Annotated in this window: 40 protein-coding genes (1 of these 40 only partly in view); 17 read left to right on the top strand and 23 right to left on the bottom strand. The window is 33.6% G+C overall.

The genetic code is table 11. The features are described 5' to 3' along the window. Positions 1-539 carry the 3' portion of a heme ABC transporter ATP-binding protein gene (locus tag AC4FQX_RS11350; RefSeq protein WP_491167816.1) on the top strand. It extends 238 nt beyond the left edge of the window, so only the last 539 of its 777 coding nucleotides appear in the window; the start codon falls outside the window, past its left edge; the stop codon is at positions 537-539. Positions 540-551: 12 nt separating this feature from the next. Further along, positions 552-1592, top strand: coding sequence for a hemin-degrading factor (locus AC4FQX_RS11345; protein WP_491167815.1), 1041 nt, complete (start codon positions 552-554; stop codon positions 1590-1592). A gap of 274 nt (positions 1593-1866) precedes the next feature. Here AC4FQX_RS11345 and AC4FQX_RS11340 read toward each other — a convergent pair whose 3' ends face one another. Then, a complete protein-coding gene (locus AC4FQX_RS11340; protein WP_491167814.1) occupies positions 1867-2421 on the bottom strand; it encodes a glycoside hydrolase family 73 protein in 555 nt (184 codons plus the stop codon). Between the two features lie 963 nt (positions 2422-3384). Between AC4FQX_RS11340 and AC4FQX_RS11335 the strand changes: the two genes are divergently transcribed. The 3 genes from AC4FQX_RS11335 to AC4FQX_RS11325 all read left to right on the top strand — a co-directional run bounded on the left by AC4FQX_RS11335 (position 3385) and on the right by AC4FQX_RS11325 (position 6960). Continuing rightward, positions 3385-3870, top strand: a complete 486-nt coding sequence (locus AC4FQX_RS11335) for an acyl-CoA carboxylase biotin carboxyl carrier protein subunit (protein WP_491167813.1) — start codon at positions 3385-3387, stop codon at positions 3868-3870. A 2-nt stretch (positions 3871-3872) separates the two neighbouring features. Next, positions 3873-5312, top strand: coding sequence for an acetyl-CoA carboxylase biotin carboxylase subunit (accC, locus tag AC4FQX_RS11330; RefSeq protein WP_491167812.1), 1440 nt, complete (start codon positions 3873-3875; stop codon positions 5310-5312). Between the two features lie 106 nt (positions 5313-5418). Next, entirely contained in the window at positions 5419-6960 is a 1542-nt protein-coding gene (locus AC4FQX_RS11325; RefSeq protein ID WP_491167811.1) for an acyl-CoA carboxylase subunit beta, read from the top strand. Positions 6961-7126: 166 nt separating this feature from the next. On the opposite strand, the gene AC4FQX_RS11320 is transcribed toward AC4FQX_RS11325, so the two are convergent. Together AC4FQX_RS11320 and AC4FQX_RS11315 are read right to left on the bottom strand one after the other, a co-directional pair. Next, positions 7127-8209 (bottom strand): HmuY family protein, encoded by a 1083-nt coding sequence (locus AC4FQX_RS11320; protein ID WP_491167810.1) that lies wholly within the window; start codon positions 8207-8209, stop codon positions 7127-7129. A gap of 16 nt (positions 8210-8225) precedes the next feature. Beyond that, positions 8226-10343, bottom strand: a complete 2118-nt coding sequence (locus tag AC4FQX_RS11315) for a TonB-dependent receptor plug domain-containing protein (protein ID WP_491167809.1) — start codon at positions 10341-10343, stop codon at positions 8226-8228. A 230-nt stretch (positions 10344-10573) separates the two neighbouring features. Between AC4FQX_RS11315 and AC4FQX_RS11310 the strand changes: the two genes are divergently transcribed. After that, positions 10574-11440, top strand: coding sequence for a patatin-like phospholipase family protein (locus AC4FQX_RS11310; RefSeq protein WP_491167808.1), 867 nt, complete (start codon positions 10574-10576; stop codon positions 11438-11440). Between the two features lie 97 nt (positions 11441-11537). Here the strand turns inward: AC4FQX_RS11310 and sufD are convergent, their stop codons facing one another. From sufD to AC4FQX_RS11280, 6 genes are all read right to left on the bottom strand, one after another. Further along, positions 11538-12854 carry a Fe-S cluster assembly protein SufD gene (gene sufD, locus AC4FQX_RS11305; protein WP_491167807.1) on the bottom strand — a complete coding sequence of 439 codons (1317 nt, stop codon included), beginning with the start codon at positions 12852-12854 and terminating at the stop codon, positions 11538-11540. A gap of 104 nt (positions 12855-12958) precedes the next feature. After that, on the bottom strand, positions 12959-13282 hold the full coding sequence (locus AC4FQX_RS11300; RefSeq protein WP_491167806.1) for a four helix bundle protein: 324 nt from the start codon (positions 13280-13282) through the stop codon (positions 12959-12961). A gap of 57 nt (positions 13283-13339) precedes the next feature. Next, positions 13340-14095 (bottom strand): Fe-S cluster assembly ATPase SufC, encoded by a 756-nt coding sequence (gene sufC, locus AC4FQX_RS11295; RefSeq protein ID WP_491167805.1) that lies wholly within the window; start codon positions 14093-14095, stop codon positions 13340-13342. 197 nt (positions 14096-14292) lie between these two features. Then, positions 14293-14496 carry a four helix bundle protein gene (locus tag AC4FQX_RS11290; protein WP_491167804.1) on the bottom strand — a complete coding sequence of 68 codons (204 nt, stop codon included), beginning with the start codon at positions 14494-14496 and terminating at the stop codon, positions 14293-14295. Positions 14497-14532: 36 nt separating this feature from the next. Next, a complete protein-coding gene (sufB, locus tag AC4FQX_RS11285) occupies positions 14533-15981 on the bottom strand; it encodes a Fe-S cluster assembly protein SufB (protein ID WP_491167803.1) in 1449 nt (482 codons plus the stop codon). A 239-nt stretch (positions 15982-16220) separates the two neighbouring features. Beyond that, entirely contained in the window at positions 16221-16550 is a 330-nt protein-coding gene (locus AC4FQX_RS11280) for a HesB/IscA family protein (protein WP_491167802.1), read from the bottom strand. Between the two features lie 560 nt (positions 16551-17110). Here AC4FQX_RS11280 and AC4FQX_RS11275 point away from each other — a divergent pair. The 3 genes from AC4FQX_RS11275 to AC4FQX_RS11265 all read left to right on the top strand — a co-directional run bounded on the left by AC4FQX_RS11275 (position 17111) and on the right by AC4FQX_RS11265 (position 21585). Continuing rightward, entirely contained in the window at positions 17111-17971 is an 861-nt protein-coding gene (locus AC4FQX_RS11275; RefSeq protein WP_491167801.1) for an MBL fold metallo-hydrolase, read from the top strand. A 43-nt stretch (positions 17972-18014) separates the two neighbouring features. Beyond that, on the top strand, positions 18015-19634 hold the full coding sequence (locus AC4FQX_RS11270; RefSeq protein ID WP_491167800.1) for a S8 family peptidase: 1620 nt from the start codon (positions 18015-18017) through the stop codon (positions 19632-19634). Positions 19635-19695: 61 nt separating this feature from the next. Beyond that, positions 19696-21585: a M1 family metallopeptidase gene (locus AC4FQX_RS11265; protein ID WP_491167799.1), complete on the top strand. Its 1890-nt coding sequence runs from the start codon at positions 19696-19698 to the stop codon at positions 21583-21585. 172 nt (positions 21586-21757) lie between these two features. Here the strand turns inward: AC4FQX_RS11265 and AC4FQX_RS11260 are convergent, their stop codons facing one another. Beyond that, positions 21758-22105, bottom strand: a complete 348-nt coding sequence (locus tag AC4FQX_RS11260) for a magnetosome magnetite crystal formation protein family (protein ID WP_491167798.1) — start codon at positions 22103-22105, stop codon at positions 21758-21760. Positions 22106-22316: 211 nt separating this feature from the next. Between AC4FQX_RS11260 and rnpA the strand changes: the two genes are divergently transcribed. The 4 genes from rnpA (at position 22317) to AC4FQX_RS11240 (ending at position 25708) form a co-directional block, all read left to right on the top strand. After that, positions 22317-22712 carry a ribonuclease P protein component gene (gene rnpA, locus AC4FQX_RS11255; protein ID WP_491167797.1) on the top strand — a complete coding sequence of 132 codons (396 nt, stop codon included), beginning with the start codon at positions 22317-22319 and terminating at the stop codon, positions 22710-22712. 151 nt (positions 22713-22863) lie between these two features. After that, complete coding sequence (locus AC4FQX_RS11250; protein ID WP_491167796.1) at positions 22864-23226, top strand: DUF2185 domain-containing protein; 363 nt, start codon at positions 22864-22866, stop codon at positions 23224-23226. Positions 23227-23246: 20 nt separating this feature from the next. Next, positions 23247-24884, top strand: coding sequence for a S41 family peptidase (locus AC4FQX_RS11245; RefSeq protein WP_491167795.1), 1638 nt, complete (start codon positions 23247-23249; stop codon positions 24882-24884). Beyond that, positions 24884-25708 carry an OmpA family protein gene (locus tag AC4FQX_RS11240; protein ID WP_491167794.1) on the top strand — a complete coding sequence of 275 codons (825 nt, stop codon included), beginning with the start codon at positions 24884-24886 and terminating at the stop codon, positions 25706-25708. The genes AC4FQX_RS11245 and AC4FQX_RS11240 overlap by 1 nt, the downstream gene beginning before the upstream one ends. 112 nt (positions 25709-25820) lie before the next feature. Here AC4FQX_RS11240 and AC4FQX_RS11235 read toward each other — a convergent pair whose 3' ends face one another. From AC4FQX_RS11235 to AC4FQX_RS11195, 9 genes are all read right to left on the bottom strand, one after another. Further along, positions 25821-26783, bottom strand: a complete 963-nt coding sequence (locus tag AC4FQX_RS11235) for a PorP/SprF family type IX secretion system membrane protein (protein ID WP_491167793.1) — start codon at positions 26781-26783, stop codon at positions 25821-25823. A gap of 89 nt (positions 26784-26872) precedes the next feature. After that, a complete protein-coding gene (locus tag AC4FQX_RS11230) occupies positions 26873-38923 on the bottom strand; it encodes a T9SS type B sorting domain-containing protein (protein WP_491167792.1) in 12051 nt (4016 codons plus the stop codon). Positions 38924-39019: 96 nt separating this feature from the next. After that, entirely contained in the window at positions 39020-40426 is a 1407-nt protein-coding gene (locus AC4FQX_RS11225) for a PorP/SprF family type IX secretion system membrane protein (RefSeq protein WP_491167791.1), read from the bottom strand. 4 nt (positions 40427-40430) lie between these two features. Beyond that, the gene (locus tag AC4FQX_RS11220) at positions 40431-42674 is read right to left on the bottom strand and encodes a T9SS type B sorting domain-containing protein (protein ID WP_491167790.1); all 2244 of its coding nucleotides are present in this window, start codon (positions 42672-42674) and stop codon (positions 40431-40433) included. Positions 42675-43776: 1102 nt separating this feature from the next. Beyond that, positions 43777-44223, bottom strand: a complete 447-nt coding sequence (locus AC4FQX_RS11215; protein ID WP_491167789.1) for a GNAT family N-acetyltransferase — start codon at positions 44221-44223, stop codon at positions 43777-43779. Positions 44224-44379: 156 nt separating this feature from the next. After that, positions 44380-45360: a DUF4837 family protein gene (locus tag AC4FQX_RS11210; RefSeq protein ID WP_491167788.1), complete on the bottom strand. Its 981-nt coding sequence runs from the start codon at positions 45358-45360 to the stop codon at positions 44380-44382. A 47-nt stretch (positions 45361-45407) separates the two neighbouring features. Continuing rightward, positions 45408-46904, bottom strand: coding sequence for a lytic transglycosylase domain-containing protein (locus tag AC4FQX_RS11205; RefSeq protein WP_491167787.1), 1497 nt, complete (start codon positions 46902-46904; stop codon positions 45408-45410). A gap of 104 nt (positions 46905-47008) precedes the next feature. Then, positions 47009-48196, bottom strand: a complete 1188-nt coding sequence (locus tag AC4FQX_RS11200) for a phosphoglycerate kinase (protein WP_491167786.1) — start codon at positions 48194-48196, stop codon at positions 47009-47011. A 180-nt stretch (positions 48197-48376) separates the two neighbouring features. Continuing rightward, positions 48377-49675, bottom strand: a complete 1299-nt coding sequence (locus tag AC4FQX_RS11195) for a phage tail-like protein (protein WP_491167785.1) — start codon at positions 49673-49675, stop codon at positions 48377-48379. Positions 49676-50128: 453 nt separating this feature from the next. Here AC4FQX_RS11195 and AC4FQX_RS11190 point away from each other — a divergent pair, with 453 nt between their 5' ends. The 3 genes from AC4FQX_RS11190 to AC4FQX_RS11180 all read left to right on the top strand — a co-directional run bounded on the left by AC4FQX_RS11190 (position 50129) and on the right by AC4FQX_RS11180 (position 52415). Further along, the gene (locus AC4FQX_RS11190; RefSeq protein ID WP_491167784.1) at positions 50129-50791 is read left to right on the top strand and encodes a thiamine diphosphokinase; all 663 of its coding nucleotides are present in this window, start codon (positions 50129-50131) and stop codon (positions 50789-50791) included. A gap of 85 nt (positions 50792-50876) precedes the next feature. Further along, entirely contained in the window at positions 50877-52025 is a 1149-nt protein-coding gene (locus AC4FQX_RS11185; RefSeq protein WP_491167783.1) for a DNA polymerase III subunit, read from the top strand. A 6-nt stretch (positions 52026-52031) separates the two neighbouring features. Further along, positions 52032-52415, top strand: coding sequence for a DoxX family protein (locus tag AC4FQX_RS11180; protein WP_491167782.1), 384 nt, complete (start codon positions 52032-52034; stop codon positions 52413-52415). 191 nt (positions 52416-52606) lie between these two features. Here the strand turns inward: AC4FQX_RS11180 and AC4FQX_RS11175 are convergent, their stop codons facing one another. Both AC4FQX_RS11175 and AC4FQX_RS11170 read right to left on the bottom strand, forming a co-directional pair. Then, a complete protein-coding gene (locus AC4FQX_RS11175) occupies positions 52607-52885 on the bottom strand; it encodes a putative quinol monooxygenase (protein WP_491167781.1) in 279 nt (92 codons plus the stop codon). A 102-nt stretch (positions 52886-52987) separates the two neighbouring features. Next, entirely contained in the window at positions 52988-53578 is a 591-nt protein-coding gene (locus AC4FQX_RS11170; protein WP_491167780.1) for a hypothetical protein, read from the bottom strand. Between the two features lie 207 nt (positions 53579-53785). Here AC4FQX_RS11170 and AC4FQX_RS11165 point away from each other — a divergent pair, with 207 nt between their 5' ends. Beyond that, the gene (locus AC4FQX_RS11165) at positions 53786-54607 is read left to right on the top strand and encodes a siderophore-interacting protein (RefSeq protein WP_491167779.1); all 822 of its coding nucleotides are present in this window, start codon (positions 53786-53788) and stop codon (positions 54605-54607) included. Positions 54608-54666: 59 nt separating this feature from the next. On the opposite strand, the gene kynU is transcribed toward AC4FQX_RS11165, so the two are convergent. Both kynU and AC4FQX_RS11155 read right to left on the bottom strand, forming a co-directional pair. Continuing rightward, positions 54667-55950 carry a kynureninase gene (gene kynU / locus AC4FQX_RS11160; RefSeq protein WP_491167778.1) on the bottom strand — a complete coding sequence of 428 codons (1284 nt, stop codon included), beginning with the start codon at positions 55948-55950 and terminating at the stop codon, positions 54667-54669. Beyond that, the gene (locus AC4FQX_RS11155; protein WP_491167777.1) at positions 55950-57155 is read right to left on the bottom strand and encodes an MFS transporter; all 1206 of its coding nucleotides are present in this window, start codon (positions 57153-57155) and stop codon (positions 55950-55952) included. The genes kynU and AC4FQX_RS11155 overlap by 1 nt, the downstream gene beginning before the upstream one ends. Positions 57156-57671 lie beyond the last annotated feature (516 nt).

Genomic DNA, 57671 nt, shown 5'->3' with positions numbered 1-57671 from the left:
TTTCACAACAAAACAGTAGTGATATTCCACTTTCAGTAAAAGACATCGTGATGATGGGGCGCTATCCTTATTTCAACGCAACTCCTCTTCCTACTGATGTGGAAGCAGTAAAAAAAGCAATGGCAACAATGGATCTTCTCTCTATGGAGACCCGTAATTACAATTCTCTGTCGGGAGGAGAAAAACAAAGGGTTCATTTAGCCAGAGTATTGACTCAACTGGATAATGAAATACTACATAAGCTTCTATTTCTGGACGAACCGTTGAATAATTTAGATGTTTCACATCAACATAAGATCCTACAGACGATAAAAACTTTCACAAAAAAAGGAAATACGGCAGTCGTGGTACTTCATGATCTGAATCTGGCAGCACAGTTTGCAGATTCAGTCTTATTAATGAAAAAAGGAGAGATTATTGCTCATGATATTCCTGAAAAAGTCTTCACAAGAGAAATTATCAGTAAAGTATATAATTTTCCCTGCACAATCTGCCCTAACCCGGTAACAAAAAATCCAATTATAATTTTCGGAACTTAAATATTTAAAAGTATGAATACAATAACTAATAATTTGAAGACACAATGGGAAAATCTGAAAACAGAAACTCCACATTTAAGAATCCGTAACGCTGCTGAAAAGTTGGGTGTTAGTGAAGCTGAACTTCTTGCCACTCAGTGTGGTGAAACGGTAATCCGTTTAAAACCTGAATTTACAGCGATACTTATGGAAGTGGAAACACTGGGTAAAGTAATGGGACTGACTCGTAATGATGAATGTGTACATGAACGTAAAGGAATTTACTCTAATGGTGAATTCAATTCCCCTTATGTAGGCTTATTTGTTAATGAGGATATTGATATGCGTGTTTTCCCGAATCACTGGGATAAAGCTTTTGCGGTACAGGAAAAAACAGAACACGGAGACCGAAAGAGCCTACAGTTCTTTGGTAAAGACGGTCTGGCAATTCACAAAATATACCTTACTCCGGACAGTAATGAAAAAGCATTTGATGCATTAGTTGAAAAATACAAATCAGATAATCAGGAGCCAGCGGAAACGGTTACTGAAGTGCCTCTGAACATTGATGAAAAACCGGATACTGACATTGATATTGCAGGATTTAAAGCAGCCTGGGAAGCTTTAAAAGACACACATGATTTCTTTAATATGTTAAAAAAATTCGGTGTGACCAGAACACAAGCTTTACGTTTAGCACCAAGTGAATTTTTTGCTAAAAAACTGGATAATGATACCGTTGTAAAGATTTTACAAGATGCCTCTGAAGCAAAATTTCCAATAATGGTATTTGTTGGAAACAGAGGAAACATCCAGATTCACACCGGTTTAGTACGAAAAATAATGTGGCATAATGAATGGTTCAATGTTATGGATCCTGATTTTAACCTACACCTGGACACTACTAAAATCGCTCAGACCTGGATCGTAAGAAAACCAACTGAGGATGGTGTTGTAACAGCTATTGAGGTGTTTAATGAAATGGGAGAAATTATTGTACAACTATTCGGAAAAAGAAAACCGGGCATCCCTGAAATGGAGGAATGGAGACGTTTAGTCGCTTCTGTAGAATAAATTGTACGTCCTATTTATAATCAAAAACCCTGTGAATTGTCCTTCACAGGGTTTTTTAGGAATAGTAAATTATAAATTCTACCATTCAAAAAATATACAATCGTATTGATTTCCCCGATGGTGCGGATTTGCAATCCGTGAGCTCATCATACAAACACAATACATACCTATAACTCTTTTTCATTAAGGGCACGGATTAAAAATCCGCACAATCTGTTCCTATTCTTAAACCTGATATATAAACATAGCTGCAACTCTATTTATTCCGGAATAATTATTCGCTTTCACCTGAATATTCGGCTATATTCTGCTCTTTTAACAATCCTCCTTCTTTAATTATTTTTTCTATTCTTTTAGCTATATTCTTTAATTTTTTTGCATAATCCGGATCCGTAGCATAACCTGCTTTTGCTATTGCATCAATAAATTTATAAGGATTTTCTTTTACGGCTAAAGCATTGGCGTATCTGGGATTTTGATAAAAGAAAAGACCGTGGTCTGTAAAACTTTCTTCTGGTGTGTCGTATTTTCTAAACCAGTCCTTCACTATGTATTTGTATCTTCCGCTAAGTAGTCGGGTAATTGAAATAATTACAGGAAATTCCACGTCAGGTGTTTTTAAAATCTCGGTTGTTCTGAGTAATTGTTTTTTATCATCAGGAGTATTGGGTTTAGCCTTTACGCCAAATATCATATTACCACGTATACTCTTTCCCCATCCTGTTTCCAGAGCTCCTTGTGCTAATATTGCCAGAGCTGAAATTCCTGTTTTTTTTTCTGATGCTTTCGCAAAAGGATAAAATTTATGTGTAAATTCTTTTGGTGTCATAATTTCGAGTTTTAGAAGTCCTCATCAGGACTGTTATTTTCATCTTTATCTGTTATAGCTTTGGTATCACCTAAACTATTAAATTTGGTCAATCGTTCCATCCCTGTAGAGGTAAATTTACCTTTAGTAATTACGGATAGGTTGCTAAATGCAGAAAACACAAGGTAGCTTGATATAATTAAAGTATAATAGTAATAGAACTTATATAACGTTTATTATCAATTATTTATTTTGCTGAAAAATAAATTATAATCATACTGGTATTTGTAAAGATAAAAAAAATGAATTCATTGGTGTTTTATTTCGGTGCAAATTCTGCAACAAAACCATTTTTATCAACAGTTAATTCTCCACCACTGATACAGATTGATCACAAAAATCAATTTATATAGAAGCAAATATTCCCCGCCAAAAAGCTTCTTAATACTTTTACCCCAGTTTTTAAAATTTAGGTTTTTAGAACGCCAGTTTGAAGATGTTCATTTTGAATATCTTTCCACATTTTTACCCTTTTCTGTAAACTTATTTCTATACAACTCCTATTTTATATCGTTGAGAATAAAGTCTTTGAAAACAGATTATTTAATGCCTCAAAATATAAAAAATTAAAATTGAGGCTTTTCAAAGTTGTATTGGATATTCAACAATGTTTTACATTGTCATGTGATTTCCCCCGCTGGCGCGAGCATCTTGCTCGTAACCACATAAAACTATTTCCTAAAGTTAAAATGAACTAAAACATTACGAACTAGGACACGAGCAAGATGCTCGCGCCAGCAGGGTATTACCGGTTTTTCTAGTTTAAAGTTTAGGGTTAGCGTAGAGAGAAAGAGTCTCAGTATTCAGTCGCCGTGTTGAACTGACTTTCAGACTTTCGACATTGAACTTTCAACTTATTCGGAACGCAAAACAAAATTATAAAATATATAATCTTTATATTTACGTATCTTAAACTACCTTAAAATGAATAAAAACTATCAAGTTATTGTTGATAAAGAATCGTATTACGATTCAATTTCTTTACAACAGACAGCAATTGATGCGCAGTTAACAGAAACAGCTCATTACCACCTTATTCATCAATACAAATCTTTTAAAGCGGAAGTTGTATCGGCAGACTTTAATTCTAAAACCTATACCATTAAAATAAACCAGAATGAATATAAAGTAACCATTCACACTCCTTTAGACAATCTAATAAAAGAAATGGGGTTTGAAACAGGAAAAACAAAACAGATCAATGCTCTTCATTCTCCAATGCCGGGTCTTATACTAAAAATCAATGTTGCAGTGGGAGATACTGTAAAGGAACAGGAACCATTACTTATCCTGGGAGCCATGAAAATGGAAAACAGTTTACTTTCTCCTCGCTCAGGTATTATTAAATCTATTGTTGTCAAAAATGATGAAGCGGTAGATAAAGGTCAGTTATTAATTGAATTTGAATAATCATGAAAAAGATATTAGTTGCTAATCGGGGAGAAATTGCATTAAGAGTAATGAAAACAGCCCGAAAAATGGGTATTAAAACTGTAGCGGTCTATTCTACTGCAGATCGTAATGCACCTCATGTACGATTCGCAGATGAAGCGGTTTGTATAGGTGAAGGTCCTTCTAACCAATCCTATCTGTTAGGGGATAAAATTATTGAAGTAGCTAAAGAATTAAACGTGGACGGAATCCATCCGGGTTATGGCTTTTTATCAGAAAACGCCGATTTTGCAGAAAATGTAGAAAAAAACGGTATTACTTTCATTGGACCTTCCGCTAAGGCAATCCAACTTATGGGGAATAAACTGGCTGCTAAGGAAACGGTAAAGGCGTACAATATTCCAATGGTTCCGGGTACGGATGAAGCAATTACAGATGTAAATAAAGCAAAAGAAATAGCTACAGCAATAGGTTTCCCTATTTTGATCAAAGCAGCTGCCGGAGGTGGAGGAAAAGGGATGCGCATTGTAGAAAACGAGGAAGAATTCGAATCTCAGATGCAGAGAGCGATCTCAGAAGCATTATCTGCTTTTGGAGACGGTTCTGTATTTATTGAACGTTTTGTAAGCTCTCCACGCCATATTGAAATCCAGATTATGGCAGATCAGCATGGTAACACTCTTCACCTTTTTGAAAGAGAATGCAGTGTCCAGAGACGGCATCAAAAGGTGATTGAGGAAGCTCCTTCTTCTATATTAACGCCTGAAATTCGTCAAAAAATGGGTGAAGCGGCGATAAGAGTTGCTCAATCCTGTAATTATGTGGGAGCAGGAACGGTAGAATTCTTATTGGATGAAAATAAAAACTTCTACTTTTTAGAAATGAACACCCGTTTACAGGTAGAACATCCTGTAACGGAACTTATTACGGGTCTGGATCTTGTAGAATTACAAATCCAAATCGCCCGTGGAGAAGTACTGACCTTCACTCAGAAAGATCTGAGCATCAAAGGACATGCATTAGAATTACGTATTTATGCAGAAGATCCTCTGGATGATTTCTTACCTAGTGTGGGACATTTAGAAACCTATAAATTACCTACGGGTAAAGGGATCAGAGTAGATAATGGTATTGAGGAAGGAATGGATGTTCCTATTTATTATGATCCTATGCTGGCAAAACTGATCACATACGGGGAAACCAGAGAAGAAGCTACTGAACTGATGTTACAGGCAATTAGTGATTATCTGGTAAAGGGAGTAAAAACAACTTTGCCTTTTGGAAAATTTGTCTTTGAACATCCTGCTTTTACAGAAGGGAATTTTAATACTCACTTCGTGAAACAGTATTATCAACCTGAACTGCTGAAAAAAGAAAGAGAAACAGAAACTGAGCTTGCAGCTTATATTGCTCTAAAAGAATATTTAAAGGACTTAAATCAACTGCGTTTACCAAAATGAAATCACTACATATGAAATCGCCACTAACAACTAATTTGTTGCAAACAAATACCAATAAAGATAAAGCGATACCATATGACCATTAAAAAACAATAAATAGCTACATATGAAATCCAAAATAAAAGAATTAGAACATAAAATATCCCAAGCTCAACTGGGAGGAGGTAAAAAAAGAATAGATACGCAACATACTAAGAAAAAACTGACTGCTCGCGAACGAGTAGAATATCTGATGGATGAGGGTTCTTTTGAAGAAATCGGCATGCTGGTTACGCATCGCACAACTGATTTTGGAATGGATGAAGAAATTTATTACGGTGATGGCGTTATTACGGGTTACGGAACTATAAACGACAGACCGGTATATGTTTTTGCACAGGATTTTACTGTTTTTGGTGGAGCTTTATCTGAGACGCATGCTGAAAAAATCTGTAAGGTCATGGATATGGCATTAAAAACAGGCGCTCCGATGATCGGATTAAATGATTCAGGTGGTGCTCGTATTCAGGAAGGTGTACGCTCTTTGGGAGGTTATGCTGATATTTTTTATCGAAATGTTCAGGCTTCGGGAATAATCCCGCAGATTTCTGCTATTATGGGACCTTGTGCGGGAGGGGCAGTATACTCACCTGCAATGACAGATTTTACAATGATGGTGGAAAACACCAGTTATATGTTCGTCACTGGTCCAAATGTTGTAAAAACGGTTACTAATGAAACGGTTACAGCTGAGGAATTAGGAGGAGCAAGCACACATTCCAGTAAATCAGGGGTAGCGCATACTACTTCTGCTAATGATGTAGTATGTTTAGAAGATATAAAAACACTTTTAAGTTACCTGCCTCAGAATAACCGGGAAAAAGCACCGTATATACCTTATACTTTGGAGAGTGAAGTACGAAATCAATTAGAGAATATCATTCCGGATAATCCTAATAAACCGTATGACATGAAAGAGGTTATTAATGGAATCATTGATAAAGATTCTTTCTTTGAAATTCATAAAGATTTTGCAGAAAACATTATTGTAGGGTTCTCAAGAATTGGAGGAAGAAGTATTGGGATCATTGCAAATCAGCCCCTGTTCCTTGCAGGAGTATTAGATGTGAACAGCTCTGTCAAAGCCGCTCGTTTTACTCGTTTTTGTGATGCTTTCAATATTCCGTTATTAGTATTAGTAGATGTGCCGGGATTCTTACCGGGAACGGATCAGGAATGGAACGGAATTATCGTACATGGGGCAAAACTATTATATGCTTTGAGTGAAGCTACTGTTCCGAGAGTAACAGTAATTACAAGAAAAGCGTATGGAGGAGCTTATGATGTAATGAACTCGAAACATATTGGCGCGGATATGAACTACGCGTGGCCAAGTGCTGAAATCGCTGTAATGGGAGCTAAAGGGGCAAGTGAGATCATCTTCAAGAAAGAAATTTCTGAAGCAACAGATCCAACAGCAAAACTTTTAGAGAAAGAAACTGATTATGCTAAGAAATTCGCAACGCCTTATCAGGCAGCGCAACGTGGGTTTATTGATGAAGTAATTCTTCCGCAAGATACCCGCAGAAAACTTCTTAAAGCATTTGCCATGCTGGAACATAAAGAGGTTATCACCCCTCAGAGGAAACACGGAAATATTCCACTTTAAATTTAGTTGATAATTGATAGTTAATAGTTGATAGTTTTTGCAAGTTGTTAAATAAATTTTACTCTTTATTACAACTATCAACTTTCCACTGAAAACTATCAACTAAAAAAAACCGGATCTCTCGTAAAAAAGATCCGGTTCTCAAATAAAACTAACTAAAAAAAACTTATTTCAATAATTCATACTGAAAAGTAACGTTTCCTCGCTCACCAGCGGGAGTATAGAATGAAATGAATTTGATTTTATATATATTTCCTTCTGCGTCTTTCAGTACAAAGAAACGATCATCATATACACTTGGAGGGTTGGTTGTTGTAACTCTCCAGTTCGGACCTATAGCTCTCTGATCTTTTGCTTCTGTTGTTCCAAATTTAGCATTATCCACTTTTGCTAAAACAAAAGCATCAAATGAACCTCCTTCAGCAGTAAGCACCTGATAAGCTGTAACTCCTGCTCTTGAATTAATAATTGCAAATTCAGGATAGAAATAACTGATATTATATCCCTGCCCCGGGTAAGGAATTAAATTAGTAAACGTTGTCAGATTCAAATCCCATTTCTCTTTCTGAGGCTCTACATTTACTGTAGCATTGGTCTTGAAGCTGAAAAAAGAAAAGTTAAAAGCTACTGCTTTAGAAATTATAATTTCCTGGTGCGTTGTTGCATCCAGATCCGCATACTGCAATTTATAATCGTTTCCGCTTCTTAGTATTCTGATTTTCTTCCATCCTCTTACGTTACCGGTCATGTTCACTTTAAAGGCTGCTGCCGGAGTTTCAGATATCTCCTGACCTAAGTTTACTAAATACACTTTGTTATCAGCATCATTCGCAGAAATAGCTGCTATAAGAGTTCCGTTAATATCTCCTGACGGCTGATCTACATAATTTGCACTGTTTGGATCTTGAAAATTACCAGTTGTTACCGTTTCGTCTGCCACTTGTATCTCGTCAATATTAGTTGTATTTAACTGCTTTGCAGCCATTTTATTAATAGAACCGTTTAATATTACTCTGAAATCAGCACCGGAATAAAAACCTAAATCCCAGCTTGTTCTAATAACTTCTGTTTCTTTAGTAGTACTTAAATCGATATATACCTGGTTTGGCAAAGTAGAACCTCCTGTTTTAGGCTGTAATACTGCTCCGGAAGAAGGAGGGGTTACAACAACTTCTGTTCCGGAATCGTCACTGCTGCTGCAACTTATGATGCTTAATAAAGCAAATGATAAAATAATTATTTTTTTCATGGGGTCAATATTTAAGTTAAAAGTTAAGGTTATAAGTAAGTTTACAATAATAGGATCGACCGTAACCCAGCAGAATATCTGTTGAATTGGTATGACCAGCTGTACCTGCTGCCTGACTCTGCTGAACACGGGTAACGTCAAATAAGTTTCTGGCTCCTATTGTTACATCAAAACGTTTGTTATAAAATGTTTTTCTTATAGAAGCATCCATCCAGCTGTAAGATTCTATATCTGATAGTTTAAAATCGGAACCTACCTCTACGAATTGTTGTTGTTTTCCATTGAATTTGTAATAAACAGAAAATACTGTATTCCATTTTGGAACAGTATACGCCAGATTTCCATTGATCTGAAAAGAATAAATAAATTTATCATCAGAAACAGCTTGTCCGTTATCAATTAACTGGGAAATACCCACTAATGAAAATCCGGTTCTTAACAACCAGTTCTTATAAGTTGCCTGATGATTTGAGGACACATTCCACATCTTATATTTACTGATATTTATATACTGATATATCGGATCGTTCCCGATAGGATCCAGACCTACAAAAGCCATATCAATTCTATCATCAACATCCATATAATTTACTGCCAGATCGTTTGACAAAGCAAGTTCTGAATCAAATAAAGTTGATTTTTTTATATTGAACTCATAGGAAGTGCTTGTTTCCGGTACCAGATTCTCATTTCCAAAGAATTTATGTCCTGAAAAGTTTATTTTAGAATACAATTCTTCAAAATTGGGCGTTCTGAATGATTTTCCTAATGAGGTTCGTAGCTCAATTCCATAATCCAGTAAATATCTTAATCCTAATGAAGTTGCATACTGGTTTTCAAACTTAGACTGAGAAGAAAAACGCAATCCGGGACGAATGGAAAATCGATCTGTTGCTTTAATTTCTGATGAAACAAAAAAATCATAGTTTTCAAGTCTTTTTCTAACCTCTTTCTGTGTCTGATTATCTCCATCAACAATCGCAAAACCATTATTATTTGAAAGTTCATAACCCAACTGCAAATCAACCATCTCATTTTTAAAGAAATTACTCAATGTTCCTGTTGAATAGAAAACTTCTGTTGACTGATTTTTCTTTCTCTTATTTCCGGTTTCTCCCAGATTAAAATAGTAATTAAAATCTTCAACATCTCTCTGTTGTTTCTGGTGTGACAGAGACACATTATAAGTAAGAGTAGAAAAAACTTTACCAGTTCCGTTTATATGATGATAAAACCGGTCTGTGATGTATCTTTTGTCTTTGGAGTATTTAAGCATCCCCGTTGACGGAGAGTAATCTGTACTTACAACAGGATTAAAGAAATCAATGTTTTCATTAAAGTAGTCAAATTTATAAAAGAATCTGAAGTCATTTCTTTTATAACTTAACATTGCGTTAGTGGTATATTGTTCTTTTGGCAACCAGCGATATCCTCTCAACCCGTCATTTATATCATGGTCTTTTCCTTTCTGACCATCGTAATATCCTTTAAAATCATTTCTGTTTCCTCCTACGGAAACAGACCAGTTATCTGAAATAGTATGTGCTACTCTTAAAGCCTGTATATGTTTTCCTTCATCAAATAATTTGAATTCTTTCCCTACTGTTTCTTCCTGCGCTGTAGCGGATATTTCCCATTTGTGCTGAGAAGATTTTTTAGTAATTATATTTAAAATACCACTTACGGCATTTCCTCCGTGCGTTACTCCCATAGAACCTTCTATAATCTCGATCTGCTCTACATCATCAAGATTAATCTGGGTCAGATCAATATTATTTCCCAATCCACTATCACTAACTAAAGGAATATTATCTACTAATATTTTGAAATATTGTCCATCAAGACCAAACATAGATACTGTGGAACGTCCTGTATTAGAACTTGGAGTAATCGTAATATTCAAATACTGATTCAGAACATCAGCTAAATTATTAGCTGCCTGCCTTTGAATATCCTGTTTTGTTATTAATCTTACATTAAAAACAGATTTTTTAATGGATTGTGGCTCAAACTGCCCGGTAACAACGACTTCATCAAGGGTATTAACTCCAGTAGAACCTTTTGGTTTTTCCTGAGCGAAACCAACTGCACTTATAATAAATAATGGAACAAGTAAATAATTCTTAGATAACATAAGTTGTTAATGTTTAGATTGATTCTAAATTGCAAATCTAAAACAAGAGATTTTCTTATGCAAGCTATTTTTATTAAATCTAAATAAAGATTTGTTACCTTTATCTCAAGTTATCTGATGTTAAATTTATATTTCTAAAGTTTTTGTATGTTATTCTCTTAACAGGCTTCCGAAAAAAATACTGAAAGTCTGTTTATTTTGTATATTTAAGTTTTTCAAATAAACAACGCATGATCGATATAAAAAACAGAGGTCTGGTACTCGAAGGTGGTGGTATGCGAGGCGTATTCACTTGTGGAGTATTAGACTATTTTATGGATAATAACATTTACTTTCCTTATACAATAGGTGTATCAGCGGGTGCTTGTAATGGTCTATCTTATATTTCACGTCAATGGGGCAGAGCCAAATACAGCAATATAGAATTATTAGAGAAATACAACTATATAGGTATTAAGCATTTTATAAAAAAAGGGAGATTTATTGATTTTGATCTCCTTTTTCATGAGTTTCCGGAACATATTATCCCATTCGATTATGACACTTATTTCACTTCTCCTCTACGTATAGAAATAACTACAACCAACTGCCTGACAGGTAAGCCAAACTATTTTGAGGAAAAAACAGATAAAAAACGTCTTATGGATATTGCCAGGGCGTCAAGTAGTCTACCCATTATGTGTCCGATAAGTTATGTTGATTCTATCCCCATGCTGGACGGAGGTATCTCTGATTCTATTCCCCTACTGCGGGCAATAGAACAGGGCTATACAAAAAATGTAGTGGTACTTACCCGTAACAAAGGCTATCGCAAAAAAAGCAGGAATATAAAGATTCCCTCTTTTATATATAAAAAATATCCTGCAATACGTGAAGCACTCGGCAAGAGAAACAGCTTATATAATTCCCAAATGGAATTAATTGAAAATCTGGAAAAAAAAGGACAGGTATTTGTAATCCGCCCACAAAACCCAATAAAGGTAAATCGAATGGAAAAAGATACAGAAAAGTTATTCGCGTTATATAAAGAAGGGTATGAATGTGCGGAAAGAATGGCAATAAAGTCATATTTACTTCCCAGACCTTTTCTGAAATAGGTTTTGAAAACCTGTTAGGAATAAGTATTGTTATCTAAAAATAAAGAAGCACTTGCTATTAGCAGGTGCTTCTAATTTATACTCTAACTAAGTCTTTTTACAAATCAAAATCAATATGAACTCCTAATTTTTCAGCAATTATATTGGTAATTATTTTTTTCAATGCCGGTATCTTTATACTTGAAATTACTTCATCGGTAAAAGCATACATCAGTAAAGCTCTGGATTCTTTGAATGGAATCCCTCTTGACTGCATATAAAACATAGCACTCTCGTCTAATTGTCCTATTGTGCAACCATGTGAACATTTCACATCATCAGCAAAAATCTCCAACTGAGGTTTTGCATTAATAACGGCTTTATCACTTAACAGAATGTTATTATTCTGCTGGAAAGCATCTGTTTTCTGTGCATCTTTTTCAACATAGATTTTACCGTTAAAAACGCCTGTGGATCTACCGTTATAAATTCCTTTATAATTCTGGTGACTTTCACAGTTCGGTGCAGTATGATCCACTAATGTATAATGATCAACGTGTTGTTTTCCTTCTATAATAGTAATTCCTTTTAGAGTCGACTCCAGTCTTTCTCCCAAGTGATAAAAATTCAGATTATTTCGGGTGATGTTTCCTCCAAAAGAAAAAGTGTGAATGGAAGCGTTACTTTTCTGATCCTGAGAAATATAAGTATTATCAATTAAATTAGATTCTAACTCATCATTCTGAATTTTATAATAATCTAAAACCGCTCTTTTACCTACAAATATCTCTGTTACGGAATTCGTCAAAACAGGATTATTATTTAAACTCTGATGACGTTCCATGATTTGTACTTGTGCATTTTCACCTATAATGATAAGATTTCTCGGCTGTAAAAATAAAGCGGGTTCTTTACCTGTTGAGAAATAAACGATCTCAATTGGCTTCTCTACTATTTTACTTTTCGGAACATTTATGTAGGTTCCTTCAAAAGCAAAAGCAGTATTTAAAGAGGTAAGACTATCTTCTGAATTCACTGTTTTATTAAAACAATTATCAATTATTTCTTTATACTCCGGTTTTGTTAATGCTGATGATAACAGATCAATAATAAACCCTTCGGCTGCAACTGAAGATAAAGAAGCACTGTAAATACCATCTACGAAAGCTACTCTGTAAGTCTCTGTTTCATCCAAAAAGTATTGTTTCACCTGTCCTGTTTCAATCGTATTCTCCATTGACGGAAAAACATTGAAATCATTTTTCAATATTGCATTAAGGGAAGTGTATTTCCATGCTTCGTCTTTTTTTGACGGAAAACCTTTTATTTCAAAATTCTTTAAAGCGCCTGTACGGATAGTATGAATATTCGGCTGAATAGTTGTACGCTCCTCAAAAGCTTTAAAGGATGAGATTAATTTTTCTTTTAATTCCATATTTTTTATAATGTCTTAAAGTAAAAACGCATCATGTTTTACAATAATATATTTTACTATTTCTGACTTTTCTGAAGATATTTTATAAAACCACTTAATAATTTTTAAATATCTGTTATTTCTATAAATAAATCTTCAAATTCTTGTTTTGTTATATAATTCAAATCAAAAGCTAAATATAATTGTGAACGTACTTCTCCAGCAGATGCTTTAGCAACATACAGAAAATAGATAAATTTTTTATCTGTATTTCTTTCAAAACCTTCGGCTATATTTGAAGATATTGATAGTGAAGCTCGTCTAATCTGTCTTACAAAATCGAAATCTTTTTTAAAATTTCTATTCTCTGTCACTAAATAAATATTTTTATTTAAGAACCTTGATTTTTGCCAAGAATTAATCTCTTCAAAAGAATCAAATTTCCCCATTTACTTAGTGTTTTTTTAGGCTTTCGACTTTAAGACCTTCAAACTTTTGACGTTTTTTTATCCTAATTCAACTTCTTGTTTGATCCAGTCATAGCCCTTTTCTTCTAACTCGTAAGCTAGTTCTTTTGTTCCTGATTTTACAATTTTTCCTTTGTACAGAACATGAACGAAATCCGGAACGATATAATCCAGCAATCTCTGGTAATGTGTGATCACAATAATTGCATTTTTATCGCTTTTCAGCTTATTTACACCATTAGCAACAATTCTGAGGGCATCAATATCCAATCCTGAATCTGTTTCGTCAAGAATCGCTAATTTAGGCTCCAACATTGCCATTTGAAATATTTCATTTCTTTTTTTCTCTCCACCGGAAAAACCTTCATTAAGAGAACGGGATAAAAACTTTCTGTCGATCTCCAGTAATTCTGATTTTTCGCGAATCAGTTTCAACATTTCATTCGCCGGCATTTCTTCTAAACGATTTGCCTTACGTGTTTCATTAATTGCTGTTTTCATGAAATTCGTCACAGAAACACCCGGAATTTCTATTGGATACTGAAAAGAAAGAAAAACGCCTTTATGAGCTCTTTCTTCTGGTGCTAATTCACCTATATCTTCTCCTTCAAGAAAAATCTGACCGCCTGTTACTTCATAAGTTTCATTTCCTGCAATTACAGCAGAAAGTGTACTTTTTCCGGAACCATTAGGTCCCATAATCGCATGTACTTCACCTGCCTTTATTTCCAGGTTAATTCCTTTTAAAATCTCTTTCCCTTCAACACTTGCGCGTAAATTTTTTATTGATAACATTCTTATTAATTTGAAAATGAGTTAATTTGAAAATTTGAAAATTTCCAATATGATTATTTTTGTTTTGACGTGATTATTATTTTATTAACTATTCTTGAAATACTATTTAACTGATCAATTAAACTACCTGAATTTGGATAATTCTCTGAAAATTTACATAAATCCAACCAATAAAACGTCTCTTCTATTTCTTTTGCCTATATTTTAAACTTATGAATAAAATCTGCTTTACTTTCTGCATTTTGTGCTTCTCTTATATTTGCGCCAACCGAAGTTCCTGATTTTAATAACTGATTTGCAATGACAAACTTTTTATTACTCTGTAAATTCTCACAGTATTTAATAATATCAAGAGCAAACTGAAAGGTTAAAGTTATAATTACATTTTCTTTCTTCTCCATTTTCAAATCTTCAAATTAGCACATTTTCAAATTGATCTATCCTACAGACCCTTCTAATGAGATTTCCAGTAATTTTTGTGCTTCTACAGCAAATTCCATAGGGAGTTTATTCAAAACTTCTTTACTAAATCCATTTACGATAAGCGCAATTGCTTTTTCTGTGGGAATACCTCTTTGATTACAATAAAACACCTGATCTTCTCCAATTTTACTTGTAGTAGCCTCATGTTCTATTTTTGCAGAAGGGTTTTTAGACTCTATATATGGAAAAGTATGTGCACCACAACTATTACCCATCAGTAATGAATCACATTGTGAAAAGTTTCTGGCATTATCTGCTCTTGAACTAATCTGTACTAATCCTCTATAACTGTTTTGTGATCTACCTGCAGAAATACCTTTAGAAATAATAGTACTCTTTGTGTTTTTACCAAGATGAATCATTTTTGTACCTGTATCTGCCTGCTGGAAATTATTCGTAACTGCAATAGAATAAAATTCTCCTACAGAATTATCTCCTTTTAAAATACAGGAAGGGTATTTCCAGGTAACAGCTGATCCTGTTTCTACTTGTGTCCACGATATTTTGGCATTGTTCTCACACAATCCTCTTTTGGTTACAAAGTTAAAAACACCACCTTTACCTTCTTTATTTCCCGGATACCAGTTCTGAACGGTTGAATATTTGATCTCTGCACCATCCAGAGCTATCAGTTCTACTACGGCAGCATGTAACTGATTCTCGTCACGAGACGGAGCGGTACAACCTTCCAGATAACTTACATAACTACCTTCATCAGCAATTACCAGCGTTCTTTCAAACTGCCCGGTTCCTGCCTGATTAATACGGAAATAGGTAGAAAGTTCCATCGGACAACGAACTCCTTTCGGGATATAACAAAAAGATCCGTCTGAAAACACAGCAGAATTTAAGGCTGCATAGAAATTATCTTTCTGAGGAACGACTGTGCCTAAATACTTTTTAACTAACTCGGAATGTTCTCTGATCGCTTCAGAAATGGAACAGAAAATAATTCCTTTTTCTGCTAAAGTTTTTTTGAATGTAGTAGCAACTGAAACAGAATCCATTACAATATCAACGGCTACACCTGCTAACATTTTCTGTTCGTCAATAGAAATTCCCAACTTTTTAAAAGTATCCAGTAATTCAGGATCTACTTGGTCAAGGCTTTCATATTTTTGTTTTTTCAACGGTGCTGAATAATACGATATGGCCTGAAAATCCGGTTTTTGATAATGTACATTTGCCCATTCCGGTTCGATCATTTCTTTCCATGCACGAAAAGCCTCTATTCGCCATTCTGTCATCCATTCAGGCTCTTCTTTTTTCAAAGAAATAGCGCGAACAATATCTTCGTTTAATCCAATAGGAAAAGTTTCAGACTCTATATCTGTATAAAAACCATACTCATACTCCTTATTCTCGAGCTCTATTTTTAAATCGTCTTCCGTGTACTTACTCATTTTTTTATAATTTAAAAATTTAAAAATTGAACGATTAAATAATTCAAAAATTTAAATTCTATTATTTCTAGTCAAATATTTTATGAAATTTGAAAGATTCTAAGAAATCTCAATTATCAGACGTTATCCGATCTGAATTTCTATTTGCTTGCAAAAGTCTAATTCTTTTGATAAAATTAACATATTTCTGACTTCAGCACAACTCTCTTTCGGAATTTTTAAATATTTTAAAATATTTTCTATAACGAAAAACTTTCCCCGCATCCACAAGTTCTGTTAGCATTGGGATTATTAAAAATAAACCCTTTACCGTTCAATCCTCCTGAAAACTCTAAAACTGTTCCTGCCAGATATAGAAAACTCTTTTTCTCCACTGCAATCTTAATATTATTATCTTCAAAAAGCTTATCATCTTCATTCAGTGTTTTGTCGAATTTTAATTCATACGACAAACCTGAACATCCACCGCTTCTAACTCCTACTCTAACATAATCATTAGCAGCGTCAAAACCATCGTCTGTCATTAAGTCGATAATTTTCTTTTTTGCTGTATCAGATACTTTTATCATAGCCTTTAAATTGATTTTGTCTAAATTAATACGCAAAGATACCACATTTATAATTTTCTACTACACCTACTAACATTTTTATAACTTATGCTATGATAATTATCATCTATTATTCGTGTATAAAAAATTATGTACCCGGTATTTAGTGTTCAGTGTTCAGTATTCAGTAATCAGTAATCAGTATTCAGTAATCAGTAATCAGTAATCAGTAATCAGTAATCAGTATTCAGTATTCAGTATTCAGTGTTCAGTGTTCAGTATTCAGTATTCAGTATTCAGTGTTCAGTATTCAGTAATCAGTATTCAGTGTTTGGTGTTTGGTGTTCGGTAATCAATATCAACTATCTGTTCTTTTCTTTTCTTTCGTTTAAGGTTTAAAGTTCGCGAAGCTGTTAATAACATTTTACTTTTTACAAATAACATATCACAAAAACCACCAACTGCCTTAATACTTAAATATTTATTAAATAACCTCATCTTCCGCATGATATATTGGTAGTTATTATTTTTATGAGTAATTTGCGCAGCTATTTATTCTCTACAAAATCAATTCAGATAAAATGAAAATATATCCTATAGAAAGTGGTTATTTCAAATTGGATGGTGGTGCTATGTTTGGCGTAGTTCCGAAAGTAATCTGGAACAAAACAAATCCCGCAGATGAAAATAATATGATCGATCTGGCAACACGTTGTATGTTGATTGAAAAAGAAAATCGACTAATACTGATCGACACGGGAATGGGAAACAAACAATCTGATAAATTTTTCGGTTACTATTACATGTGGGGAGGACACACCTTAGATAAATCTCTTGCTAAATACGGATTTCACCGAGACGATATTACAGATGTTTTTATGACACATCTGCATTTTGATCACTGTGGCGGAAGTATACAATGGAATAAGGATAAAACCGGTTATGAACCTGCTTTTAAAAACGCACACTTCTGGACCAATAAAAATCACTGGGAATGGGCTGTGAATCCTAATGCAAGGGAAAAAGCTTCTTTTTTAAAAGAAAATCTTTTACCTATGGAGGAAAGTGGGCAACTAAAATTTATCGGTAATTCATCTACAGATTATCTGGAAAAATCAGAGCTGGATTTCGGAATCTTCTTTGCTGATGGACATACGGAAAAGCAAATGCTTCCGCATATTCAATACAAAGATAAAACCATCGTTTATGTAGCAGATCTGCTCCCTACTGTGGGACATATTCCTCTTCCTTATGTTATGGGATATGACACCAGACCTTTACTGACAATGGATGAAAAAGCAAAATTTCTTTCTGCTGCTGCAAACAACAACTATTATCTATTCCTTGAACATGATGCTCATAATGAAATTATAACACTGGAGAATACTGAAAAGGGAGTTCGGTTAAAAGAACGTTTTAGCTGTGATGAAATTTTCGGATAAAATAAAGATTTAAAAAAAATATTCAGAATTTAAATTCAAAAAAATGAAATTAATAAAACCGATTTACTTATCCGCAATTTTAGCTTTAGCTATTACAGGATGTAATACAACAAAAAATACTATTGCATATACTCCTGTTGAAAATGCAGACAATGTTCCTTTAAAAACAGAAAAAATCAGTGATGTTCAGTTAAAACGATGGAGTCATCTGGATCTAATAAAGGATACCATTCCGGGAATGAGTATTGACCGTGCTTATAAAGAACTTCTTAAAAACAAAAAAGGAGTAAAAGTAATTGTAGGTATTGTTGATTCTGGGGTAGATATTGAACATGAAGACCTGAAAGATAAGATATGGACCAACACAAAAGAGATTCCGGGAAACGGAATTGATGATGATAATAATGGCTATATTGATGATGTTCACGGTTGGAATTTTCTGGGAGATGTTGAAAATGAAAATCTTGAACTGGTAAGAATCCTTAAAAAAGGAGATGACGGATCAGATTTATATAAAAGAGCAAAAGAAGAATATGATAAAAAATTAGCTGAAGCCATGGGCAATAAACAGCAGGTGGATTTTATCATTAATGCAGATAAAGAGATTAAAGAACACTTAAAAAAAGACAATTACAACCTACAGGATGTTCTTACCATCAACACAAAAAATATTGCTTTAATGCAATATAAAATGATGATGACACAGGTGTTAAGCAAAACATCAAAAGAGGATTTCGATAAAGAAATCAAAGGATTTAAAGAATATGTTTATGATCAGTTAAACTACAATTTAAATCTAGAATTTGACGGAAGAAAGCTGTTAGGAGATAATCCTGATGATATTACAGATAATAAACACGGTAACAATATTGTTTGGGGTCCCAGTAAAGAAGGAGCTAAACACGGTACGCATGTATCCGGTATTATAGCACAAATCCGCAATAATACTTTGGGTGGTGATGGTGTAGCGAACAATGTGGAAATAATGGCTGTTAGAGCTGTTCCTAATGGTGATGAATATGATAAAGATATTGCTTTAGGCCTTCGTTATGCTGTAGATAACGGAGCAAAAGTAATCAATACCAGTTTTGGGAAATACTTTTCTACTCACAAAAACTGGGTGGATGATGCTATTAAGTATGCAGCTGAAAAAGATGTTCTGATCGTAAATGCTGCCGGTAATGATTCTTATGATCTGGATACTGTAAAAATATATCCTAATGATACAGATGATAACGGAAAAGAGATCTCAAACAATTTCTTAACTGTTGGCGCACTGAACTATGAATACGGAACGGAATTAGTCGCCAATTTCTCAAACTACGGAAAACGTGAAGTGGATGTTTTTGCTCCGGGTGTAAAGATCTATGCAACAACTCCTGATAATACTTATGAATATTTACAAGGAACATCAATGGCTTCTCCTAATGTTGCCGGCGTTGCTGCTCTGATCCGCTCCTACTATCCTTCTCTTTCTGCTGCTGAAGTAAAACATATTATTATGGACTCCGGTTTAAAGATCAACAGATCTGTAATTCTGGGAGGTGATGCGTCTGATAAGCGTATGTTCTCAGAGATTTCAAAAACAGGAACAATTGTAAATGCCTATAATGCTCTAATCATGGCTGATAAACTAGCAAATACTAAATCAACCAAAAAATAACCACACAAATTTTATTTTCCGGGAAGGGCTTAGCCCTTCCTTTTTTTATTATATACAAACCATGAAAAAAACCTTATTGCTTTCTTTAATTGCAGGAATCACTCTTTCTGTACAAGGACAGAATAATAACAGCAGACCTTTTTACTGGCAACAGCATGTTGACTATAAAATGGAAGTAACGATGGATGCCAAAAATTATCAATATAAAGGCAAACAGGAATTAGTTTACACTAACAATTCGCCTGATACTTTAAAAAAGGTATTCTATCATTTATATTCTAATGCTTTTCAGCCGGGAAGCGAAATGGATATCCGACTGAAAACAATTGCTGATCCGGATAAAAGAATGGTAAAAACGATTACAGTAGATGGAAAAGAGATAAAAGAAAGCAGAATCAGTACCTTAAAACCGAATGAAATCGGATATTTAAAAATAACCAACTTTAAACAGGATGGTGCTGTTGCTGTAACTAAAGTAACCGGAACAATACTAGAAGTAAGTCTGGCAAAACCTATTTTACCCGGATCAAAAACTACTTTTACACTGGATTTTGACGGACAGGTTCCTTTACAAATTCGTCGTTCCGGTAGAAACAGTGAGGAAGGAATTGCTTTATCTATGACCCAATGGTATCCGAAACTGGCAGAATATGATTTTGAAGGATGGCATGCTGACCCGTATATGGGTAGAGAATTCCATGGTGTCTGGGGGAGTTTTGATGTAAAAATTACTATCGATAAAGATTATATTCTTGGTGGATCAGGTTACCTGGAAAACAAAAATGAAATCGGTTACGGTTATCAGGATTCCGGCATTACTGTAAAACGCAATAGTAAAACTAAAACTTTAACGTGGCACTTTAAAGCTCCTATGGTTCATGACTTTACATGGGCAGCAGACAAAGACTATATTCATGATATTGTAAAAGGTCCAAACGATGTAGACCTTCATTTTTTATATAAAAATGACCCTTCTATTACAGAAAACTGGAAAAAACTGGAACCAAAGGCAGCTGAGCTAATGCAGTTTTTTAACACAACTATAGGTCCGTATCCCTACAAACAATATTCAATAATTCAAGGTGGTGATGGTGGAATGGAATATGCAATGTGCACACTAATCACCGGGAAAAGAAGTGTAAACAGTTTAATTGGTGTTACAGCACATGAAATGGCACATTCCTGGTTTCAACATATTTTAGCTACTAATGAATCTAAACATGAATGGATGGATGAAGGTTTTACTTCTTTTATTTCTGATCTCGCCATGACACAGGTTGTAGGGGGTAAAGAGAATGAAAACCCTTTTGAAAGTGCTTATAATAACTATCTCCACATGGTAGCAACAGGAAAAGAACAACCTCAGACCACTCATGGAGATCGTTATGACACTAATCTTAATTATGGTATTACTGCATATAGTAAAGGAGCTATTTTCCTGACACAACTGGGATATGTTATCGGAACAGATAAAATGATGGAAACTTTAAAAAGATATTACCATGATTATAAGTTTACGCACCCCACTCCTAATGATTTTAAAAGAACTGCCGAAAAAGTTTCTGGTGCAGAGCTGGACTGGTATTTAACGGACTGGACGCAGACAACAAATACTATCGATTATGGAATTAAGGAAGTAAAAGAAAATGGCAATAAAACGGATATCACTTTAGAGAGAATCGGAAGGATGCCAATGCCTATAGATATTCTGATAGTATATCAGGATGGAACTCAGGAAACTTTTTATATTCCATTGCGAATGATGCGGGCTATTAAAGAAAACCCATATCCTTCTGTAAAAAGAACGGTATTAAATAACTGGGCATGGGCTATACCAACTTATGAATTCAGTATTGATAAAAAGAAAAAAGATATTAAAGTGATTCTTATTGATCCGTCAGAATTAATGGCTGATGTAAATAAACAAAATAACTTTTACGAAGCGAAATAATCTTTAGAATTGAGTATTGAAAAACTATAATCCTTAAGGTAATCCAAAACATCCAGACCAAACGGTAGAGATGTACAACTAACCGTTAGATTACTTACTTAATAATTCCAAATAAAAAACCCTGTTTTCGTCAAATCGGAAAACAGGGTTTTTAAATTTAGAAACGTATATGTTATTTGATAAAACCAAATTTGTCTACAAACATATTACCAATAAGTGGTAGTGGTTTCATTTCTTCTTTTGAAGCTGTTATTGCTCCTACAATCATCAGTATTAAACCAATAACGCCAACTGCCATAGTTACAAAACCTAAAATCATAGCGATTTCTGCCGGTAATAAATTTGCAATAATAGTTACTACTAGATTAATACAAAATACAGTAACAAAAAGACCAAAAGCTTGTTTCAAATGATATTTTACTAATGGGTCTCTTGGTGTTTGTGAATTAGAACTGAAAAAAGAAACTAACCATCCAATAAACGTGATATAAGCTACAGTTGCTAGAGTTTTGTTATTCATTTTTTTAAATTTAAAATTTTATAATTAGAAAGTTACAAACATATTGAAAACAATTAATAAAACAAAATGTTAAAACCATTCATTATCAAAATATTAAATATTTTTAAAAACCGTTTTCTTATAAAACATGTCTTTTCTTAACATACTGACAGGTCAAAAAAAGTCACAAATTCTATTTAAGTTCGTAACTTTGTCAATCAATACGTTTTCAATGAATTTTACTTATCCAAAAAAAGAAAAACTAAAAAGAAAAACAACGATAGAATCACTGTTTAGTGAAGGAAAATCCGTTGGAAAGTATCCTTTACGTCTTGTTTTTACCCCTTTACCGGATTCTGAAAAAGAAAAAATAAAAATCGGGGTTTCCGTTTCTAAAAAATATTTTAAAAAAGCGGTTGACAGAAATTATTTTAAAAGAGTTCTTCGCGAAACCTACAGGTTAAATAAACATCTGTTAACAGATCATCTTCTTCAGCCTCATGCTTTTATGTTTTTCTACCAGAGCAAAGACCGATTAACATATGAAGAGATTAATATCAAAACAATACAGTTGTTTGAAAAATTTATTGATCAATACTGTACTTCTCCTGAAAATACTACTGAATAAATCTCAAAATATTATAAACTTAAGATAACTCTCACGCAATATAATAAAACAGAATTTGTACCTTAATATCTTCAATAAACCACTACTAGTATTAATAATTTTGATATTTTTATAAACAATCTAAGAAATAATTTTTCATACTGAATTCATTATGAGTAAAAAACAGTTTAAACTAACGGTTAACGAAATCAAAGAAATAATAGAATGGCAGGGACCGGAAGGTTGTTTTGCAACGGACAGAATAACGGTTGATGGTTGCAAAGTAGGTTATATGTATCGTGAAGGAATAGAAGACAGTGATTTCGCTGATAGTGGATGGCGTTTTTTTCAGGGGGAGGAAGAAGATGATTATGTGAATAATGAAGCTAATCTTGAAATATATCGACTAAATACAATTTGTAACTATGACCCTGATATTATTCCTTTTCTGAAAGCTCCTTATGGAACAGCATATTTCAGAGATGAGAATGGAGTATTTCAGGAAGAAGAATTAATGGATGAAGAAGAAATTTAAAAGAAAAAAAGCGTAAATCTATGTATACATTTTTCAAAAAAAGATATGTGATTCCGGTTATTGCTACCGGACTTCTGTTTATTGGTACCAGTTTTAAAAATGACTTTTTTGAAATTGCAAAACAGGTAGAGATATTCACTACATTATTCAAAACGATCAATATGAATTATGTAGATGAAACCAATCCGGGGGAACTAATGGATAAAGCTATCAAAAACATGTTGATTGAACTGGATCCTTATACGGTTTATTTTAACGAACAGGACGTTGTTAAATTTAAAATCAATAATACGGGGGAATATACCGGAATCGGGGCTCTGATCAGTCGCAAGGAAGGAAAACTCATCATTACAGAACCTTATAAAAACTATCCGGCAGATAAAGCGGGATTAAAGGCAGGGGATGAAATCATTCAAATCGGAGACATTAACCTTATCGATTTTAAAGAAGATACTTCTCAATTACTGAAAGGAGCTAAAAACACGAAAATAGATATTAAATACAAACGCCAGGGTAAGATCAGTTCTACACAACTGGTCCTTGATGAAGTAGAGGTAAAAGCGGTACCCTTCTTTACTAAGATTGATGATAAAACCGGTTATATTGTTCTGACACAGTTTAATAGTAAAGCCTCTTTGGAAACCAGAAAGGCAATAGAACAGTTAAAACAGGAGGGTGTGGAAAAAATCATCCTGGATCTTAGAGGAAACCCGGGAGGCCTTCTTTCTGAAGCTGTAAATATCTGTAATTTGTTTGTTCCTAAAAATGAGATAATTGTAACTACTAAATCAAATATTGAAAAATATAACAGTGTTTACAAAACCTCTAAAGAACCACTTGATACAGAAATCCCATTAGCTATATTAGTAAACGGACGCAGTGCTTCAGCATCTGAGATTGTAGCAGGAGCTTTACAGGATTTAGACCGAGCGGTTGTAATAGGGAGCAGAAGTTTTGGTAAAGGATTAGTTCAGAGACCTATTGACCTAACCTATGGAACGCAGGTAAAGGTTACTATTTCCCGCTATTATACGCCTTCTGGAAGATGTATCCAGGCTCTGGATTATTCACATAAGGACAAAGATGGTAAAGCAATGAGAACAGAGGAAAAAAACTACGCTGTTTTTAAAACCCGAAAAGGAAGGGCTGTTTTTGATGGTGGGGGTGTACAACCGGATATTGAACTGAATGAATCAAAATTAAGTACGATCACAGAGGCTCTGCTTAAGAATGATGGTATTTTTAATTATGTAACAGACTATTATTATAAACATCCTTCTTTAGGAGACAAGATACCTGTACTTACAGATGCGGATTATAACGATTTTAAGTTGTTTTTAAAGAAGGAAAACTTCTCTTTCGACACAGAGACTGAGAAAGCACTGAAAAAGACTCTGGAGGTCGCTAAAAAAGAAAAAATAGAGGGTTCTATTACCGTTCAATATGAGCAGTTACTTACGGCACTTCAAAAAGGGGAAGAAAATGAACTGAATAAAAACAAAGAAGAAATAAAAAATCTGATTGTTGATGAGATCATCAAAAGATACCGGTATAAAGAAGGTCTGTACCAATACTACACACAAAATAATTCAGAAATAAAAAAGGCGACTACTGTTTTAAATAACCTGTCACAATATGACGCTATACTGAAAAAATAATGTTTAAGTTTTTAAAAATAATACCCTTATTAGTTTGTGGAACTATTTATTCACAAGAAGAAATCAACAAATCAGTCTATTTTGAATTTGATAAATATGATCTGGATAAAGATCAGGCTGATTCTATTATTAATATAATACAATCTATTGATTCTACTCAGATAGAAACTATTGATATCTTTGGCTACTGTGATGATATTGGTAATGATGAATACAATTATACTCTATCAAACAACAGAGCAAATACAATCAAAGAAAAATTAATTGCTAATGGTGTTAAAAATAAAATTGCAATAACTATTGAGGGAAAAGGCCGGGTTCTAATCGAAAAAGACACTGTCAATAATCTGGCTGAAGTCCGCTCAAGAAATCGAAGAGTAGATATTATTATAAGCCTTGAGCCGTTAAAAAAAGAAAAACCGGATATTATCCCCGGGCTTTATACTAAGATAGGAAACAACCACATTGTGGGAGACAGAATTCTTCTGGAAAATCTCTTTTTTGAAAGAGGTAGCAGTAAACTTAACGTAAAGGCCAGGAATGAACTGGATAAAATTGCAAGAACATTGCAAAAACATAAAAACATTCAGTTTGAAATTCAGGGTCATGTTTGCTGTACTCCTGCTTTTCAAAAAGAAGCCATAGATAAAGACACCAAAAAAAGAGAACTTTCTAAAAACAGGGCAGAAACAGTTTATAAATATCTGGTACTTAAAAAAATTGCAAAAACAAGAATGAAATTCAAAGGATACGGCACCTCTGCTCCTTTAAAAAGAGGAAGTGAATATGATCGCAGGGTAGAATTTCTTATCACAAAAACCTGACAGTGTGAAATGTAAAATGTTTTTTGTGAAATATAAAATGTGAAAAGTGAGATGTAAAAAGTTAGCAGAGCTACTAATTACATCTCACTTTTCACATTTTACTTTTTTTACATTATGGAAGAGCTGTTGCCATACAAGGACAATCACTTATTCCCTGGAACAGGTCAAGTCCCAGAGTGACCATATGTGTTCCTGAGTTATAGCCCATAATACTATTAGTGGTCACCTGATATGAGTAAGCAAAATAGAAATTTGACTTCTTCAGTCCTGCCATCGGTCCGATAGTTAAAGGCTTTAACATCTGATCGTTTAAAAAACGATAGGTGATTCCTGCCCAGAAATAATCTTCATGTTGCAAAAAACGGAACTTTAAATTCAAATCTGTACTTGAACGTCCGTCACTTTCATAATACTGAAAGAATGCGGAAGGCTCTATTTCAAAATCACTTAATCGGTCTTCTTTCCATACATAACCGGTATAAAGCTGATAGGTTCTTAATGCAATTGGTTCAATCCCGGTAAAATCATCTACGTTTTTATTCAGAATATTGGCAATACTAAAATTGACATAGAAACTCTTCTCTCTGTACAGCATACCTACATCAAAGTTATGATTCGTAATCGCACGATTATCGTATACTCCCGGATCAGGAATATTAGGATCAAATTTATCAATATCAATTTTAAACTGATTGAAATTATACGACAATCCGAAAGACAGATATCTCTCTGCATATTTATCTAATATAAGATGATGTGCAAAGGCTATTTTACCTCCTTGTTGTTTTGTATATCCGTTTTTATCATTGTACAGAAACAATCCCAGACCGGAACGATTAGCAACTCTGAAATCTGCTGCTAACGACTGATTACTTGGAGCATCTTTAATTCCTACCCATTGTGTTAATCCGTTTATTCTGATTTTTGCATTATCACCGATACCGGCGTAAGTCGCTGCTATGCTAAACGGGTTATCTGCCAGATATTGCGTCTGGGCGGGAATCGTTAATTCCTGTGAATATAGGTTCGTTATAAAGCCAACTGCTACTACAATATATATTATTAATTTTCTCATCATTATTTTTTTATAAAAACATATCAATTTACCCGAAGAAAACGGTATCCGATCAGCTATTGTCAATAGCTGATCGGATCCTCTCTTATCTATCTATAAAGAGTGAAATTTCCAACAAATTCTCTACTGTCCTCATCTCCGTTTAGCTTAATTACATACCAGTAATCTCCTGCGGGTAATGAAGTACCTTTATATTTTCCGTACCATGATTCTCCTCGTTTTAACGTTTCCATTTCTCTTCCTTGACGGTCAAAAATATAGGTCTTGATATTAGGGAAATCATCAATGTTTTTTGGTGTCCAGGTATCATTATGTCCGTCATCATTCGGTGTAAAGAAATTTGGTACCTCTATATCCAGAAACTCCATATATATCTCTCTTGTTACCTGACAACCACCTTCATCAACTAAGGTAACGGTATGAATACCTGTGGTTTTTACTTTATATGCATTACGACTTCCATGATCCTGATTATTAAAATAATGACGATATGCTCCTGTTCCACCACTTCCTTTTGCTATTATTTCATTTAGTCCACCTACTGAAAGGGCCAGATCTAACGGGGCTATAGTAACAATCTCAAACGGAATCGTTTCTTTGATACAGCCACTGTCATGTAACACTTCTACTTTATGTATTCCGGTTCTCAGATTAGTAAAGGTATTCGATTCTTGTGCAGTGCCTCCGTCAAGAGAATATAAGACTCCATTTTCTGCTTCAGCATTCACATGTATTGTTACCTGATTTCCTCTTATGTTCTGCTGATCGCAATTGTAGGCAATTTCTGCCGTAGGATTAATATTAATCGCTATTGGCATCTCTACACGTTCAGAAACAATACATCCATTGTAATCTTTTACATAGATCGTATACGTCGCACCACCTGCCAAATTCTCAAACAGAACACGATTCGGAACAAAATCTGCTTCTTTATCAGAGTTGATACTCGTAGAATAAGGAGCCGTTCCATTTTTAATCTTAACCTCAATTATACCGTCTTCATCTCCGTAACAAAGTTCAATTTCTTTGTTCACTGTTATTTCGATTTTTGGTATTTCTGTTACGGTAACCGGAATTTCTACAACACAGCCTATTTCATCTTCTACATAAACAGTATAAGAACCTGCTGGTAATTTTTCAAATTTCGGTGCCAATTGGAATACATCCGGATTAGTTGAAATTGCATATTGCAATATTCCTGTACCACCCGTTGCGGTTATATCAATAATTCCTGTTGACTGACCTCCACAAAGTATTAAACTAGGTTTGGCAGTAGCAACGATCGGCTGATTATTTGTTATGAATTCCTTTATTGTTTGAATACAACCGTTAGTATGCTTCATCCAGATAGTATGTTCTCCATTCGTAATTCCGGTAAAAGTATTACTGGACTGATACACTGTTCCATCCATTGAATAAGTAACATCAGCAGGATCAAGCTCCGGATTTATCGTTACCACCACTGTATTAGTCGGTACATTATTATCACATACCGGTTTTAATTTATAACTTCCCTGAAAGTCTACCGGTTTATCTAAAAAGAAATACGCATCAGTAAAGCAACCATTGTCATCTTTTATATAAATAGAATATCCTTTACCTCCTTCTAAATTTTCAAATTCAAACCTGCCTTCGGTATAAGTACCTTTTATATCATCTAAACTGGTAAAATATGGTGCGGTTCCTCCTGTTGGAGTTACTATTATACTTCCTTTACCATCTCCTTTACATAACTCTTGGGTTGTGATACCGCTTACTTTTAATTCCTCCGGCTGCGTAATTTCAATAGGTAAGTCTACATAACATCCGGTATTATTATCCTGAACCTTTATTATATAAGAACCTGCACCTAAATTCTCATAAGTACTTTTTGAACTTAATTTCATAGGCTCAGTTGATGTGGCAAGCGATATACCATATTGATATTCTCCCGAACCTCCGGTAACTGAAAGACTGATTTTTCCATCTGCTTTTTCAAAACAGCTTACTTCTCCTTTAGTTGGTATCACAACAAGAGGAATAGGTTCTTCTAATATAAACTCTTTAGAAATTGCTTCACAGTCTATACTGAGTACTTTTACGTAATAAGTGCCTGCTCCAAGACCACTGAAAACACCTGATTCTCGCGGACCAATTTCATCTCCTGTTACTGTATTTACTAATGTATACCAATAATCTAGTAAACCTCCTGTTGCTGTTGCTATTATTTCGGCATTTTTGCTATCTCTATTACAGCCCACAAACTTACCTGACAGATTTAAATCTATTGTTAACTCCGGAATTGGAGCTATATCGACTGTATTGGTCAGTACTGCCTTACAACCGACGATATCTCTTACATAATATTTATAAGAACCTGCCTGTACCTCTATTCCGGTGGTAAGCGGGTAAAAATTCGTTCCGTCTGTACTATACTCATATGATCCGGTTCCTCCTGCTACTGTCATTTCCAGTACAGCTCCTTTTTTACAGGTAAGTGTTTTTCCAATAGACAAAGTAGCAGTAACAGGATTCGGTTGTTTAATTTCAACAGTAGTGGTTTCTCCTTTACAGTTCCATCCGTCATAAATCGTTACATAATATATACCGGCTCCTAAATCTGAAAATTTATTACTTAACTGAGATCCTGATGTTGTACCATTCTCATAATGTAAAACATAGGTGTAAATTCCTTGTCCGCCTGCAGCAGCTACTGTAATCGTAGCATCTCTGTCTTCAAAACAAGATAATAAATCTTTATCGGCAACAATAGTTCCTGTTATCGGCACAGGTTCCTTTAATATAACCTCCTCTAGTACTTCACAACCATTACGATCTTTTACAGTAATTTGATACTCTCCCGGAGATAAATTTCTAAATATTGATTTTCCTGAAAAGGCTTCAACTATACTATTAGTCGATTTATTAAACAGCTGATACTGATATTCTTCCCAACCTCCTTTTGCTACTACCGTGATCTCTCCTTTGTTAAGATCACAAGTCACAGAGGCCGTTTCTTTTGCGCTTAATGCCAGAGCAAATTTCGGTTCAAAAACTTCGAAATCGATAGTTTTTTCACAACTAGGGAAATCCTGCTCTTTCACTTTAAGAGTATATTTTCCGGCTCCTAAATTAACAATCTCATCCACTTGTCCGGTCGTATACGTACCTTTTTTAACGGAAATATTGTTAACCGATATACTCCACTTAAACGATCCTGAATAATCAATACTCTTCATTGAAAAGGAAACTGTACCTGTTTCCGTCCCTTTACAAACTACATCATTTAATTTTTTAACGGTTGGAACCGGATCATTTGGTTTTATTACAGTATGAGACGTACGAATTACACAACCAGTGGTTTTATCCCGTATTGCATAAAAATAAGAACCAGGTTGCAGATCTGTAAAAATAAACGCCCCATCCCAACTTACTCCGTCATCTTTACTGTATTGAAAAGCATATGGATCTGCCGGAGTGACGTCACTCTCTGAGGTCATTACTACAATCTTAATATCTTCTCCTGTATTAACACAGCTTATTTTATCCATTATCTTTGGTGTAGCGCTGACTAATTTATAAAAAGGCGCAATATCTACGGATCTTTCTTTTGATGCTTTACAGCCATTAGTATCAGATAGATTTATTGTATAAGTACCTCCTGCAGTATTGATAATGTTCCAGCGTACTTCTGATGTAGGTTGTATTGTATTATCATCAATAGAAGCTATAACCTCTCCTAAGGCATTTTTTAATTCAAAATTATACTTGCCGTTTCCGCCTGTTACTTTTGAAGGATCAATCGTGATAACAGCGTTGTTCATAGTATTACCTGTAGTACAACCAAACTGTTTTACAACCGGATCTCCGATTACAATAATATCAGGCTGACGTATGGTAAGAGTATTTTTAGCCTCACAACCTCTTTCTGAAATCACTTTAATAAAATACTTCCCTGCAGGTAAATCCTTAAAGATATTAGAACCCTGAAGAGGACCGTAATTAATACTGTATTGATATGGAATATTGATATTCGTTGCATCCAGATTAACAGTAATTGTACCGTCTTTTCCACCATAACAAGTAACATGAGTTGGTTCAGCTTTAAAAACTACCGGACTCGGCTTGTCTAATGTTATTGAGAAATCTTTAGTACAAAGCGTCTCAGCATCTTTGGCACGAATAATATAGTCTCCATGCTCTAATCCGATAAATACGGATGAAGATTGTGACGAATGTATTTCGGTTCCTGCTTTATTTAATAAACTATAAGTATATTTTCCGGAACCTCCTGAAGCGGTTGCCTTAACCTCTCCGTTAGGAGTAGCAAAAATATCACACATCGGTTGTTTCACAACGATTGCAGTCAGACCCAGTGGTTTTAATATCGTGATTGAATCTGTTAATGTACAACTGTTACCATCTTTAATGATAATAGTATGAACTCCTGAAGTTAAACCAGTATAGTGAAAAACACCTTTTTGTGAAACAAATGGACTTCCATCCAGACTATAGGTATACGGTCCTACTCCTGTTTCTCCTGTAGGAATAGAGTGTCTGTTTACCTTAATACTAAATTTACCTTCTGCTGCACAAGCATCATCAATTGTTAAATCAAATTCAGGTGTCTGATCTTTTGGTAAAGTGATTTGAACCCCACTTATACAGCCATTATCATCTTTAGCATAAACAATATAATTACCTGCTGCACTGAAAAGAACAGAGTTTTCAAACCAATCTGTATCTGTCGGAGGATCAATAGTTGTTCCTCCTGTATACGGCTTAATAGAATATTTGTATTTACCTGCTCCGCCTGTTGCTATTACTGTGATTTGTCCGTCTGTTTTACAATTTGCGTTTTTAGTAACCTTTGCTGTTACGCCTAGCAAATTAGTTGCCTCTGTAATTTTAAAGACACCGGAAACTTGGGTACAACTATTCGTTTCTCCTACTTTCTCTGTAAATAAAATAAAATAATCTCCCGGAAGTAAATCCCCCAAATCATCTACTGTAACAGAGTTTACTCCTGCTACACTTTTATTTCCACGTACCGTATTTCCATCTTTTCCTATTGTCGGCTTATTATTTGATACGGAATAAACTACATAATCTACAGAATCAGCACCTGATTTATACCCCTCAATAGTGAAACTCACTTTTCCGTCTTCTGCTCCTTTACAGGTAACATTTTTAGAAGTAATTACAGAGGTCAGAGTCGATAACGTAGGAATAGGCTTATCTGATCTTTCATAATAAGCACATTTTGTTGATACGTCATATATGATAAAAGTATACGTAACACCCGGAATAAGATCATTAAACGTTATAGACTTTCCGTCTGCACTATCTGCCGGCTTATAATCGGGATGCCCCAGATAATAATCTGGAATACCTTTATAATGAATGGCAAAATAGAAGGGTCCACGACCTAATAATTCTCCACCAGCAGTAACTGTTGCTCCACCTGACAAAGTACAATCTGCCGCCACCGGCTGCACTTTAATTTCCAAATGATTCGGTGGTGAAGCTATATCAATTTCATCTGATATTTTTGAACAACCATTCGCATCGATAACTTCAACTTTATAATATCCAAAATCAAGAACAGTAAAAGGATGATTTTCACCGGATGTTGGTCCGAACGACTGTTTCTCTCCGGAACTATCTGTCAGATAATACATATAAGGAGCCGTTCCTCCCTTAACGTTGATGACTTTAATTTCACCCGGTTCTGTTCCATTATCTCCACATGTGATATTCTTTTCGTCATGGCCGAATGTAACTGCATCTTTTTGATCTATTTTTACCATCGCCCCTACTGAAGTAGAACAGCCCTTATGGTCAATAGCGAATACTATGTAATCCCCGGCAGGTAAGCCTGTCGTCTGAGTGCCATAATCACCTCCTCCTGGACCTACTTTAACAACTCTAATAGCATAAGGAGCCGTTCCTCCTGTAATGTCTACATTAATCTCTCCGGTTTCTGAACCGTGACAATTAATAATTGGTCCTTGGGTTGGTGTTACAACAAGAGGCACTAATGGCTCGACCACCACTTCAACTGTTGTAGATTCACAACCTTTGCCTTCTTTATCTTTAAAAGAGTCTATAACTTTAAAAGTATAGCTTCCCGGTTCTGCTGTTTTATAATCTATTGTTACTCCTGTCAGTTCAACTAAGGAACCTATAGGCGCTCCGTCTTTATAAATCTGATAGTAAAAAGGAGCAACACCTCCTTGTACTGTTAATTTTATATCTGCTCTGCGATCTGCTGAACAATCCAGATCTTTTTGTAATGTTGCTAAAGCAATTAATGATTCCGGAACAGACACCTCTATTTCTGTTTTACAATCCAACTGATCACGAATCGAAAATTTATGGATTCCCGGTGATCCGGAGAAACTAAACTTTGTTATTGTTTTCTGCCATACAGCACCTACTACACCTTCTTCTTTTATATTATAATAGAGATCATTTCCTATTACATAAGGTTTCCCTCCTGCTATATCAATAACAAAATCATAGGAAGAACAGTCCTGTGTCACAGTAGTAGTTATCGGTTCTAATTGTTCCAGATCAAATAAATAATCTGCCTGACATCCATTACCATCTGTTACAGTTGCTTTATATTCTCCTTTTATCGTCAGACCAATAAATTCAGGACTAGTCTGAGCCGGTAATTCAGTACCGTCAGGAAGTTTTAATTCATATTTATTGTTACTTGATCCACCTTCTGTTTTTAACTTTACAGTAACAACACCACAAGCAGTAAAAGTTTGTTTCTCTACTGAAAGTGTTAATTCTTCCGGCTTATTGATAGTTACCGGTACATGTCGTATTACTGGATCTGTCCTTTTTTGCACATATTTCATTGCCCAAGCCAGTGTATTAGCATAAAACACACTGTTATAAACATCCACACGATCCGTAGCGTTATTACCATAATTTGACTTAGCAATAGGAAATGAATTAGCATCATTTCTTGCGGGCCAAATTACATTACTCATGCCTCTTCTGTCTCCTGCTACAAAACCACCGTCTCCTATATAGAAATATCCAAATTTCTTATCCCTAAAAGCATTTACTTTTTTTGAATCGTTCTGAGCGGATGAATAGGCAACAATATCATCCGTTGGTAATCCGGTAAAATAAACGGTTGTACCATTATCTTCTCCCCAGTTTTTTTCTCTAATGTCTCCAAAAGGTCCATTTAAAACAGGATCTGTTATTGATGGTAACTTATAGAGAGATCCTCCGGAACCATATGCCCCAACAGAAATTCCGGTACCATATAAAGCATCATGCAATCTTTTTGAAGCATTCTTGTCTTCATTATAATAAATAACGACTCCTTGTTTATTCTTTATAAAATCTACTAAAACAGTAACGGTAGCATCATCTACATTATAAGGATATCCCATTACAATAATATCTATTTTATTATTGTCTATTAAAGTTTTAAGAGCTGTTCCTCTGGTCATTTTTCCATCTGTAATAGTAACTCCATCTGTATTCACATAATTACTTACAGGTCCAAAATTAAGAGCTGACTCTAATACTGCACGAGCAGTTTGAGGATTTGTGGAAGTTGCTATACCACTTGCTAATCCCGGCTGATATGCTCCAGCTCCAAGACCTAATACGTTCATACTTTTGTACATACATGGAATACTCGCACTTTTTACTAAAATGTCATATGTACCCTGTGCAAGATTGTCTACTGTAAATTGAGAATTATTATCTACAGAAGCAACAATCCAAGAAACGCCGCTATCCAGACTATATTGATAATCTGTAGAATTATTTACTTTTATGGTAGCGGTACCATTTGTATCATTGAAACACATAACATCTGTTTTACCAATTAGATCGGCTGTAAATGTTCTATCTTCAACAGTAACGGATGCTGCTATTCCTATATTAAAATCACAAACTTTTGGTATCTGATATACCTGAATATCATCTATTCCCAAATCATTTCCACTTGTTACGAATGAATTGGTTCTGATTCTTAATTTTAAAGTGTCATTTCCTTCCGGGTTTAAACCCATAGAAATTAAATTCCATTGTTGATTTTGTTTAATATCTCCGGAATCATAAGTTGCAATTACTCTATTATTAACAACCGACACTAATTCGACTGTAATATTAGGAGCGCTTCCTGATGCTCTGGCGTTTAATAAATTAATCCCCCATAATGAAACATTTATATTCTGAAAGGGTATAATGTCTTTAATAATTTTTTCATAAATAATATTACTATCCGGATGAGTTCCGGGTCTCCCAACATTAACAATTAACATTCTTCCATCTGGATTTCCAGTATGATCTGTTAAATCTTGAATCCAACCATCCTGAACAGGGCTGATTTTTTTTGTTATTGTATAATAGCCGTCATCTATGTATCTGCGATCTTTACTCTGATCCAGAAAGATATACCCTTTAATCTCATTTGGACGGGCAACATTTTCTCCTGTCCCATAATCATCCTGCAACAAAATACTTGGTGTAGGTTCTTTTTTCTCTTTATACTTTAGTACTATATCATATTGTCCCACAGGAACATTATTAAAAACATTGGAAGACTGTGGTCCTATTTCACTATTATTTTTTGTTTCTACTAAACTATAGCTATAATCATAATCCGGACCGGTAGTCTTAATAGTAATTTTAGCTTTACTATCACATTCATATTCAACTTCAGAACTAACCTTAGGAGCTACAGGCTGCGGATTTATTGTAATTTTCATTTCAAAAACACAATCGTTATCATCCTTAATACGTACCGGTAAATCTTTACCTACGGGCATATAGCCTTCCTTACTATCGGCATAAGGTTCTCCATTAAAACTATACCAATAAGATCCTGTTCCTCCAATAGCATTTGTCACTCTTACTTTTGCTCTATTTCCATTATTAGGATCACAAGCTATATCTTCGGCTATACCTACAGAGGCTTTAAGAGGAATAGCAACCTCTTTTATAATTATATTATGCTGTCCCAGATCGCATTCCACAGGAGAAATACCTGGTTCTGAAATTGGACTGTAACGTACATAAACAGTATAAGAACCTGCGGATAATCCTTCAAAAATCTCTTCATCCTGATAATCTGTTCCATTAATACTATAGCTCAATTTGTGTCCGTTAGAAATAATATCTTCTATTTCAATACTTCCTGTGTCACCATAACATTTTACATTATTTCCTTTTACGGTATAAGTAGGAAGAATCGCGGGTACAATTTCTGTTTCTGTTGTAATACGGCATCCGCCACTATCTTCAACAACAATAGTATAGATTCCGGGGGTTGTAACCGGAATGGTATTATGCATTAATTGCGGCCCGTCTTTATAATCTTGATCTTTAACATAATAGTAATAAGGAGGTATTCCGCCTGTAGTATTTATTCTGATATATCCATCCTGACAGGTTATAGGCATAACCGTTTTGGTTACAGCTAAAAGTTTAGGAGCGGTCAGTACTATTGTATTTGTAGCAACGCAGCCATCATCTGTCAAAACCTCAACTTTATAAGTTCCTGCATTCAGGTCGTCAAAAGTATAGTCATTACTTGCTACACCGCCTACCAATCCGGAAGTTTCGATCAGTTGTTCTTCCTGATAAAGGTTAAATTTATATTGTGGCTTCACATTATCAACCTGCACACGAATACTTCCTTTACCATCATAACAGGAAGGATTTGCAGGGAAAACATTTACTTTTATCTCCTGTTTTAAAATAAGAATATCCTCTGCCTTAAAAATACAGTTTGCTATTCCTGCCTCCTTCTGTTTTATGAAAACAGTATAATTACCTGAAGTAGTAATTGGGAAAATTGGACTTGGTCCATAAGGTCCCGCAATATTATTGAGACTAAACTCATATTCGGAAGTAGGGATACCTGTAATTTTAATCTCTCCTTTTGTATTACATACTATATCCGATTTAATAATAATCGGATCTAATAAATTTTTATAAACGTTAAAATAAAAACGTCTGAAACATCCTCCGGGATATGTAATTTCCAGTCGATATTGTCCTTCTTTTTTTACAGTAAAATTTGGTCCTGTTGCAAGACTAGTCCAAGTACAATTAGAATCTGTATTGGGACAATTCTGCTGTATCTGAGCAGTACAATTTTTACTGTTTTCATCTAATTTTTCCCATTTAATTGATTCTACGCCGGTTATATTCGTTTTAATAGTTTTTTCTGTCTTAGTACCACACAGAATAATTTCTGCCAACTTTTCATCATCATTAGGGCATGTTACCATCTGAGTAGCAAAAGGCTCTAATGGATTTACAGGTGAATTCTTAAAACGAACAACGGTAAATTTCTCTGTTAATCCTAAACAACCATGTGCTCCCTGTTCAGTAACAGTATACACTCCGGGAGTAGTTGCTGTATAAGTCGAATTTCTGCCTACTACTGTGCCTTTACTATCTGTCCAGGAATAAGAAGCATAATCTTTACCTGCTTCCAGAACAACTGTATCCTTACACAATACCACTTCCTTCTCAAAAACGCAACTTTTTAGTCCTACAATAGTATTGGTAGGAGCTTGTACTCCCAAACCACAGGCATCAAACCCGGGGAAACTTTTATCATCAGAAATAATGGTTGGATTCTCAATTCCTCGATACGAGGAAGCTGCCTGGTTCTGAATTTGGTAAGAACAGGCATCTCTCATACTGCCACAGTCAGCAACACTAATTCTAAATTTTATAGTATACTTAGCCCCTCCTTTTCTAACCAGTTTATTCTGCACTTTAAACGTCAACCGATGAGTCTCCGGAAAATAATCGGCCACAACCCCATTTGGCGCTTCAATATACACCGGTGAATCAAAATTAACATTAGCAGGTAACTTATCTTCTATAATGAAATCAGCAGCATCATCATTTCCTATATTTTGGAAAGTCAGTACATAATATATATCCTGATTAGGTACAACATCTCCTGACCCTATTGGCCTCATCGAACTATCCTCTACCGTTTTTTCTACAACTATTTTAGGTTCTACAATTTCAACATTAAAAGCACCGAAAAACATCTGATAAACATCTCCTGATGACGTAATTTTCAGGGTTGCTTTTGTTTCATTATTCCCTATCAAGGAGCTGGGTATATTCGTAATATCAGCATCATACCCTAATGTGTTTCTACTTGCTGGTTTTCTATCCAGATATTCTGTTCCTAATATTGAGATACGACTATTAAAAAAGTTATTACTAGGTTTCATATTATTGTATAATGCCGTATACGAATATTTATTACCCGCTTTAAAGAAAAGCTGATCTCCTGAATTTAGTAAGTCTCCTTCTAAAGCTGATGAAGCTAATTTTGCCTTTACTGTACCGTTAGGTATTGTTTTAAATCCGGAAAGCAAAACATCTGTTGCTTGATGTGAACCAGAAGCTCCTGCAAAACCATCAAATGAAGTAATATATTTACCGGGTAAATTAGGGTCTTCATATACAAAAAAGATAGTCCATCCTCCTGCTGCACCTCCAAATGGCAAATAACCCTGAGTGGCTCTTATATTTGCTACGGTATATTCTCCGGAAGCATTTTTTTCATTTATATATTTTGTAATATCTGCATAACAGGCATAAGGTGAATCCTCACCGAAATTTGTTGTTTTAAATCCATCATATAAAATCTCACCTGTTATATCTACATAATTACCTCCGGGAACTTTTAATTTTATCTGATTAAATGTATTCTCTCTTACATTATCTCCCGAAAATACCCATCTACCCCACGCATTCGTATTTCTGTATCCTTTGTTATACCTGTAGTTTGCAGCCCAGTATAAACCGGCATATACCATTTTATAACACTTATGATCAGACATTGATAAATTCGCACTACTAGAACTAAAAGTAGACGGATCATTATCAATATCAATATACCGCATATCTAAATTGTTATTATACTGTGCTTTCTGACCATTATAACCATTATTATAAGGAACATTGGGTGAAGTTGTAGCTGTATGTCTATTTAAGATACCATTAGCAATAATAGTCATATCTCCTTTTATCTTCTTATCAAACCTTGGTTTAAATTCTTTCGCTACCTGAGCTATTGTTGTAAAAGGAACTAACAGTAGTAAAATATAATATATTTTTTTTGTAATGTATAATTGTTTCATATAAATCAAACGAATTCTTTGTTTTAATAATTTATTTATCTTATAACTTTTCTATATAGTAGTCATCTATTTTTTAGTATCATAGTTTTTTTATTGTTATAATGATTTATCAATATGTAAAATCCATATAGGACCATCATAGGAATTATTCAATCTTGACTTATAAGCTTCTCTAATTTCACTTAATGTATCATATCTCTTTAAATAAGTATATTTCAAGTTAGTTTTTTGGTCTGTAAAATAAGCTGCGGTACTAAATCCATTTGCGTGTAACTGATCCATGAATCGATGTAAGTTTTCTTCTTCTTTATATACATTCACAATCAGATAATATCCGGCTTCTACTCCTGCAAGATTCTGTCTTAAAATTCTTTCTTCAGAGGATTTTTCACCTTTTGATTTCTGTCCTGCTATTTCCTTATTCATTTCATCTACGGATGCCGGAACGGGACCTGGTTTTGTTTCTGCACTAGCAATTTTCTCTGTTTCTGCTTTTGGCTCTTCTACTATCGCAGGTTCTTTCTTTACTTTTTCTTTTGGTGTTCTTTTCTGACGTGTTGTTCTTTCATTTGACGCTACATTTCTCTCTTCTGTATAGGGCTTAAATGAATAAGCAAAGACTATTTCATGTGTCGCTCCAAAATCGGATAATAATTTTTTTGATCCTTTTTCATAGGTATATCCCAATGATAAACGTTGTGACAAATGAAATCCTATACCATAAGACATTCCAAAAAAATCATCATATCCTGCTTGTACCCAGCCTGCCTTTGGCAAATCTAATATGGAACCGAGAGACCATGTGAAATCTTCATTTTCTTTTGATCTTCCTGTTGCTATCGCCGCTATTTTTCCGTTTTCAAACAAACCGGACCCACTTTCCAGTTTTTTAGTGTACATAATATGTCCTGCAAATTTTTTTCCTGAGAATTCTTTTAAAAAGATGCCTTTAGTAATATTATAATTTGCCAGATTTTCTGCGTATAATCCAATATCAAAACTACCTAATGTTAGGTTTACCCCCGGATGTAAAGCAACAAAGGAATCCTTTCCAACCTGTTGTATAGATGGATCCGGATCTCCTGCCACTGCTCTTCCTTCATCTATACCACTATTATAATATACAACATTAAACCCTAAGGTCAGACTGTTCTTCTCACTAAACTTAACATTATAGGCGTAGTTTCCTATGGCTCCAAAATTTGTAAAAATCCCAAGTTTCTGCTGATATAGTCCTAACCCAACTCCTGCTCTTTCACTTATTTTCCCTGAATAATTTATAAAATACGTTTTTGGGGAATCGTTAAACTGCATCCACTGATTACGATGATAAAAATTAATATAAGAACGGTCTTCTCCAACAAATGAAAATGTTGGATTCATTAAAAAACGATTAAACTTCAATGCATTCTGATATGGAATATCAAAAGGTACTGTTACACTTTCCTGAGCTTTCATTAATCCTGAGAGACAAAGAAATACTACAAATAAATATTTTTTCATCATATTACTTTAATATTGTTATTGAGCCTCGTTTTACTACTTTACCTTCTTTAACTATCTGATAATAGACCACTGGTCCATTAGAATAATCAAAACTTGTCTGAGGCCAATTATTTTGATACTCTTTTTGCTGAAAAAGAATTTTTCCTCCAGCACTTATAATTATAATTTCTACATTATTCTGATATGCATATTCATTTGGTAAATTCCAAGTGTCATTTATTCCGTCTCCGTTTGGACTAATAACATTCGGAATAACAACGCTCGTGTTTTCCACAAGAGTCACTCTAAATGTTTTTGTAACTTCACAATTTCCTATAGTTGCTACTAAAACATAGACGCCTCCTTCTCTAAGAGTAAGGTCTGATACTGTACTAAGAATCTTATCGTCTTTGTACCATGTATAATTTTGTGCTCCACTTGCAGAAATTATTTTAGATGATCCGTTTACTACTGTTATATTCTCCGGAGCATTAATGGTTACTTTGGATCCATCAAATGAAATAACTTCATAAGAATTAGAATATTGTACACATCCGGACGGAGTAGATACTTTAAGTTTGTAAATACCCGGAACACGTACTTCTAACGAATTTCCTGTTCCTAAAACATCCTGACTCCCTTCTTTATACCACTCATAAACAAGGGGTAAATTTCCATCATTACTATCACTAATAATAGTAACTATAGGGTTATTATCACACAGCATTTCATCTGAACGAATTGTGATTTTTTTATCATATCCTAATTCTACTTTTATTTCATTAGACATAACTGTTTTAAAACCTACAATTTTTATCTGTAACTGATAAGTTCCGTTATTTGTGAAATTATCAATATCGATCTTGCTGATTGTAGCTCCTATTACTTCTGTTCCGTCTTTATACCATTGATAACTATTATTTTTTAACTGATCTGTAACATCTATTATTTCTCCATCTGAAATTATGGCTTCCAGTTTGCTAAGACTAATATTAGTACTCGCAGCACATTTCAGATAATCATCACTCACTCTAATAGCTGCATTGAACCCTGTAGGGTCTAGTATTGAAGTCTTTAATATCTTTTTAATATTACAACCTTTGATTTGTGTTACAACTACTTTATAGTTTCCGGAAGAATCCACCACTAACGAATTCCCTGTTTTTCCTACTATTTCTATTTCATCTCTATACCACTTAAATTCCGGTGAAACTGCATTTGTAATAACTGTAATCTTTTTAGTATCTTCCGGAAGCAAAACAGTTTTATCATTCACATCTACAACTCTACCGTCCACTTCTATTGACGCTGTAATATCATCTGCTGCTGCTTCAAGTATAATTGTATTTGAAGAAGCATTACAGTCACCAAGAGAAACTACCAGACGATACTCCCCTCGGATTGTTGCATCATATTGAGAACCTATTGCTCCTGAAATAATTTTATCGTCTAAATACCACTGATAGGAATAAGACGAATCGGTAGTAAAATTAGAACTCAAACCTATGGATGAACCGGGACATAATAATGTACTTGAAGAAGTGATTGTGACATTCTCCAAACCTCCTGTACTTTTAGTAACTATAACTGCTTTTGAATTAGAAGAATTATCACCACCTACAGAAGTACAAGGTCCATAATCTGTAACAACATAATATCTTCCTGAATCTTTAACCTCTAATGAGCTACCTGTTTCTCCTGGTACTACTTGGCCATCTCTATACCATATATATTTTAAATCCGAATACTTCAAAGGAGAATTATCTGTATTATCAATCTTTAATGTATAGGAACCATTCTCACAAATAGTAACGTTCTCATAACCATTATTAATTGTGAAAATTCCAATGTGTTTTTTATAATAAGCCGGAAAACTATCACTTTCGTTACTTATTATAACCGGTAATGATGTACTTCGTACCCTTATTTTATAATTCTGTCCAAATGTGTTTTGAGGCAAAGAAAACCTCGCTGTATATTGTCTTTTACCGGTGTTTTGTACATAACCAACCTGTTCCGGATTATTAAAATTCCCTTCGGAATCTGATAGCTCGATATTAAAATTAACACCAAGATCAGTCTGAACTGGTCCACTTACTGTAAAAGAGACCGGAAAATCAAAACCAAAAAATCCACAGGCGGTTTCAAAACCCAAACCACCATCAGGTATCGTTATCGCTCCTCCTTGAGAAAACATCAGACCTGAACTCATCAAAAGGAAGAATACAGACAACTTACATTTAGTAAAAATATTATTTTTCATCATTTTTAAACCGTATTTCTTATAAATTATAATATCACTTTATAATAAATCATCTTAATATAGTTATCATAGAGATAAACATATTATAAGATGTTATTTTATATATTTTTAATTTATGATTATATCTCTCGAAAATCATAATAATTAGGTTGTTTTTCATAAAACTTCATTATTTATTATAATATATCGAATGAAGTTACATAAAATAGAGCTAAAGAAAATTATATAAACTTTTTTTAACCTCTTCTCCGTGAAAAAGAGTCAATAGCAGCAAGTATCCTAAAATCAAGCTACAATATTAACACTTTTTTATCTTGTTTAAAAATATATCTTTAAAAAATATTGTCGTGAAAATTTAAAAAATATTAAAAAATTATTAACAAACTTGTGAACAATTCTAAACACAACAGAACCTTATATATTGAAAAACAAACACTTATTACAATAAAATAGTCTATAATAAATGGAAAAATATCTGTTCTTCAAGCTTAAAAAAAAAATGCATACACCTAAATTATTATAATTAACATTGTTTAATAAAGACAAAAATAGACTAAATATCTTTAAAAAAAATTAAAAAAATTAAAAAAAGGGCGTATTTTTTAAGAATACAGCGTTTAAAAGTATAAATTATAAAAAAATACAAAATAGAGTTGTTTTAAAAAAAAAGGTTGTTTTTAATCGTAAAAACAAAGGCATGAAGTGATTAACTGTTTTCTTTATGTTAATTAAACCGGATTTACTTTTCTAAACAAAACATAAAAACAGATTTTTTTTAAAATAAAAATTAGTAGGAATACTACTTCGCAAGTTTAATTCTAAACGAATATAAAGACAAACTACTAAAGTCTCATTTATCATAGAAAGAGAATAAGTACTCGTTCTATTATGATCCTCTGTCTTAAAAGATATTACTATTCTTTTTCTCTCTGCTCTTCTTCATAAATATTCGTTGTTCTATTGCCTTTCATATCGCAAATGACAACTGTTTTATCTTCAATTCTAATCAAAAAAATTTATTTTCAATAATGTATCAAATATTTACATGACAAATGATAACGGACTTTATATCAATATATTGTATAAACTATAAAACAATATTATTTTACGGAATCACCATTTTTATATGAGGGATACCGTCTTCCAGATATTCTTCTCCAACAGGCTCAAAACCATGTGATTTATAAAAACGCAGCAAATAGCATTGTGCAGATATGGTAATAGTTTCTTTATTAAAATATTCTCTGATTCCTTCTATTGCTTTCTTAATAAGTACATGCCCCAATTTCTGCGCTCTGTATTCTTTTGAAACAACAACTCTTCCTATTGAAGTTGTATCAAAATAAATCCCGGCATCAAATAATCTGGAACAGGCTATTACTTTTCCGTCTACAGTCCCTAATAAGTGTAAAGCTTTCATATCTTTCCCGTCTATATCCTGATAAACACAATCCTGTTCTACTACAAATACTTCACTGCGTAGTTCCAACATCTGATATAACTCGACAAGAGTAAGTTCGTTAAACGTTTTTATTTTCCAAATTACAGTCATTCTTTTTGTTTTTAATTTTAATACGGCGAAAATACACAACATTCTCTTTTTACAGAATCATAATTTAATTATTTTCATTCTGGGGGGGAGTAAGACAGGAATGTTATCTATGGGACTGTTTAAATAAATATAAAATTTGTTTTAAACGGTATAACTCTATTTTAAAACTTTAACGGATTTAATTATCGCTTCGAGTTCATGGATAATATCTCTTTTAGGCGTGGAAGGGGCATAAGTAAACCCTTCAATTACTATGATTCTGTCGTTTATACTGTCCATAATGGCATAATTAATAAAAGGACCAAACATAAAATCATTTTTAACTTCCCATGTTCCTCTGGTTTCATAAGCTTTTTTTCCATCTATCTTTTTATGGAGCAGATAAGGAGAATAGGCTTCTTCTGTAATCATATTTGCGTTATCCGGTTTCCCATGAATATAAAGACTTCCTATGGAATCCCGTACACGAATAACGTCACTCATTGCTGTAGCATCACTTTTAACGGAAGATAATGGAATATCATAAATAATAATACTGGAACTTCCGCTTAAAATTTCTTTTTTGATCCATAGAAAATGGTCTTTATTCAGCACATACTGAAATGTGGAAGGGATTTTTAAAGATAGTCTGAATTTATCATTAATGAGCATATCATCCAGTAAACTGACACTTATTATTCTCTGATTCTCTTCTATTTCTCTTTTTTTAATTATTGAAATAATGGAGTCCAGATTACATTCTATTTGTTCTAAAATCTCTGAGATATTTCGTCCTGAAATATAGATCACACTCTGATTTTGTGCAAACTCATTTTCAACTATTTTGAAGTCGTTTTTAGGTTCTTTTCTAATGACCAGAATATTTCTGTAATTAGTCATTAATCCGTTAAAAACTTTGGTAGGATGCTGATTGATATTAAAAATAGGTTCTTCCTGAGGCAGACCGTCTACTGAAGCGGCAAGTTTTTTACGGAGACTGTCTCCTACTTCGCCATTCCACAAAGCATCATCAATAAATATAGATACAGAGTTTATCTTTCCAGAAGATTCTTTAAGATCTGCTTCCTCTTTCTGATCGTGATTACAGGCTGTAAACAAAACAGAAAGAGAAAACAGTACTAAATAAACATTCTTCATAATAACAATATTAAAAGAATGAGATTTAAAATTATAACAAATAAAATTTATCCTTTAATTTTAAGTTTCATTCCCGGTTTGATATTGTTACCACTAATACCGTTCCATTTTCTGATATTATCTACAGAAACTCCGGGATATTTTTTAGCAATTGAGAATAAAGAGTCTCCATTTTTCACAATATAGTTAGATCCTGAAACATTACTATTACCTGCAACTGCTTTATTACTGTGTATTTTTAATTTTTGACCGGCCTTGACTACATTATTTTTCATACCGTTCCATTTCTTGATATTGGTTACGGTAACTCCATATTTATTAGCAATAACTCCTAAATTATCTCCTGATCTAACAGTATGCGATGATACATTTCCTGTAGAAACAAGCTCTGTTCTTTGGGTTGTTAATTCTGGTAACGGTTTTTCTCTTTTATCAAATTCACTCTGGGCATAGGCGTATATCTTATCTTCATTAGACGCGAAAAGACCTATTTTATCAATTGGAAGTCTTAAATAATATTTTTTATCTGCAATAGCAGGGATGATGTCTAACTTATAGATGGGATTTAAAAATTGAATCTGATCAACGGGAACTTCTAATAATTGTGAAATCTGATCAAAGGTTATTTGTTTTTTCACTTCTATAGTATCTGTTGCAAAATAAGCTAATTTTGCTTTTTTAGGATTGATTCCGTGCTCTTTATGATATTCATAAATATACATTGTAGCTAAAAAAGCAGGAAGGTAACCCTGAGTTTCACGAGGAAGATTTTTTCTGATATTCCAATAATTCTGGTAACCTCCTGAACGTCGAATCGCTTTTGAAACATTCCCGGGACCTGCGTTATAGGATGCTAAAACTAAATCCCAGTCTCCAAAAACATTATATAAACTGGATAAATACTGACAGGCTGCTTCTGTTGCTTTTAACGGATCACTTCTTTCATCAACGTAAGAATTCACATCCAGATTGAACTGTTTTCCTGTAGGGTACATAAACTGCCATAATCCTGTTGCTCCAACTCTTGATTTTGCTCTTGGATTTAAAGCGGATTCTACAATAGCTAAATATTTGATCTCTAGTGGAACATCATATTTTGATAATGCTTCTTCAAACATCGGAAAATAATATTCTGAAATAGCCATTAATCTTTCAAAAGATTTTTTTCTGTTCTTTAAAAAAGATTTGATCACATTTTCCAGTGCTTCGTTATACTCAATATTGAAAGGTGTTTTAGCATTCAGTGCTTTTAAACGTTCTTTTAGCAGGGATGTGGATAAATCATAAGAAACGGTTTCATCTAAATTTACTTCTGTAATATCTACAAACATATCATCATACAGTTCTTCGTTAGACAATTCTTTTAATAAAAGACTATCTATCGTAGTTGCTTTATTATGATTCACAAAGGTTAATTTAATGGAATCCAAAGCGGAAAGCTGGTTGGATTGTAATAAATTAATTTCTTTTCCTGCACCGCTCTGAGCAAATATAGAATGGGTTAATAAAAGTAAGAATAAAGGTATAAGAGTTTTCTTATTCATGATTATAAAATTATAACTTATTATATACCAAACAATTATGTCTGGTTGGCAAACTTAATAAGTATTAAACTATTTTATTATATAAAATTTGTTAAAACTGAAAATTAATTTTGAATTGCGGCTATTCCGGGAAGTATTTTTCCTTCTAACATTTCAAGCATAGCACCGCCTCCGGTGGAAACGTAACTCATTTTTGGCTCTAACCCGAATTGTTTTACTGCAGCAACGGAATCTCCTCCTCCAACTAAGGAAAAAGCTCCTTTTGTTGTTGACTCGGCAATAAAGTTTCCTAAGGTAATGGTTCCTTTTGCAAAATTTTCCATTTCAAAAACACCTAAGGGACCGTTCCAAAGAATTGTCTTTGAATCCATTATTACTTTTTTAAAATTTTCTAATGATTTTGGACCTGCGTCGAGACCTTGCCATCCGTCCGGAATTTTATCTACGTCTACTACTATTGTTTCTGCATCGTTACTAAATGCGTTTGCTGCAATAACGTCTACGGGTAAATGGATCTGAACTCCTTTTTGTTTTGCCTGCTCTAAAATTTCAATAGCCAGTTCTTGTTTATCATCTTCACAGATAGAATTTCCTATTTTTCCGCCTAATGCTTTTATAAAGGTAAATGTCATTCCTCCTCCAATAATCAGATGGTCTACTTTGTCTAAGATATTTTCTATTACTGTGATCTTTGATGATACTTTTGATCCTCCTAAAACGGCTGTTACAGGTTTTTGACTGTTCTTTAAAACTTTATTTAAACTTTCTATTTCTTTTGCGAGTAAAATTCCGAAACATTTGTTTTCTGGAAAAAACTGAGCAATAATAGTGGTTGAAGCATGTGCTCTGTGTGCTGTACCAAAGGCATCATTAACATAAATATCGCCCAAAGCTGCTAATTCTTTTGCGAAAGTAATGTCCCCGGCTTCTTCTTCTTTGTGAAATCTTAAATTCTCTAATAATAATACTTGACCGGGTTGTAATTGTTTAGCTGCTTTTTCTGCAATTTCTCCTCTGCTGTCTTTTGCAAATAATACCTCAACGCCTAGAACTTCTGATACCTTTTTTACAATATGTTTTAATGAATATTTATCTTCTGCGCCTTTTGGCCTCCCCAAATGAGACATAAGAATAACGCTGCCGCCATCTTTAAGTATTTTTTCAATAGTGGGCTTAGCTGCCTCAATACGAGTAGCGTCGGTAACGTTAAAGTGTTCATCTAAAGGGACATTAAAATCAACTCTTATTAATGCTTTTTTATTTTTAAAATTGAAATCCTGTACAGTTTTCATTTATCTATGGTATTAAGATTATATTTTTCTAAGATCCACAAATATAAGTTATTTAATGATTTGGATATTACCGATTAACACAAAAATTATTTTGTTTCTTAGGATTTACGGTGTTTTAGAAGAAAGAGACAATAGACAAGAATGACTCCTTTGTAGTTCAATCTTTTAAATATCCTATTTCTAATTTAAATCCTGAACTATTTTTGATAATTTCTGAACTTCTTTGTTTAACTCCTGAATTGCTTTAATCATTGGAGCAATTAACTGATTATAAGATACATATAAATATTTCTCTTCGGTATTATTATCCACTCCTATAATACCTGCGTTTTCATATCCTTCTTCTTTTATGATTTTTTGTAATTCCTGAGCAACCACACCCCATGCTTTCTTTCCTTTCTTTAATTCAACAGGACGAATTTTATTGATAAAATCTAATCCCAATGTAATATCTGAAATGTTATCTTTATCTTCTATTTTATCTTTAATGTAGTAGCGCTCATCTGATAATGAATAATACCTTCCAGAAGTATAAATTCCTGTTATGTCACTGTTTCCTAATCTAACAATATTAGAACCCAGCGGTATTGCTCCGGTACCAATAGTTATCGAATTTTCAAAATTATATATAAGCATAGGGAGCACATGTGCTACATGATGATTTCCTATAGCTATATTATTATTTCCGGATATATTCCAAAAACCTGCTTCATTTCCTAAAGTAATATTATCTCTTCCGGATACATTCTGAATAGATGAAAAACATCCAAATGCAACATTAAATATTCCATCTTTGTTATATGGAAGTGAACAATATCCAACTGACGTATTATAATATCCTGTTGAATTATTAAAAAGACTAAGCGCACCTACACCTATATTTCGATATCCTGTTGTATTATCAACAAGAGAGCAAAATCCGAGTGCCGTATTATAAACTCCTTTTGTATTCCTTTTAAGCGTTTCATAACCCAGAACTGTATTGCCTACAGCTGAACCACTACCTTTTCCTACGGTTAAACCATTTATCAAAGCATCTCCTCTCACATCCAGCATAGCCATAGGGGTCATTCCTGATGCTCCAATACCTACGTTTCCTTTTTGATAAATATCCTGATCATTTGAAGTTGCACTAATTGTTCCTCCTGCTACATTCCATGGTTTAAGGGCAGCAACATTAACTTCTGCTTGTGTAGCAATTTTATTCCATTGGTTATTAAACCAATAATAATATCCTGCAATAACATTAATATTATCTCCGGTATTATAAACTAATAAACTCTCCGGTATAGCGTTTGAAGTATTGTCTAAAGGATTCGGTTCTTTAACATCTGTCAATGTTACTCTTGGAACTAGTACTCCCTTTTCTGTAGATATAACATCTAATTGTGCGTGAAAATCCGGAAACAAACCGCCAATAGAGGTCTGGGAAAACAATATACAAGAATGAAACATAAAAACCAACAATAATAATCTCATAATTTTTTATAATTATCAACTATAATTAAACAATTTATTTTAAAAAGAATATAAAATGCAACATTTCACACCAACCTTTATAGCAAAAACATTATATATTTAAGTAACTAAAGATCATTGTATAAAAATACTATTTTAACGTAATTATAATAATTCTGACACTATATTGCCACTAAAAACAAGCTACCGAACGAAAAATAATCACTTAAGAATAAAATCACATTGTTTATATAAAACAAAAAATAATATTAAAACATCTGCAATATAATAAAATACAACTTAAATGAAAATATTATTTCTTTTTTTGTTATATATAAATCAATAAATTAATATAATTTTTAATTATAAAATGGTTTGTTTTATAATTAACTTATTTTATAAAACAAGTATCAACTAAAACTCATCCATAAATTTATTTTACTTTTGTACTGCTCTTTTAAACAACTATAAAATATGTCATCACATCATATTGTTCGCGACGATCAGGAACCGGCTCTTATTATTGCCAACGGGGCAGCTTGTAGTGATGAATTACTGGGGCAGCTACTGGAATGGTCTCCTTTGGTTATTGTATTAGACTCTGCAATAGAAAGGGTTCTGAAACTGGGAATTAAAATAGATGTTCTTCTTGGAGATTTCGACAGGGATTTTAACCCTGAAATATATAAGGATTCTCAATATCCTCTGGAAATCGTATATACACCGGATCAGAATAAAACGGATCTGGAAAAGGCTTTCGATTATCTGGTTGAACGAAAAATCCCTTCTGTAAATGTAGTCTGGGCAACGGGAAAAAGAGCGGATCATACTATAACGAATTTAACGAATGTAGTACGATTTCGGGATACTCTGAAAATTGTGATCCTGGACGATCATTCTAAAGTTTTCTTATTACCGCGAAAATTTGAAAAATGGTATCCTGTTGCTACTCCTATCTCTTTAATCCCTATTGGTACGGTTTCCGGTATTGTTACCAAAAATCTGAAATATCCTTTACAGAATGAGTCTCTCATTATTGGACTCAGAACTGGCAGTAGTAATGAAGCAACAACAGACGGTATCGTTTCTATTGAACATAAAGAGGGAGATTTACTAATGATGGAATGTTTTGACTGATGAATTCTAAAATTATTATAATTCTGAAATAACAAAAACACATTATAATGTATTCCTACATCAAAAATATAAATATCTTTGCTACATGCAGTTTTCAGATATTTTAGGACAGGAACACATTAAAAATCATTTGACAACAAGTGCTGAAGCTGGAAGAATTCCACATGCACAATTATTTGTCGGACCTGAGGGAAGTGGTACTTTAGCAATGGCTATTGCTTATTCACAATATATTCTATGTGGTAATATAAATGGAGAAAATACAGGTGGAAATGAAGCCTGCAATTTGAAATTTAATGCCATTTCTCATCCTGATCTTCATTTTATATATCCTATAGCAACAAATGATGAAATAAAAAGTCATCCTACTAGTAATGCCTTTTTAAAATACTGGCGTGAATTTCTAACGGATTCTATTTATGGAAGTGTATTTGACTGGTATAAACACATCGGAATCCAGAACAAACAGGGACAGATCGGTGTGGATGATGCTCTTGAGGTTGTAAAAGCACTTTCTTTAAAATCTTATGAGGGGGGATATAAAGTAATGATTGTCTGGATGGTAGATAAAATGAATATTGCTTCTGCTAACAAACTACTGAAAATACTGGAGGAACCACCTGCTAAGACTCTGTTTATACTAATTACTGAAAATGAGGAGGATATTATACAAACGATACGTTCTCGTTGTCAGGTACTGCATTTTAATCCAATCAGCGAAAGTGTTATTGCATCGACTCTGATTGCAAAAAAAGAGGTTAATCCTAATCTGGCTCAGAAAATAGCGCATCAGTCACAGGGTAATTATAATAAAGCATTACAGATCTTAAATCAGGATAGTGAAGAACTGCCATTTGACGAATGGTTTGTTATGTGGGTTCGTGCTGCTTTCAGGGCAAAGGGAAATGCTGCGGCAATTCAAGATCTGATTGTGTGGAGTGAGAATATTGCGGGCTTAGGCCGTGAGGCACAAAAGAAATTTCTGCATTACTGTATTGATCTGTTCCGACAGGCTTTGTTACTGAATTATCAGGCAAAACCATTGGTGTATATGGAGCCTAATGTGGATAAATTCAAACTGGAGAATTTTGCTCCTTTTGTAAATGGAAATAATATCCATGCTATTTTTAAAGAGCTTTCAGATGCAATCTATCATATTGAACGTAACGGAAACTCTAAGATTATTCTGACTGATCTGTCCATCCGATTAACACGACTTATTCATAAAAAATAAATAGTTATGATAAATATTGCTGCTGTTTTAATTTTACTCTTTTTTGCACTCACTTATATACAGTCCGGTTATGAAAAAGTCTCAGACTGGCAAGGGAATATCAATTGGCTGAAAGGGCATTTCTCTAAAACGTTTTTAAAAGATTTCATTCCTGCTTCTCTTGTTATTTTAGTTATTATGGAGGTACTCTCTACTGCTTTATGTATTGTGGGAATTATTGAATTATGTATGAATCTGTCTTCTCATTTTGCATTATATGCTGCTGTTACTTCAGCAATCACACTATTAATGATGTTATTCGGTCAACGACTGGCAAAGGATTATGATGGTGCGAGAACAATTGCTATCTATTTTATTCCGGCAATTATAGCGGTTTATCTGCTTCAGTGAGGGTTTAACCGCTAAGGTCGCAAAGGTTTTTTATTTAAAGTAACACTATACTTAACTTACTATATATACTTTAATATTAATAAAATAGAATTTATATATTTACCTTATTTTTTAAATAAGAACATCACTTTATCTCTCAAAAAAACAAGAAATTAAAGTGATGTTTAAAATCAAAATAATAAAAGATTATTTTAAAATACTTCTAATTCTACTCCTGCTTGTGAACAATCTTTAACCAGCTTCAGGAATTTTTCAAGATACTCTGAACTGCCATGTAACTGAACGGCTTTCTCATCTTTATATTTTTCATAAAAAACAAAATTAGAAGGGTTTTCAGCAGATTGATACAAATCATAAATAAGACATCCTTCTTCTTGTCTGGTTTTTGCAATCTGCTCTTTGGCAGCTTCTTTGATCTGTTCTATGCATTCCGGTTTTATACTTAGTCTTGCAATAATTGTTTTTCCCATGGTGTATTAAATTGTATTTGTAAATAACAAATATATACTTTCTATTTTTATAGATCTGTTAAACAAAAATCTGTTCGTTATAATACCCTATTTTTCAAAACTTTATCTTCTAATTTCTATTGTGCCGTTTTCTGTGAGTTTGTAAGTAATAATCTCAACTTCTGGTAGCTCCAAAAAATAATTTACATCTTTTATTGTCAGGCTGTTCTTAGTGATCTCTGATGTGGTACACAAAATACTTTCCGCAATCTCATCATAAGCAATCATCTTATAATCAATTACATTATAACTCATATCATAATTGATCAGCATAGTAGGTAATTCCATTTCTCCCCGATAGTAACTGATCACTATGGTATGAAAATTTTCTGATAATTGTAATCTGTAATTAACTGTAAATTCTTCTGTTTCTTCGAAATCATCTAAAAGAATATTCTTCAGTTTAAGGAGTTGAACTTGTTTTCTTGTCAACTGATTCTTCATTTCAAAAGTATCAAAATTAGTTGAATCCACTAATGGAATTGTTTTAAAAGGATATTTTTCTAAAAAATCAAAATCAGTATTTCTATATTCTTGTTGTGTTTTTTCTTCAGAAACAGCAGGTATTATTTCAATATTTTTATTCTTCTTTTCACAAGATTGTAAACTTAAAAGAATAAATAATACAACACAAAATTCCTTTATCAATTTCATTCTTTTCATATTTCGGTTTTTCTATTATCATAACTACTTCTTTTCGTTTTTCATCATCAAAATCTAGTATCTTCAAATATAAACAATATACGAAAATACGAGACATGATATATAACAAAATAATAGTCTGTTTTTTGTGCTATTTTTAATCATTCTAAATACTGTAAAATTAGTATCTTTACAGGGAATTCATTTACAAAGAATATTATGGCAAAGAAAAAAGGAAATCTATTTCATACAACTGTTTATCTAAAAGAAAGAACGTATATCACACCCAATTATATCCGAATCACATTACAGGGAGATCAGGTACCTGAATATGCAGAAAGTACAATCGGGGTAAACAATAAAATATTTATTCCGCCACACGGACAGGATACAATACACTTTCCTGAATTTGATTTGGAACAGGAAAAATGGATCTATCCTCCTGCCGAGGTTACTCCTATTAAACGAACCTATACGCATAGAGGAATTAATATTGAAAAAAAGGAACTCATCATTGATTTTGTGGCTCATGGTGATACGGGACCGGCTTCTGCATGGGCGATTCATGCGCCAATAGGAGCTCCTCTGGGGGTTGTAATGAGCAAAGATCCTCATCCTTTATATCCTCAGGCTGACTGGTATTTGTTAGCGGGCGATGCAACGGCTATCCCAGTTCTTGCTTCAATACTGGAAGACCTGCCTTCTACAGCACGAGGAGTTGCTTATATTGAAGTTCAAAGCAAAGAGGATATCCAGAACCTAAAAACTAAATCTCAGGTACAAATAGAATGGATTTGCAATCCTACTCCGGGACAAAACAGCCAATTACCTAAAAAAGTAAAAAAAATGGTTTCTGAACTAAAAGAGACCTCTCGTTTTGCATATATTGCCTGTGAGTTTTCTTCTGTAAAAGAGCTACGTCAGTTTTTAAGAAAAGAACAGCAATGGACCGTTGATGAAATAAATGCTTATTCTTACTGGAAATTTGGTAAATCAGAAAATGATTCAGAATTGGACAGAAGAGCTGAAAGAAGTATATAAAACATAAAAAGCAGCTGTAAATTAGCTGCTTTTTTATAATAAATTATGTATTTCTATTCTTAAACAACTAGTCCTTTTTCAGCACTAAATTCTTCATAAACCTTATTAACAACAATCTCTTCAAGTACTTCAACGAGTTTATACACTTCTTCATAAGAAGTATAAAGAGCTATCGGAGCAAGTCGTATAACATTTGGCTCTCTGAAATCAGGAATTATTTTATAATCTTTTAACGCTAGACTGATACGATAAGCATCGTCATGTTCTAGACAAACATGCCCTCCACGAACTTTATCTTCACGAGGATTTCCTATGCTATATCCATATTCTGTTAATTTTTCATCGATTAAATACATTAAATAAGCTGTAATCTGTAATGATTTTTTACGAACCTTATCCATTCCGGCATCATTGAATATTTTTAAAGTTCCTTCTAGTGGTGCCATCGACAATAAGGAAGGTGAACCAACCTGAAAACCACTGGCATCGGGTTCGTGTTCAAACGTATGTAATAACTGGAACTGGGTAGCGTCTTTATTACCAAACCATCCTGCTAATCCGGGTCCTTCGTCAAAATGTTTACGGTTAATATACAATCCTCCTATTGCACCGGGTCCTCCGGATAAATATTTGTAATTACACCATACTGCATAATCGGGCTGAATTGCTTTAAAATCATGATGAACGGCTCCGATAGAATGACATAAATCCCACCCGATAATAATACCTCGTTTATGGGCTTCTTCGGTAATACGTTTCATATCCAGTAACTGACAGCTTCTGTATAATACGGATGGTAAATGTACAATTGCAACATCATCAGTCATTGCTGCAATAATATCATCTTCATCAATGAAACGTCCATCGGGACTTTTAACGACTTTTACTGCTTCATCAACTGTATATCCTTTTAATTTAACCAGACTGTCAACAGCATATCGGTCTGTTGGAAAATTCAAATCATCAACCAGAATCTTATATCTTCCTTTTGTAGGTTTATAAAAACTAGCAATCGCCTGATGAATATTCGAAGTAGTGCTTCCTGCAATAACTACTTCCTCTGCATTAGCATTAATAAGAGGAGCCATCATTGCGGCTAAATGTCTACTGTAATGATAATACTTGTTATTCTCAATATTCCACAACAATATTCCTTCTTTTTTCCATACCTCTAGAACATTTAATAATGCTTCTTCGGCGTCTTTACTACACATTCCTAAAGAATTTCCATCCATGTAGATTTCATCGGGTTGTACATAAAAACGAGATTTAAAATCTTTTAACTCATCTTCTTTATCTAATTGTTTAGAAAAATCTAAACTTAATTTAAAATTGTAATTCATTATTTATATTCTTTTTGTGTTTCTAATTTTTGAACGGAACTAAACGCTATAATGCTTATTAATCCTATTACTGCCAGTAATCCAAGCATTATAAACCCCAGATTCCAGCCTGACTTTTGAACGATCGTCATGGTTAACGGAGCTCCAAAAACAATAACGGTATAATAAACGGTATTTACGAGTGAAATATCATAACCTGTAATTTCGGGTTTATCTGATAAACTTGATGTAAGGTTCATGACTGCTGTATAACAAAAGGATATCGCTCCGGAAAAAATAAATAAATAGGGAACAAAATACCATGATGAGTTTTGTAAATAAACACTTATAAAACAGCAAACGGCTATTAATATAAAACCTGTTATTCCTACTAAAACGGGTCTTTTTAAAGTATCAATCAGGATTCCGGCAATAATTCCTGTAGGGATTCCTGCGAGACCAAAAATACTGGAATAACCATTGGCTTCAATATCTGACAAATTATAAAATCCTCCTAAAAATAAAGGACTTACTAATAAAAAGGTAAACAGAATAAAGGCCATACAGCCAAATGATAATGCTAACAACCAAAGGCTTTTATTGGATAATGCCTGTTTTAAGTAATTTGAGGAAAGATTTTTTTCTTTTTTTTCTGTCTCTACATCGTCAAATACAAAAACAACTACAAACAGATTTAAAAAAGCAAAAATACCGAGATAAAGCCATATACTTCTAAAGCCACTAAAATCGACAATCGGAACGGCAATATTGAGCATAATCATAGAAGCAAAAGCAGAATAGGTTCCAAAAATACCGAGAGCGGTTCCGGAACCACTGTCTGCAAACCAATGGCGAATATATACCATTGCAACCATCAGATACATTGAAAATGCAATGCCTTCAATTATTCTGGTAATTAACAATAAAGCATAATTATCTATTACAATATAGCCCAGAAAATTACCTAAGACTAAACAGGATAATAAAATAATCGTCAGTTTTTTAGCTCCTATCTTTGACATTACAAATCCACCTACCATTGCCAAAAGTATACCGGATACTGAAAAAATAGAGGATAACCATTGTATTTCTGCTGATTCGACACTTAATCCTAATAATTCACTAATTCCTTTTGCTACAACTGTAGGACTAAGTTTTAACTGACTTATTGAAATAGCAAAGGCTCCAAGAAAGAGAAATGTAAATTTAAACCATTTATTCTGCATTAATTCTATTTTTTATATTAAATAATTTATAAAAGATAACTAAATATAGTATAAAAGCATATAGAACCTTAAATAAATCAAATTGAATAATTTTCCTAAAAATAGGAAATAATTTAAAATAAATGGTATTAAAAAGAAAAAAAAATATTTAAAAAGTTAAAAAGAAATATTATTTGTATTAATTTTTAAAACTAATTATTTATCTAAAGTATTAATTTAAATAAAACTATATAAATTATTATAAATAAATATTTTAATATTTAAAAAAATAAAAGAGATTAGAAATTCTAGAATCGTGTTTTTATATGATTCTGAATATTCCACCCCGCCCTACGGGCACCCCTCCAAAAGAGGGGAAGTTCAACAATCTTATTTTTATCTTTTCTGATTATTTATTATTATTCTGAAAACTGAAAACGAAATATTTAACCGCAATGAACGCAAAGACTTACGCAAAGTTCGCAAAGACTTTTAAAATATTGTGGATTCTTTCTTATTGGTTATTTACTCCTTTTT

This window comes from Flavobacterium sp. AK-301 (assembly GCF_058310215.1).
Note: the sequence above shows the minus strand (reverse complement) of the source record. Positions and strands in the feature narration are given on the sequence as shown.

Coding starts and splice junctions, on each gene's coding strand:
- AC4FQX_RS11215 (WP_491167789.1), bottom strand. CDS start 44,223: ATGACTGTAATTTGGAAAATAAAAACGTTTAACGAACTTACTCTTGTC.
- kynU (WP_491167778.1), bottom strand. CDS start 55,950: ATGAATTACAATTTTAAATTAAGTTTAGATTTTTCTAAACAATTAGAT.
- AC4FQX_RS11170 (WP_491167780.1), bottom strand. CDS start 53,578: ATGAAATTGATAAAGGAATTTTGTGTTGTATTATTTATTCTTTTAAGT.
- AC4FQX_RS11200 (WP_491167786.1), bottom strand. CDS start 48,196: ATGAAAACTGTACAGGATTTCAATTTTAAAAATAAAAAAGCATTAATA.
- AC4FQX_RS11310 (WP_491167808.1), top strand. CDS start 10,574: ATGATCGATATAAAAAACAGAGGTCTGGTACTCGAAGGTGGTGGTATG.
- AC4FQX_RS11210 (WP_491167788.1), bottom strand. CDS start 45,360: ATGAAGAATGTTTATTTAGTACTGTTTTCTCTTTCTGTTTTGTTTACA.
- AC4FQX_RS11290 (WP_491167804.1), bottom strand. CDS start 14,496: ATGGAGAAGAAAGAAAATGTAATTATAACTTTAACCTTTCAGTTTGCT.
- AC4FQX_RS11265 (WP_491167799.1), top strand. CDS start 19,696: ATGAAAAAAACCTTATTGCTTTCTTTAATTGCAGGAATCACTCTTTCT.
- AC4FQX_RS11270 (WP_491167800.1), top strand. CDS start 18,015: ATGAAATTAATAAAACCGATTTACTTATCCGCAATTTTAGCTTTAGCT.
- AC4FQX_RS11220 (WP_491167790.1), bottom strand. CDS start 42,674: ATGATGAAAAATAATATTTTTACTAAATGTAAGTTGTCTGTATTCTTC.
- sufB (WP_491167803.1), bottom strand. CDS start 15,981: ATGAGTAAGTACACGGAAGACGATTTAAAAATAGAGCTCGAGAATAAG.
- AC4FQX_RS11325 (WP_491167811.1), top strand. CDS start 5,419: ATGAAATCCAAAATAAAAGAATTAGAACATAAAATATCCCAAGCTCAA.
- AC4FQX_RS11320 (WP_491167810.1), bottom strand. CDS start 8,209: ATGAAAAAAATAATTATTTTATCATTTGCTTTATTAAGCATCATAAGT.
- AC4FQX_RS11185 (WP_491167783.1), top strand. CDS start 50,877: ATGCAGTTTTCAGATATTTTAGGACAGGAACACATTAAAAATCATTTG.
- sufC (WP_491167805.1), bottom strand. CDS start 14,095: ATGTTATCAATAAAAAATTTACGCGCAAGTGTTGAAGGGAAAGAGATT.
- AC4FQX_RS11300 (WP_491167806.1), bottom strand. CDS start 13,282: ATGGGGAAATTTGATTCTTTTGAAGAGATTAATTCTTGGCAAAAATCA.
- AC4FQX_RS11190 (WP_491167784.1), top strand. CDS start 50,129: ATGTCATCACATCATATTGTTCGCGACGATCAGGAACCGGCTCTTATT.
- AC4FQX_RS11260 (WP_491167798.1), bottom strand. CDS start 22,105: ATGAATAACAAAACTCTAGCAACTGTAGCTTATATCACGTTTATTGGA.
- AC4FQX_RS11230 (WP_491167792.1), bottom strand. CDS start 38,923: ATGAAACAATTATACATTACAAAAAAAATATATTATATTTTACTACTG.
- AC4FQX_RS11340 (WP_491167814.1), bottom strand. CDS start 2,421: ATGACACCAAAAGAATTTACACATAAATTTTATCCTTTTGCGAAAGCA.
- AC4FQX_RS11225 (WP_491167791.1), bottom strand. CDS start 40,426: ATGAAAAAATATTTATTTGTAGTATTTCTTTGTCTCTCAGGATTAATG.
- AC4FQX_RS11175 (WP_491167781.1), bottom strand. CDS start 52,885: ATGGGAAAAACAATTATTGCAAGACTAAGTATAAAACCGGAATGCATA.
- AC4FQX_RS11345 (WP_491167815.1), top strand. CDS start 552: ATGAATACAATAACTAATAATTTGAAGACACAATGGGAAAATCTGAAA.
- AC4FQX_RS11165 (WP_491167779.1), top strand. CDS start 53,786: ATGGCAAAGAAAAAAGGAAATCTATTTCATACAACTGTTTATCTAAAA.
- rnpA (WP_491167797.1), top strand. CDS start 22,317: ATGAATTTTACTTATCCAAAAAAAGAAAAACTAAAAAGAAAAACAACG.
- AC4FQX_RS11275 (WP_491167801.1), top strand. CDS start 17,111: ATGAAAATATATCCTATAGAAAGTGGTTATTTCAAATTGGATGGTGGT.
- AC4FQX_RS11250 (WP_491167796.1), top strand. CDS start 22,864: ATGAGTAAAAAACAGTTTAAACTAACGGTTAACGAAATCAAAGAAATA.
- accC (WP_491167812.1), top strand. CDS start 3,873: ATGAAAAAGATATTAGTTGCTAATCGGGGAGAAATTGCATTAAGAGTA.
- AC4FQX_RS11245 (WP_491167795.1), top strand. CDS start 23,247: ATGTATACATTTTTCAAAAAAAGATATGTGATTCCGGTTATTGCTACC.
- AC4FQX_RS11155 (WP_491167777.1), bottom strand. CDS start 57,155: ATGCAGAATAAATGGTTTAAATTTACATTTCTCTTTCTTGGAGCCTTT.
- sufD (WP_491167807.1), bottom strand. CDS start 12,854: ATGGAATTAAAAGAAAAATTAATCTCATCCTTTAAAGCTTTTGAGGAG.
- AC4FQX_RS11235 (WP_491167793.1), bottom strand. CDS start 26,783: ATGAGAAAATTAATAATATATATTGTAGTAGCAGTTGGCTTTATAACG.
- AC4FQX_RS11180 (WP_491167782.1), top strand. CDS start 52,032: ATGATAAATATTGCTGCTGTTTTAATTTTACTCTTTTTTGCACTCACT.
- AC4FQX_RS11335 (WP_491167813.1), top strand. CDS start 3,385: ATGAATAAAAACTATCAAGTTATTGTTGATAAAGAATCGTATTACGAT.
- AC4FQX_RS11240 (WP_491167794.1), top strand. CDS start 24,884: ATGTTTAAGTTTTTAAAAATAATACCCTTATTAGTTTGTGGAACTATT.
- AC4FQX_RS11315 (WP_491167809.1), bottom strand. CDS start 10,343: ATGTTATCTAAGAATTATTTACTTGTTCCATTATTTATTATAAGTGCA.
- AC4FQX_RS11280 (WP_491167802.1), bottom strand. CDS start 16,550: ATGATAAAAGTATCTGATACAGCAAAAAAGAAAATTATCGACTTAATG.
- AC4FQX_RS11195 (WP_491167785.1), bottom strand. CDS start 49,675: ATGAGATTATTATTGTTGGTTTTTATGTTTCATTCTTGTATATTGTTT.
- AC4FQX_RS11205 (WP_491167787.1), bottom strand. CDS start 46,904: ATGAATAAGAAAACTCTTATACCTTTATTCTTACTTTTATTAACCCAT.